Genomic DNA, 57174 nt, shown 5'->3' with positions numbered 1-57174 from the left:
AAGGCCTGCCCACCCGGCCCGATGCGGGCGTGTGGTGGAGCATTGTGGAAAAGTACAAGGTCACGCACATGTTCTCGGCCCCCACGGCCGTGCGCGTGCTCAAGAAGCAAGACCCCAGCTGGCTCAAAAAATACGACGTCTCCAGCCTCAAGGCCTTGTGGCTGGCGGGCGAGCCGCTGGACGAGCCCACGGCGCAATGGATCAGCGACGCGCTGGCCGTGCCCATCATCGACAACTACTGGCAGACTGAAACCGGCTGGCCCATCTTGACCCTGGCCAATGGGGTAGAGCAGCAAACCACCCGCTTTGGCAGCCCCGGCAAAGCCACGTATGGCTACGCCGTGAAGATCATCGACGAGTCCACCGGCGAAGAGCTGACAGGGGCCAACCAAAAAGGCGTGGTCGCCATCGAAGGCCCGCTGCCCCCGGGCTGCATGCAAACCGTGTGGCGCGACGACGCCCGGTTTGTGAACACCTACTGGAAGAGCATTCCTGGCCGCCTCATCTACAGCACCTTTGACTGGGGTATTCGCGATGCCGATGGCTACCACTTCATCCTGGGCCGCACGGACGATGTGATCAACGTAGCGGGCCACCGCCTGGGCACCCGTGAGATCGAGGAGAGCATCGCCTCGCACCCCAACATTGCCGAGGTGGCCGTGGTGGGCGTGGCCGACCAGCTCAAGGGCCAGGTGGCCATGGCGTTTGCCGTGGCGCGCGATGCGTCGGGGCTTGACTCGGATGCGGGCCGCCTCAAGCTGGAAGGCGAAGTCATGAAGCAGGTGGACCACCAACTGGGCGCCGTGGCCCGGCCTTCGCGCGTGTACTTTGTGAATGTGTTGCCCAAGACGCGCAGCGGCAAGCTGCTGCGCCGTGCCCTGCAGGCCGTGGCCGAGCGCCGTGATCCTGGCGACTTGACCACCATGGACGACCCCGCTGCGCTGCAGCAGGTGCGTGATCTGGTCGGTTGATTTCAGCCACCCCGGGGGCCTGGGCAGGCGCTGGGGTGGTGCAGGTCGCCCTGGCGCGGGTCGCTGGATGGACCGCGCTGGGCTGTGCCGGTGAACGCTTATTTCAGGTACGAGCGCAGCGTGGTTGCCAGGGCCGCCATGTCTTTTTCGCGCTGGGTGGGTTCGATGTCGGGCTGGCCCAGGTGCTCCCGGATATGCCCCTCCAGCACCTCCGCCATCAAGCCATTCACAGCGCCGCGAATGGCCGCGATCTGCTGCAGGATGGCCTGGCACTCTCCCTCATCTGACAGCGCACGCTCCAAGGCCTCGGTTTGCCCCTTGATGCGGCGCACACGCGACAGCAAACGCTTTTTTCCGGTGATGGTGTGGCTCATGGGCGGTGATCTTAGGGCCTGTTGACGCCTTGCCACGGTTGTGCCTTTGCCTGTGCGGTCCATGGGGGGCGTGGCTGCTTGTGCGGCGCGAAGTACCGGCGCTTCCCCACCTGTTTCCGCTTGATCCTTGCTGCAGGTCTGATTCCCGTTGAAAACCTTGGCAAAAGCAGGGCCGGGTTGTTTATGAAAATACTGGTGGAGGGTATATTCAGCGATCAACTTTTGAGCCCTGCGTTCATGCAAACCTCCATCGCAGCCCACGGGTGGCAGCACCCGCACCATTTCAACGAAGGCAATCCTCTGGCAGAGCGCAACACCACCTGGGCGGTGGTGCTGACGGCCAGCATGATGGTGGTCGAGATCGTGGGGGGCTGGGTCTATAACTCCATGGCCCTGGTCTCTGACGGGTGGCACATGAGCTCGCACGCCCTGGCGCTGGGCCTGTCGGTGCTGGCCTATGTCTGGGCCCGGCGGCTGGCGGGCAGCCAGCGGTTTGCCTTTGGCACCTGGAAGATCGAAGTCCTGGGCGGCTTTACCAGCGCTGTGTTGCTGACCCTGGTGGCTGCGTTGATGCTGTACCAGTCGGTGGACCGGCTGTTCACCCCCAGTCCCATCCATTACGACGAGGCCATCGTGATCGGGGTGGTGGGGCTCCTGGTCAATCTGGTGTGCGCCTGGCTACTGCGCGGCGGGCACCATCACCACGGTCATGACCATGGACACGATCATGGGCACGGACACCATCATGGTCATGACCACCCGGTGCACCACCAGGATCTGAACCTGCGGGCTGCCTACGTGCATGTGGTGGCCGATGCCGCCACCTCGGTGCTGGCCATCGTGGCCCTGTTTGGTGGCAAGCTCTGGGGCGCCGCCTGGCTGGACCCTGCGATGGGCATTGTGGGCTCAGGCCTGGTGGCGTTGTGGGCCTTGGGTCTGCTGCGCGACTCTGCCACGGCCTTGCTCGATGCCGAGATGGACGCACCCGTGGTGGCAGAGATCCGTGAGGTCATCGAACAAAGCCCGGTGCCTGCCACGCTGTGCGACCTGCATGTCTGGCGCGTGGGCACCGACAAATATGCCTGCGTGGTGGCCCTGGCCACGGCGGCGGATGTGACGCCCGACTATTTCAAGCAGCAGCTGAGCATCCACGAGGAGTTGGTGCACATCACGGTGGAAGTGAACCATCTTCCGGCCAGCGGCGCGTTGGCGCCGTGACGTAAGTCCATTGCTATAAAGTAATTCAAAAATGATAGCTGCTAGCGCTTGCTAGGTAAGCGCTAGAGCCTGTTTTTATTGAAATCTCTGTTCATGCGTGTCTTTCTCGTTGCTGGCGCCATGGTGGTCGTTGGCGCTCTCATCGGTGCATCGCTGCCTGTGTGGGCAGCCAAACCCTTGCCGCCTGGGGCCACGGCGGTGATCCACGCAGTGCACATGGCGGCGGGGCAGCAACGCCACGCGGCGTTGGGAAGGCTGATGGCGCCAGAGTTTGTGTGGAGCTTTGGTGGTGATGCGGATGCACAGCAGGCGATTGCCGCTTGGAAGGCTGATCCCAAGGCTTTGAAGGCTTTACACCGCGCGACGGGCGCGCCCTGTGCCGCGTTGCCCGACGGCAGTGTGGAGTGTCCTCGCCAAGCGGGCCGCGCCGCCCGCGCCCGCTTTGAGTCCACCGCCCAGGGCTGGCGCATGGTGTCTTTTGTGGCGGGGGATTGATCGCTGGTGGGGCGGGGGGGGGGGATGCCCCTGTTTTACAGGAGGCGCAGCCGGGTCCACTGCGTGGGCGCTTGCCAGGTGTCCATCCACTGCGCGAAAGCGTCCTGGGGCATGGGGCGGGCGATGCAGTAGCCCTGGGCTTGTGGGCAGCCCAGCTGCAGCAGCATCTGCCCCTGTTCGACGCTTTCCACACCCTCGGCGATGACGCGGTAGCCAAACGAGCGCGCCAGCCCGATCACGCCCTGCACGATGGCCAGATCGCCCGGATCGCTCATCATGCCGTGCACAAAGCTCTGGTCGATCTTGAGGGTGTCCATGGGCAGGCGGCGCAGGTAGGTCAGCGACGAGTAGCCGGTGCCAAAGTCGTCCAGTGAGATGCTCACCCCCAGTGCGCGCAACGATTGCAGCGTGTGGGTGACGGCCTGCAGGTCATACAGCGCGGCGCTCTCGGTGATTTCAATCTCGACCAAATGGCCTGGCACTGTGGGGTGGCGGGCCATGCATTGCGCCAGCCAGTGGGCAAAGCCGTCTTGCTGCAAATGCTGCGCACTGACGTTGATGCTCAGTGGCATGGGCATGTTGTGGGCTTGCAGCCACTCCAGCTGGAGCAGGGCAGCCTCGATCACCCATTGGCCGAACACGATGTCGAGTTCCGTGCCCTCAATCATCGGCAGGAATTCGCCAGGGGTCAGCACGCCGCGCTCGGGGTGCAACCAGCGCACCAGGGCCTCGGCACCCACCACGCTGCCCGATCGCATGTCCACCTTGGGCTGCAGGTACAGCATGAACTGGGCCTCGTTCAGCGCGTTGCGCAGATGCTTGGCCTGCTCGCGCAGCAGTTGCACGGCACGGTCCTGCGCTGCGTCAAACAGGTGGAAACGGTTGCGCCCGGCCTGCTTGGCGGCGTACATGGCCTGGTCTGCGTGGCGCAGCAAGGTGTCGGCATCGGCATCGTCTGAAGGGAACAGCGTGTAGCCGATGCTGGCGGTGACGACCACGCGCTCGGCGTCCAGTGGGTAGGGGGCGGCCACGCTGTCCATGACGCGGGTCAGCCGGGCTTCGCAGTCGCAGCCCGATGCCAGGTGGGGCAGCAGGATGACGAATTCGTCCCCACCCAGGCGGGCCACGCAGTCTTCGGGCCGCAGTGCGCGTGTCAGCCGTCCCGCCACGGCCACCAGCAGGCGGTCTCCGGCCCCGTGGCCAAAGCGGTCGTTCACGGGCTTGAAGCCGTCCAGGTCCAGGTAGGCCACGCCCAGCAAGCTGCCCTGTGCGCGGGCGCTGGCCATGGCCTCTTGTAGTTTGCGCGCCAGCAGCACGCGGTTGGGCAGACCCGTCAGGGCATCAAAGTGGGCCAGTTTTTGCAGCAACACCTCTTGCTCGCGCTGCGGCGTCACGTCAATGGCCACGCCCAGCATGCGCTGTGGCGTGCCCCGGGCGTCAAAGCTCACGATCTTGCCCAGGTTGCGCACCCAGCGGGGCTGGTCGCTGCCCGTACCGTGCAGGCGCCAGGTGGCATCAAACGGCGTGGCGTGGTGCTTGGCGTGGCGTGATATTTCTGCGGCGATGCGCTCCACGTCTTCGGGGGCTACCAGGTGGGTCCATTCAGTGGGCTCGGCACTGGCCTCTTGCCCTTGGGCGCTGCGCAGGGCGCGCCAGCGGCTGTCGCCCGTCACGGTGCCCGCTTGCAAATCCCAGTCCCACAGGCCCAGCGATGCGGCCGAGATGGTGAGCGAGAGCAGCTCTTCGCGCTCGCGCACCTTTTCTTCCGAGCGCTTGCGGTCGGTGATGTCCTGCACCGAGAACATCCAGCACGGTTCGCCATCAAAGTCCGTCATGCGCATGGATTGCAGCACTGTGCGCGGCGGGCCGTTGCGCGGCTGGATGGTGACTTCGTAGCTGTTGAGCTGGCCGGTGGGCTCGGCGGCCCGGATCAGGTTGGCGCGGTCGGTGGGGTCAAAAATGCCCATCTCGATGGAGTTGCGCCCCAGGGCTTCGCTGCGCGGGATGCCGATCATTTCCTCCCAGGCCGGGTTGATTTCGACGTACTGCCCATCGCTGCAGCGCGACAGCCCCATCGGGAAGGGCATGAGCTGGAAGATCCGGGAAAAGCGTTCCTCCGACTGGTTCAGCCGCAAGCGCGCGCGCCGGGCTTCGTCGATGTCTTGCGTCACGCCCCTCAGCCGGGCAACCCGGCCATGCTCCAGCACGGCTTCGCAGCGCGCCCGTATCCAGAGCCTGCGGCCATCCGCACGCAGGATCTCCAGGTCCATGCTCCACTCTTGCCGGTGGTCGATGCAGTTGCGGAACTTCTGGCGCAGTTCGGCCTGGTACTCGGGGGCCACGTACCGATCGATGTAGTTGTCCGGCAGGGGGCTGCCTGGGGGCAGACCATGGATCTCAAAGCACATGTCTGACCAGTACAGCAGCCCCTTGGTCAGGTCGTGCTCCCAGGCGCCCAGGCGGGCCAGGCGGCCCGCCTGCTGCAGCAGGCCGTTGCGGGTTTTCAGCTCTTCGCTGGTGCGCTCGGCCTCGGTCATGTCGTGGAAGACAAACACAAAGCCCTCTTGCCCGTTGATGTGCACGGGCCGGGCTGAGGTGAGCCCCGACACGGTGGAGCCATCGGGGCGCTGCGCACGCATGGGCAACTGGTGCGCCTGCCCGTTGCGCAGCACGGCGTGCAGCAGCCGCGTGTGTTCGTGCTGGCTGGCCCACAGGTTCAGCTGCTGTGAAGTGCGGCCCAGCACCTGCTCGCGCGGCAAGCCCAGCAGGGTGCACAGGGCGGGGTTGGCCTCCAGCAGGCGCCCGTCGTTCATGCTGGCAATGCCTGCGGGGTCGGGCAGGGTCAGGTAGATGGTGCTGGATTTGGCCTCGGAGGCGCGCAGTGCGTCCTGCACCTCGTGGTGGGCGGTGATGTCCACATCCATGCCCGCCAGGCGAACGGGGCGCCCCTGGGCATCGCGTTCGGCCACCGTGCCGCGCGACATGATCCAGCGCCACTGGCCAGCCGTGTTCTTCACACGGAACTCCGCTTCGTAGGCTTCCTCCTGCCCGTTTTGCGATCTCGCCAGGTAGTCCGCAGCACGCTCGGCGTCTGCCGGGTGGCGCCGTTCGTACCAGCGCTGCCACAGGTCAGGCACCTGGGTGTCCTCAATGCCAAAAGCGGCGTAAAAGTGGCCTTCGCACCGGAACTGGCGGGTGGCCACATCCCACTCCCAGCGCCCTCCGTTAAGGGAGTCCAGTGCCAGGCGCAGTTGTTCCTCGCGCTGCGCCAGCGCCTGGTGGGCCTGCTGCAGCGCCTGCGTGGCCTGTGCGCGGGCCGCCAGCAACTGGCGGCCGGTGCCCAGCAGCAGCACCCCCGCACCGTGGTGCCAGGGCATGAGTGCCAGGGCTTCCAGCACCGAGGTGGGGCTGGGCACCCCCCCGCTGATCCACAGGCCCCCGTAGGTGACTGCAGGCAGCAGCCCGGCCACGGCCAGCATGCTGATCCACAGGCGGGCATCGCCATTGCCTTGCCATGCATACCTGCGGGCCAAAAGGCCCAGCACCCAGGCCCCCGCCAGCACGCTGCCCACGCTGGCCCAGGGGGCGTTTGGAATCCACCACTGCGCCCCCAGCGCCACACCCGCCGAGACAAGGGCCGCCACCGGTCCAAAGTACAAGCCCAGAAATGCGGTGGCCGTGGGGTGCACCACCACCCCCAGGTTCAGTGCGCTGTAGCGCAGGGTCATGAGCAGCAGCGCCGACACCAACCCCCCCACCAAGCCCGCCACCACCTGGCTGCGCATGGAAGGGCGCAGCACCTCTGCGGGCTCCAGCCACACCAGGGTCAGCACAATAAGGGCGAGCAGGCCGCCGGCCAGCAGCATGATGACGCTCATGGGACTGGTGGGCAGGCAGGAGGGGGGCGGTACCGGCCAGCAGAGGCGCCGAGCCACTGGCTTGAAAAGCCAGCGTGGCGGGGGGCTGAGGGGCGTTCGGGCACCATGCCCCGAGTTTAGGCGGGTTCAGTCCCTAGCTTCGGGGCCACAGCCTTGTGACAAGCCCGGTTGACAGCAACGTGCCGCTGACGATGACGGCCGCGCAGCCCAGCATCCACAGCGTCACGGCCTCGTGCAGGAACAGGCCGCCATACAGCACGGCAAACAGCGGGGTGATGAAGGTCACTGCCAGGGCGCGGCTGGGGCCTGCGTGCTCGATCAGGCGAAAGTACAGGATGTACGCCACGGCGGTACACAGCAAGGCAATCGCCACAATGGCCGCCCAGGCGCGCAGCCCCGGCATCTGGGCGGGCCAGAACCACAGGGTGGGCAGCGCCAGGGCCAGGGCCGCACCGAGCTGGCTGCCTGTGGCCGTGGCAATGGGCGGCACACCCATGAGCTTGCGGCGCGCATAGCTGGCCGCAATGCCATAGCAGCACGATGCCGCCAGGCAGGCCGCAATCGCCCAGCCCGCCTGGTCAGACTTGACGCCCACCCCGGCCGGGGCACGCCAGGCCAGCAGGGCCACGCCCACAAAGCCCAAAGCCAGGCCCAGCCAGCGCAGGCGGTTGATGCGGTCGCCCAGCCACAGCCAGGCCACCAGGGCCCCAAACAGCGGCACCGTGGCGTTCAAGATGGACGTCAGCCCGGTCGCGATATGCATCACGGCCCAGGCATACAGCGCAAAAGGAATGGCCGAGTTGACCACCCCGGCCAGCAAGATGGGCCGCCAGTGCTGGCGCAGCGCAGGCCATTGCCCCTGGCGCAGCAGAATGGGCCACAGCAGCACCGTGGCCAGCGCCACCCGCAGGCCCGCGGTGACGATGGGGCCAAACTCGGCCGCCCCCAGGCGCATGAAGAGAAAGGACGCACCCCACAGGGCGGCCAGCAGCACGAATTCGCCCAGCCAGGAAGACATGGGTGCGGGGGAGGGACGGTTCACTCGGGGGGCTTTCTGGGGTGGGGGCTGGAAATTGTCACGGTTTCTGCCGGGCCCTGCTGGCGCGGGTTTGTCGGGGCACCGGCGTGCTGCGTGGGCTGTGTGCGCTATGCAGGCATTGCTTCCAGCGCCAGCAAGGCGGCTTTGCGCGGCAGGCCCCCGGCGTAGCCGGTAAGGCTGCCGTCTGCACCCAGCACGCGGTGGCAGGGCACCACCACGCTCAGGGGGTTGCGGCCCACGGCAGCGGCCACGGCGCGCACGGCACTGGGGCGGGCGATGGACTGGCTTAGCGCGCCATAGCTGATGGTGTAGCCGCAGGGCAGGGCCAGCAAGGCACGCCACACGGTTTGCTGAAAGGCCGTGCCCACCGACAAGTCCAGCGGCAAATCGAACACCCTGCGCTGGCCTTGCAGGTATTGCTGCAACTGGGCTGCAGCCTGCAGCAGGGTGGGGTGCTGCGGGGCAGGCGCCCAGGCGGGCGTGCCGAGGAGGTCGTTTGGAAAGTGCTTTTGCCCGTCAAACCACAGCCCGGCCAGCCCCTGCGCGGTGGCGGCCAGCCAGACGGGGCCCTGGTCTGTAGCGATGCGGGTGTACACGGTGTCGGTAGGGTAGTGCATGGTGTTTAGATAAAAATGGCCTCTGGCGCTTGATGAATAAGCGCTGGCAGCTATTAATTTGATAGTGAGTTTGCGATGGGTGGCGTGGGAGCTGCGGGCTCGGCGCTGGCCTCCAGGCTGGCCCAGGCGCGCACCACGGCGTAGCTGCGCCAGGGCTGCCATGCGGCAGAGGCCTCGGTGGCCGCCCGGGCGGGTTGCTTTTGGCCCTGCACGCCCAGCGCTTTGTGCAGCGCCACATCGCCCGCCACAAACGCATCGGGCCAGCGCAGCACCCGCATGGCGATGTACTGCGCCGTCCAGTCGCCAATGCCGGGCAGGGCGCACAGGGCGCGGGTGGTGGCGGGCACATCGGCGGTGCTGTCCAGTGTGATCTGCCCGGCATCCACTGCCCGCGCCAGCGCCACGATGGCCGCCTGCCGCTGGCGCACGATGCCCAGCTGCCCCAGTGCTTCTCCCTCGGCCCGGGCCAGCACATCGGCGGTGGGGAACAGGCGGCTGAGCTGCGGCCAGGGGGTGGCGATGGGCTCGCCAAAGCGCTCGACCAGCCGCTGCCCCAGCGTGCGCGCCGCCGCCACGGTGATCTGCTGGCCCAGCACGGCACGCACGGCCAGCTCCAGTCCATCCCACGCGCCCGGCACCCGCAGGCCATCGCCTTGCGGAAAGTCGGCGTGCAGCACCGCGTTGATGGGCGCGGGGTCGGCGTCCAGGTCCAGCAGGGCGCGCACGCGCCGCAGCACGGCGGGCAGCACGGGGTACAGGCTGTCGCTGGTTTGCAGCAGCACCTGGTGGCGGGCGGTATCAAACTGCGCCTGTACCCAGCCGGTGATGGGCTGTGCCCCTGCGTTGGGCCGCAGGCGCACGGTGCGCCGCAGGCTGGGCGCGGCACCATCGGGCTGCGCCCACTCCACGCCATGGAACTGGCGCTTGGCAAAAAACGCCAGCAGTGCCGGGGCGTCCAGCGGCGGGCGGTAGGCCAGACGCAGAGTGCCCGTGGCCCCTTCGCCCGCCACGGCGCCGCTGCGCCGCAGGGCGGTGGGGCTCAGGCCGTAGTGCTGGGCAAACGCGGCGTTGAAGCGGCGCACGCTGCAAAAGCCACTGGCCAGCGCCACCTGGGTCACGGGCAAGGGGGTGTCGGTCAGCAACTGCTTGGCCGTCAGCAGCCGCCGGGTCTGCAGGTACTGCAGGGGCGACAAGCCCAGTTGCGCCTCAAACAGGCGGCGCAGGTGCCGGTCGCTCACGCCCAGGCGCTCGGCCAGGGCCTGGGCGCTGTGGGGGTCGCTTTGCAAGGCGTCGGGTGCGTCCAGCAGGCGCAGCGCGTGGTGCACCAGCAGGTGGCTAGCGTCCTGGGTGGACCACACCATCAAGGCGGGCGACACCTCGGGCCGGCAACGCAGGCAGGGCCGAAAGCCTGCCCGCTCGGCCTGGGCCGCCAGGTCAAAAAAGCGGCAGTTCTCGCGCTTGGGCGTGCGCACCGAGCACACCGGGCGGCAGTAGATGCCAGTAGAGGTCACGCCCGTGAAAAACCGCCCGTCAAAGCGCGCATCCCGGGTGCGCAGCGCCATGTAGCGCCCCTCGTCCGCGTCTTGCGGCGGGTGCGGCAGTGGCGTGGGGGGCTCGGTGCTGGGGGGCGTGGGCTGGGAGGGCATGGCTTGGCATGATAGGCCGATGCCTTTGGAAGACTGGCCGTTTTCGGACCTGTGCCTGCTGGGGCGGTTGACCAGGGGCGGGCGCGGCAGGCACCTACAATGCGGCGGTTATCTACCGTGTGCTGTGGCCCCTGAGCTTTGAGCAAGTTCTTTGTGGGCCACCGTGGCAGAGGCCTGCTTCTTGGCCCGCACTGCGTGGCTTCAGGGGCGGTGCCCCAAAGCCCTCCACCCCGGCCATGGTTCCTGCTGCACCCACCCATTTCAGAAAGGCCCTTTACGTGCAACTCTCGCCCGCCATCTTCAAAGCCTATGACATTCGCGGCATCGTGCCTTCGACCCTGAACGAGTCCGTGGCCCTGGGCCTGGGCCGGGCGTTTGGCACGGCCGCCCGTGCCCAGGGGCAGACCGTGGTGGCCGTGGGGCGCGATGGGCGCCTGTCGGGCCCCGCGCTGGCGGGCGCGCTGATCCAGGGGCTGGTCGAGGCGGGCATCGAGGTCATCGACGTGGGCATGGTCACCACGCCCATCCTGTACTTTGCGGCCCACACGCTGTGCGCCAGCGGCATCCAGGTCACCGGCAGCCACAACCCCAAGGACTACAACGGCTTCAAGATGGTGCTGGGTGGCCGCGCCATTTATGGCGAAGAGATCCAGGCCCTGCGCCGCACCATGGAGGCCGATGCCTGGCAGTTGGTGCCCGGCGGCAGTGTGCGCCAGGCCGATGTGCTGAACGCCTACCGCGAACGCATCGTAGGCGACGTGAAGCTGGCCCGCCCCATGAAGGTGGTGGTGGACAGCGGCAACGGCATTGCGGGGGCTTCGGCGCCTGCCATCTTCCGCGCCCTGGGCTGCGAGGTGATTGAGCTGTTTTCTGAGGTGGACGGCAACTTCCCCAACCACCACCCCGACCCGAGCAAGCCTGAGAACCTGCGCGACCTGATCGCTGCGCTGCACAGCAGCGATGCCGAGCTGGGCCTGGCCTTTGACGGCGACGGCGACCGTCTGGGCATCGTCACCAAGGACGGCACCAACATTTTCCCGGACCGGCAGATGATGCTGTTTGCGCAAGACGTGCTCTCGCGCGTGCCCGGTGGCGAGATCGTTTTTGACGTGAAATGCACCCAGCGCCTGGCCCCGGCCATTGCCGATGCGGGCGGTGTACCGGTGATGTTCAAGACCGGGCATTCGCTCATCAAGGCGCGCATGAAGGAAACCAACTCGCCCCTGGGGGGCGAGATGAGCGGGCACATCTTCTTCAAGGAGCGCTGGTTTGGCTTTGACGACGGTACCTATGCGGGCTGCCGCCTGCTGGAGATTGTGAGCCGCAGCAGCGACCCGAGCGCGGTGCTCAATGCGCTGCCCACCAGCCACTCCACCCCCGAGCTGAATGTGGCCTGCGCCGAGGGCGAGCCGCACCGCCTCACGGCCGAGCTGCAGGCCCTGGCGGCCAGCGCCTTTGCCGCCCCCGCACAGATCAACACCATCGACGGCCTGCGCGTGGACTGGCCCGATGGCTTTGGCCTGATCCGCGCCAGCAACACCACGCCTGTGCTGGTGCTCCGGTTCGAGGGGCACACCCCCGAGGCGCTGCACCGCATCGAGGCTGCCATGCTGGCCTTGCTGGAAAAGGTCAAGCCCAGCGCCGCCGTGGGCAGTGCTGCCCACTGACGGGCAGAGCCTTCCACCCAGCCCAGCCCCCGCGTTTTCCTCTCAGGCGATCGATTCCATGACCTCTTTCTCGGTGCCCGCCGGGCTCACGGTGGCTGCAGCGCAAACCCTGGTGTGGCCCGGTGACGTGGCTGCCAACGTGCAGCAGCATGTGTTGTTTGTGCAAGCCGCTGCCAGCGCGGGCGTGCAGTTGCTGGTGTTTCCGGAGCTGTCGCTCATGGGCTATGAGCCCACGCTGATGGCCCGCAACGTGCTGGCGCCCGATGCCCCGCAGCTGGCGCCGCTGCGCGATGCCGCAGCCCAGCACGGCATGGTGCTGGTGGTGGGCACGGCAGTGGCGGCCGAGGCTGGCCAGGCCAATCCCGGCATTGGCTCGGTGGTGCTGCACCCCGATGGCCGTACCGAGCTGTACCGCAAGCACTATTTGCACGACGGTGAGCAGCAGTTCGCCAGCCCGGGCGCTGCGCCCGCCCACGTGACCGAGCTGGGCGGTGAGCCCGTGGGCTTGGCCGTGTGCGCCGACATCACCCACCCAGAACACGCCCAGGCCGCCCGCGCTGGCGGCGCTGCGCTGTATGCCTGCAGCATGGTGCTGTCACCGGGCGGCTACCCCGCAGAAAGCGCGCTGCTGCAAGGCTATGCCCGCACCCACGGCATGGCCGTGCTGATGGCCAACTATGGCGCGCCCACCGGCGGCTACCTGTGCGTGGGGCGCAGTGCGCTGTGGGCGCCGGGGGGCGACCTGGTGGTGGCAGCCCCTGGCGTGGGCGCTTGCCTGGTGGTGGGACGGCGCAGCGAAGGTGGCGTGGCAGGTGCCTGGACGGGGGCTGTGCTGCCCGTGCCGGGGCTGGCACCATGAGCTTCGCCCGCGCCCTCTACACCGCCGTCACCTGGTGCGCCCAGCCTCTGCTCAAGCGCAAGCTGCGCCGCCGCGCGCGGGCCGAGCCGGGTTATGCCGTGGCCGTGCCTGAGCGGTTTGGCCGCTACGCCCAGCCCATGGACAGCCTGGTGGCCCACAGCAGCATGGACTTGATGGGGCGTTTCGTCTGGATCCATGCCGTGTCACTGGGCGAGACCCGTGCCGCCGCGATCTTGCTGCGCGAGTTGCGCGCACAACTGCCTGGCATGCGCCTGCTGCTGACCCACGGCACCGCCACGGGCCGGGCCGAGGGCGAGAAGCTGCTGCAGCCCGGCGATGTGCAGGTCTGGCTGCCGTGGGATACCCCTGGCGCCGTGGCCCGCTTTCTGCGCCAGTTTCGCCCGGCCATCGGGGTGCTGATGGAAACCGAGGTCTGGCCCAACCTGATTGCTGGCTGCCAGCAGCGCGGCGTGCCCCTGGTGCTGGCCAATGCGCGGTTGAATCTCAAATCCTGGCGCAGCGCGCTCCGCCTGGGGGCCCTGGCGCGCCCGGCCTACCAGGGGCTCACCGCCGTGTGGGCGCAGTCCAAAGCCGACGCGCAGCGCCTGGAAGACCTGGGCGCGCCCGTGCGTGGGGTGCTGGGCAACCTCAAGTTTGATGTGGTACCCGATGCCGCCCAGATGGAGCGTGGCCGCAGCTGGCGCCTGCTGACGGGGCGCCCCGTGGTCATGCTGGCCAGCAGCCGCGAAGGGGAGGAAACCCAGTGGCTGGAATTTATTCGATCAAAACAGCTTGCAGCGCAAGCAGATAAAGCGCGAGAAGCTCCTGAAAATATAGCAAAAGCCACGCTCCATTCCCCGGGGCAACAGTCAGTGCAATGGTTGATCGTGCCGCGCCACCCGCACCGCTTTGATGAGGTGCAGCAATTGCTGCAGGGGGCGGGGTTGACCGTATCGCGGCGCAGTGCCTGGGCGGGGGACGCCCCGGTGCCCGCCGATGTGTGGCTGGGCGACTCGGTGGGTGAAATGGCTGCTTATTACGCCATGGCCGACGTGGTGCTGCTGGGGGGCAGCTTTGCCCCGCTGGGAGGGCAAAACCTGATCGAAGCGGCTGCCTGCGGCTGCCCTGTGGTGGTGGGGCCGCACACCTTCAATTTTGCCGAAGCCACCGAGCTGGCCTGCGAAGCCGGTGCTGCCTGGCGCACCCCGGGGATGCCCGCCGCAGCGCAAATGGCCTGCACCCTGGTGCAAGACCCTGAGCGTTTGAAAGCCGCCCGCGCAGCAGCGCAGTCGTTCGCCCGGGCCCACCGGGGGGCGGCGCGTGCCACGGCCCGGCAGGTGGCCAATCTGCTGGGCATTTCGCCGTCGTCGCTGGCGGTGTATGCCGAGGGAGACACCCGGCCCGCCTGAGCTTTTGCGCCGGGTGCAGCGGTTTTTCGGCGGCGCATTTAGAACAGATTCTCAGGACGGCTGCGATGCACCGTCCCCTTCACCCAGCGCGCTTTGCACCTTTTGCAAGGCCATGCGCAGCAGCAGCCGGGTGCGGGCCAGGTTGGTGCCCTCGCGGTGCATCCACAGCCACAGCACCTGCGTGGGCCAATGCGGCAGCACCAGGGTGAACTGGTAGTGCCAGCCATAGGTGGTGATCAGCTCTTCGGTGGTCCACTCGCCATCGGCCTCTGCGGCGCGGTGCAGGCGCAGCAGCACCTCATCGCACGCGGCGGAATGGGCGGCTGCGGCAGCCGCTTCGGCCTCGGGTACCGCCCCCGAAGTGCTCAACCACCGGCCTTGCTCCACGTCCAGCCAGCCGCCCCAGGCCCCTTCGGGCAGGATGGCCACGGCGTCTTCGAGGGCCTGCTGCAACACCTGGTGGTCTTTGGAGCGAGGGGGCGCGCCAGTGGTCTGCGTGGCAGCCAAGTCCGCTGGCGCCATCGCAGGTGCGATGGCCCGGAGCAAGGGGGCCGGGGCCGTCACCGCAACGTCCGCGGGCTGGGGCAATGCGGCTTGGGGAGTCTGTTGCCAGGACACGGCGGGGGCTGCCGTGTCGGCCGGGTCGTGGGCCTGCTCGAGCAGGGGCTCGGGCGGAAACTCCAGCATGCGCGCGATGGCGGTCCAGATGGGCTCACCCGACAGCACCGAGGCCACGAGATCGGTGGTGGGCAGGTGGGCCTGCGTCGCCATTTCAGAAAACGACTGCGACAGATCGGCATCGCGCCCCGATGTGACGAACAGCACCTGAGGGCGCGAATGCAGCATGGCCGGGTGGCGCAGGGCCTGCTCCACCAATTGCACATCTTTGCCTGTAGCGTTGTTGCGGGTCAAAAAGACGGCGATCTCCACCTTGCTGAGCAGCGGTTGCGACAGGGTGGAGCCGAGCAGATCCAGGCTGATGCCCACCATGCGCACGGCACCCAGCGGGCCCGCCAGCACGTCCACGTAGTCGATGGGGAAGGTGTCAGCGTCCAGCCCCGTGCTGGAGGCCTTGAGCGTGTGGGGGTAGCCGCGAAAGCGCGTGGCCACGTGGCTGAAGATGGGGTTGAACCACAGCAGCGAGCTGCTGAACACCGCCACTTGTCGCACCCTGCCGCGCGGCTGGTCGGGCGGTGCCAGGGGGGGCGGCGCCGTGGGAGTGCTGGGCATGAGGAAATACCGAAACAGGTCCGGGATGGCCGCCATGGAGTCTTGCGCGCTGAATTTGCGCATGTGGGCCAGGCGCAGGTCCATGTTGGTCACTTTGGCGGGGCGTTCGACCAGGTTGGCGCTCCACTGGGCAAAGCGCTGCTTGGTCACGGCCAGCGACAGCAGCACCGTGGGGGGCGTGTTGCCCCAAAAGCCATTGATGCGGTGCACCAGCCCTTGCACCGCCTCGCGTTCGCCTTCCACCAGGTGCAGGTAGTACCCATCGGCCACGGCCAGCAGCCCCGTGAGGTGGTTGCGCCGGGCAAATTCTGCCGACGTGGCGATCAGGCTGCTCAGGGAACTTGAGCGGTCTGAGGGGCCCTGCGTCTGGCCGTAGTAGCACACCAGATAAAGCGGGTTCTTCTTCATGGCGTCACGAGGGGGCGGGAGGTGGCGGTGGGGGCCATCAGCCCAGTGCGTTGCTTGAACCCAGGCAAGGCCCCCGCGTCCATGCCGCAGAGGCAGGCGACTGGGGGCGGGGAGGGGCGTTGCGCTTCGGTCGATGGGGTAAACACCGAATCATTGTCACCGTAAATTTGTGACTCTTGTACGAAGGAATGCGCCAGCCATCGTGCGCGCAGGCGGTGCCCAGGGCTGGGGTGGTGCGGCTTCGCAAGGGCGTTGCCGCGGCCCGCAGGATGGAGAGGCCGCAGGGTCTCTGTGTTTTGTTACAAATGCACGGCGCCGGGTGCTGCTTTCACGCGACAGCCAATGCAGGCGCAATGCCCAAAAGCCCGATGCGTAGGACGGCCCATGTGGGCCGCCCGCTGCTCGCTGCGTCAGGGCTGCTTGGTGCCCGTGCCTGTTGCGCCTGTTGCCGGCGATGGGGCCAGCAAGCTGTTGATGCGGGCCACGTCATCTTGGGTGAGCGTGCCAGCAGCCTGGCGCAGCTTCAGCGTGCCCAGCAGCACGTTGTAGCGGGCCTGGGCCAGGTCGCGCTTGGTTTGGTAGAGCTGGCTTTGGGAGTTGAGCACGTCGATGTTGATGCGCACGCCCACTTGGTAGCCCAGCTTGTTGGCGTCCAGGGCACTTTGGCTGGAGGCCTCGGCTGCTTCCAGTGCCTGCACCTGCCCTTGGCCCGACTGCACGCCAAAGAAGGCCGCACGGGTGGCTTGCGCCACGTTGCGGCGGGCGGTTTCCAGGTCGGCCTCGGCCTTGGTTTCCAGGGCCAGGGTTTCCTTGACGCGGTTTTGCACCGAAAAGCCTGCAAACAACGGCAGGTTGAAGGCCACCCCCACGCTGGCCACGTTGGTGCGGCTGTTCACGCCGGGGGTGGTAACGGTACCTGTAGGGTTGCGGGTGATGTTGTAGCCCGCCTGCAAGTCCAGGGTGGGGCGGTGGCCGGTTTCGGCCTTCTTGGTTTCCAGCCGGGCAATGTCCAGCGCCATGGCGGCCTGGCGCACGCCGGGCTGCTGGTCGCGGGCCAGGTCCACCCAGTGGTTGACGTTGGCGGGCTCCACATTGGGCAATTGAACCGGTTGGGCCAGCGGCACGGGCTGGGCGTTGGTCACGCCCACCAGTTGGTCGAGTGCCAGCTTCTTCACGCGCAGGTCGTTTTCAGCGGCAATTTCCTGGGCGATCACCAGGTCGTAGCGGGCCTGGGCTTCGCGCGAATCGGTGACGGTGGAGGTGCCGACTTCAAAGTTACGCTTGGCAGACGCCAGTTGCTCAGACACGGCCGTCTTTTGCGCCTGCACAAAGGCCAGGGTGTCTTGCGCTGCCAGCACGTCGAAATAGGCCTGGCTCACGCGCACCAGCAGGTCTTGCGTGGCCGCGTCCAGTTGGGCTTGGGCCACATCCACGCCGCGCTGGCCTTGCTCCAGCGCAATGCGGTTGGCGGGGCGGTACAGCGGCTGCGAGGCGTTCACGCCCAGGGTCTGGGTGCTGGCCGTGCGTTCAATGTCGGGGCGGCTCACATCGGTCTGTGCCCGGGTCACCCCCGACGTGAGGGCGGCGCTGGGCAGCAGGCCTGCCTGGGCCTGGTCGGCACGGCGTGCGGCGGCGTCCAACTGTGCACGTGCTGCCTGCCAGGTGGTGTCGTAGGTGCGGGCTGATTCCACCAGCTCCGTCAGGCTCTGGGCATGCACCGGGGCGCACAGGGCTGCACTCAAAGCGGCGCCAAGCGCCAGTGTCAGGGAGGTGGGCCGAAAAGCTGTCATGAAAGTCCTCAGAGTGTCTGCACAAAAGGGATGGAAACGGCTTGCCGCAGGGCGGAATCAGTAGCGGGGCACAGCGGGGTCGACTTCATGCGACCAGGCGTCAATGCCCCCTGAAATATTGGCCAGGTGTTCAAACCCGTGCTGCTCTAAAAATGCAGCCACATTCATGCTGCGCATGCCGTGGTGGCACAGGCAGGCAATGGGCTGGTCTTTGGGCAGCTCGCTCAGGCGCCCGGGGATTTCGCCCATCGGGATGGCCCGCAGCTCGAACCCCTCGGCCCGCACACTGGCGGTTTGCAGCTCCCAGGGCTCGCGCACGTCCAGCACCAAGGGCTGGGTGCCCGCTGGGTTGGCGGCAAACCATTGCGCCAGTTGGGCAGGGCGAACGCGAGTGATCATGCAGAACTCCGAAGACGAGGGGGGTTAGAACGAGAAGCTGGAAGGCTCAGGGAAGTTGACCAGGCGGGGGGCCGTGGTGTCCCAGGGGGAGGTGGTCACAAACCGGTCACCTTCGCGGCGAACCAGGGTGAACCGCATCACGGGGTCGGTGCCCACCACGGCGCCCAGGCGGCCGCCGTCGCGCAGCAGGGCCAACAGGTTTTGTGGGACCTGGGCCACCGAGCCGCTGAGCAAAATCACATCAAAAGGGCCGTCCGGCACGGCGTCACGGGCACCGTCACCCTGGCGCACGTCGGCGTTGTGCACACCAGCGTTGCGCAGGTTGTCTTGCGCCATGTTGACCAGGGCGGGGTTGATTTCCAGGGACACGACGCGCTCTGCGCGGTGGGCCAGCAGGGCGGCCATGTAGCCCGAGCCCGCGCCAATCTCCAGCACGCGGTCGGTAGGCTGGATGCGCAGGTCTTGCAGAATGCGTGCTTCCAGGCGGGGTTGCAGCATGCTGTGGCCCTGGCGCACGGCTGCTTCGGCGTCGTCGCCCAGCAGGGGCACTTCAATGTCCATGAAAGCCAGGCTGCGGTGGGCTGCCGGCACAAAGTCTTCACGGCGCACGGCAGACAGCAGTTCCAGCACGTCGGCATCCAGCACGTTCCAGGGCCGGATCTGTTGCTCGATCATGTTGTAGCGGGCCTGGGCGACGGGGTCGCTGATGTTGGCGGACGTGTTCAGTGGCAAATTCATCGAAGGTCTCCAGTGGGAGTGCGGGTCAGGACAAACCCTGAATTTTAGATGGCCCGGAGGCCGTTTGGCCGCGTCCCATCTTGCCAAGGGCCCAACGGGCCAGATCGTCCATGTAGCAATACACCACAGGTACCACCACCAGCGTCAAAAGCGACGAGGTAATCACCCCGCCAATCACCGCCTGCCCCATGGGCGCGCGCTGTTCTGCGCCCTCGGACAACGCAAACGCCAGCGGCACCATGCCGAAGATCATGGCCAGCGTGGTCATGAGGATGGGGCGCAGCCGCACGCGGGCCGCCAGCAACAGGGCTTCGGCACGGGGCAGGCCGGGCACGGTTTCGCCTGCGTCGTTCACATGTTCCTCGCGGGCGCGGATGGCAAAGTCCACCAGCAAGATGGCGTTCTTGGTGACCAGCCCCATGAGCATGACCACGCCGATGATGGAGAACATGGACAGCGTGGATCGGAACATCAAGAGCGCCAGCACCACGCCAATGAGCGTGAGCGGCAGCGAGGTCATGAGCGCCAGCGGCTGCAAGAAACTCTTGAACTGGCTCGCCAGGATCATGTAAATGAAGATGATGGCCATGGCCAGCGCCGAGATGGCATAGCCAAACGACTCGGCCATGTTCTTGGTGGAGCCGCCGAACTGGTAGCGGTAGCCGGGTGGGAAGGCCATGGTGTCCAGCACCTTCTTGATGTCGTTCGACACTTCACCCGCCGAGCGCTGGGCCACGTTGGCGTTGATGGCCACTTCGCGCGTCAGATCGCGCCGGTTGATCTGGTTGGCGCCGGTGGATTCGGTCACCCGGGCTACCTGGTTGAGCCGCACGATGCGGGTGGTGCCGTCTGCCGCTGTCAGCGCAAAGGGCAGGCGTTCCAGGTCTTGCGGGGTGGTGCGGGCCTCGGGGGCTAGGCGCACGTTCACGTCGTAGGTTTGGTCATCGGGGGCACGCCAGTTGCCCACCGTGGTGCCCGCCACCAGCGTGCGCAGCGATGCGGCCATGGGCGCCGCAGACAGGCCCAGGTCGGAGGCCGCATCGCGCTTGACCTCCAGCGCCACCACGGGCTTGTCGGGCTTGGCGCTGCTGTCCAGGTCCACCAGGCCGGGAATGCCCTGGATTTTGGCCGTCACCACCTGGGTCAGCCGCTCCAGCTCCTTGAGGTCGGGGCCTTGCAGTGAAAACTCCACCTGCTTGTTGCCACCCACAGCATCCAGCAAACCCACGTGCGTGACGGTGATGCCGGGTACCTTGGCCAGTTGCTCGCGCAGCACGTCGGACATCTGGTCCACGCTGCGGCTGCGGTCTTTGCGGTCCACCATACGCACATAGAGGCTGGCGTACATCTTGCCCTGTGCGTTGCCGGTATTGATTGTGGCCAGGGTGTAGCGCACCTCGGGCATCTGGCGCAGGATGCCTTCCACCTGGCGCGCCTTGGCCTCGGTGGCCTCCAGCGACGAGCCCACGGGCGTGTAGAAGTTGACGGTGGTTTCCGAAAAATCGGCCTTGGGCACAAATTCGGTGCCCAGCAACGGCACCATGAAGATGCTCAGCACAAAGATGCCCAGCGCAATGAACAGCGTGGCCAGCTTGTGCACCAGCGACCAGCGCAGAAGGTGCTGGTAGCCCTCGGCCAGCGCGTCGGTGGCCCGGTCAAACCAGCCTGTGACGCGGCCAATGGTCTTGTCGTAGAGCGTGACGGGCGCATGCTGCTTGCCATGCGTATGGATGCTCGGGTCGTGCCAGATGCTCGACAGCATCGGGTCGAGCGTGAAGCTCACGAACATCGAAATCATCACCGCCGCGACGATGGTGATACCGAACTCGTGGAAGAACTTGCCGATGATGCCGCCCATGAACCCGATGGGCATGAACACCGCCACGATGGACAGCGTGGTGGCCAGCACGGCCAGGCCAATTTCCTGCGTGCCGTCCATGGCGGCGGCATACGCCCCTTTGCCCATCTGCACATGGCGCACGATGTTCTCGCGCACCACGATGGCGTCGTCAATCAACAGGCCCACGCACAGAGAGAGCGCCATCAGTGTGATCATGTTGATGGTGAAGCCAAACATGTTCATGAACAGGAACGTGCCGATCAACGCGATGGGCAAGGTCAGCCCCGTGATGACGGTGGAGCGCCACGAGTTCAGGAACAAAAACACGATGAGCACCGTGAGTGCGGCGCCTTCGATCAGCGTCTGGCGCACGTTGTTCACCGCCACGCGGATGGGGCGTGCGCTGTCGCCAATGACTTCCAGGCGCACCCCAGGCGGCAGCTGTTTGCGAATGTCCAGCACCGCCGCGTTGAGGCCATCCACCACTTCTATAGTGTTGTCGCCCTGGGCCTTTTGCACCGACAGCAGCAGGGTGCGCTGGCCGTTGTGCAGGGCCAGGCTTTCTACCTCCTGTGCGCCATCGTTCACCCGTGCAACCTGATCCAAACGGATCGGTGCGGAGCCTTTGCGGGCCACGATGATGCGGCCGAAGTCTTCGGGGCGCTGCATGCGCGCGTCAATTTGCACCACGCGCTCTTGGGCCAGCGAGCGGATGGCGCCCACAGGCAAGTCCTGGTTTTCGTTGCGCACTGCGGCCACCACCTGGTCGGGCGTCACGCCGAACGTTTCCAGCGCTTGCGGGTTCAGGTAGATGTTGATTTCGCGCTTGGTGGCGCCCACCAGGTTCACGGCGCCTACGCCGCGCACGTTTTCCAGGCGCTTTTTCAGCACCTGCTCGGCCCAGGTGGTCAGCTCTACGGCAGAGGGCGCCGTGGCCCCGGCGGTGTCGTCGGGCAGCACGGCCAGCGACCACACGGCGCGGCTGGCCGGGTCAAAGCGCAGCACGCGGGGCTCTTTGACCTCGGTGCGCAGGTTGGGGCGCACGGTAGCCACTTTCTCGCGCACGTCTTCGGCGGCCTTGCGCCCGTCAATGTGCAGCTGGAACTCGATGATCACCACCGCCGTGCCCTCGTAGCTGCGGGAGGTAAGGGCGTTGATGCCCGCAATCGAGTTAACGCCTTCTTCGATCTTCTTGGTGACCTCGCTCTCCACAATCTCGGGCGAGGCGCCGGGGTAGTCCACCGTCACCACCACCACCGGGAAGTCGATGTTGGGAAACTGGTCCACCTTCAGGCGCTGGTAAGAGAACAGACCCAGCACCACGATGGCTAGCATCACCATGGTGGCGAACACGGGGTTTTTGAGGCTGACTTTGGTGAACCACATGGCGATGGACCTGCGGGTTACCGGACCGTGGTCGATGCCGCGCTGGCTGGCGCTGCCGCCACAGGGGCTGCGCTGGTTGCCGCGCCTGGAGCGGTGGCGACCGCCGTGCCTTCACGCAACTGCCCAATACGCCCGGCAACCACAGAAGTACCCGTGGGCACGCCTTCAATCGCGACCAGGGTTTGGCCCTGCACCACGGCACGCAGGCCGGGCGTGACGGGGCGGTGCACCACGCGCCCGTTTTCCACCGCCTGGACATAAGGGCGGGGCTTGTCGGTGCGCACGGCGTCCAGCTCCACCGCCAGCACCTGGGCCTGGCCGGTGGTCAGCAGCCCTTGCACAAACAGGCCCTGGCGCAGGGCTGTGGCCGCATTGCCGGGTGCGCCGGACGTGGGTGTGTTGTCGGCATCCACCCGCAGGTACACCGGCACCGTGCGGTTGCCTGCTTGTGCGCTGGGGTTGATACGCACCACGGTGGCCGTGACGCCTTGCTTAGAGCCCTCCAGCTCCAGCTGGGCTTTTTGGCCCACGCGCACGGCCAGAGAGTCTGCGGGGCTGAGCAGGGCTTCAAGCTCCAGGCGGCTGGAATCCACCACCTCCAGCACCCGTCCGTCCAGCGCCATGCGCTCGCCCGGCTGGGCCAGGCGCTGGGCCACCTGCCCGGCAATGGGGCTGCGCAGCACCGTGTCGTCCAGCGCCTTGCGGGCCACATCGGCTGCGGCACGGGCGGCTTCGTAGGTGGCTTGGGCCGATTGCAGGCTGGCTTGGGAGTTGACCAGCGCGGTGGAGGAGATGAAGCCCTGGTCCACCAGGGCCTTGTTGTTGTCGAGCTGGCGCTGGTTGATGTCCACCTGGGCCTTGGTAGCGTCGGCCTGTTGCTGGGCCTGGCGCAGGCGGGCTTGCGATTCGGTCGGGTCAATGCGCGCCACCACCTGGCCTGCGCGCACGCTGTCGCCTTCGCGCAGGGTCAGCCCTTGCAACTCGCCCGCCACGCGGGCCTTGATCATGGCCGAGTCCACCGCCCGCAGCGCGCCCGACACGGGCACCCCCAGCGCCAGGCTGTGGGCTTGCACGGTGATCACCTCGCTTGCCGCTAGTTGCAGCGGTGCCGCTTCACGCTGGCTGCTGGCTTCGGCCAGGGCTTTTTGCTGGGCCTGCCGCGCCGCCATGGCACGCCACACGCCCAGGCCCAGCAGCACAACAACCAGGCCAGCGGCCGTCCAGGTGATCCAGCGTTTCATGGGGGTCAGGTGTGGGTGGGGGAAGGGCCTGGGGCAGGGCGCACGCACAGGCCATGCAGGATGTTGTCGATCTGCGTGCGGATGTACTGCTCGGGCTTGAAGTTCTCGTCGGGCAAAGAGCACGGGCCCATGGAGTTGTTCCACAGCATCAGGAACATCATGGGCGCCAGCACGATGTAGGTGCCGTAGTCCAGGTCCATCTCGCGGAACTCGCCGCGCTCCATGCCGCGCTGCAAAATGCGCCGGATGAGCGCACGGCCGGGCAAAATCACCTCTTGCTGGTAGAACTGCGCAATCTCCGGGAAGTTCTGGGCCTCGCTGAACATCAGCTTGGTGATGCCCGATGCCTTGGTGGCGCCAATACGCTCCCACCACACTTGGTAGCAGTAAGTCAGCACCTCGCTGGTGGTGCCAACAAAGGTCTCCAGCTCGGTGTTCCACTCGGCAAAGCGGCCTGCAATGTTTTCACGCACCACGGCTTTGAACAGCTCTTCCTTGCTGGGGAAGTACAAAAACAGCGTGCCTTTGGACACCCCGGCGCGGGCCGCCACCTCGTCCACGCGGGTAGCGGCAAAGCCTTTTTCGACGAACAAATCCAGCGCCGCCTCCAGCAATTCGCCAGGGCGCGCTTCTTTGCGTCGGCTGCGTTTGGGGGCAGCTTCGCTGGCGGTGGGGTCGTTCAAAGGGGTAGAGGACATTTTTTACTGACTGACTGGTTAGTAATGTAGCAATCGCCCCTGGTGCCGTCAATCTGGTTTCTCGCAGAGAGATCGTTGCAGGCCCCAGGGGTTATCGAGAGCGATAAATAATGGGCCCGACTACCGAGGAAACAAGCCATGACTTTGCAAACCATCACCCTGGGCGGGGGCTGCTTTTGGTGCACCGAAGCCGTGTTTGACCGTGTGCGCGGCATCACCGATGTGGAAAGCGGCTACACCAACGGCCACACCGTGAACCCCAGCTACGAGCAAATTTGCGAAGGCGACACCGGCCATGCCGAGGTGGTGCGCCTGACCTTCGATGCGGACGAGATCAGCCTCGAAGAGATTCTGGAAATCTTCTTTCACACCCACGACCCGACCACCCTCAATCGCCAGGGCAATGATGTGGGCACTCAGTACCGCAGCGGCATCTATTACGAGAGCCCGGCGCATGCAGAGATTGCCAACGCCATGCTCCGCCAGATGACCCAGGACAAGGTGTTTGCCGCCCCCATCACCACCGAGGTGAAGCCGTTGGACAACTACAGCACGGCCGAGCCCTACCACCAGGACTACTTTGCCAACCACCCCAACGCGGGCTACTGCGCCTTTGTGGTGGGCCCCAAGGTGGAGAAGTTTCGCAAGACGTTTGTGCGCTATCTGAAGGGGTGATCGCCAAGGGGCAATGGCCACGGGCGTGCTTTTTCCCGTTCAGGCCGGGGCTTTTGTGGCAGCTGTGTCGGTGCATAATGCAACCCAATTGCGTTAATGGGGTGCTGCATTGCCCCCAACCTTGTTCCCCATGCCCGTCTCCTCGTCCCCATTGCTGGCTCAGCCCACGGCCTGGGCCCTTCCTCCTGGCATGCGCGCCACCCGCGCGACGCGGGCCTTGGCGCTGCTGTATGCGGACCAGCCCCATGCGGCGTGGTCTGAAGCCGAAGTGGAGGCTGCACTGGCTGCAGCGGGTGCCCCGGTGAACCGGGTCACCGTCTATCGCATGCTCGACCGCTTTGCTGCCGCTGGCCTGCTGCTCAAGCAGGTGGATGCCGCCCGCGTGACGCGCTATGCGCTCGCGCCGCAGGGCGAAGAGGGCGCTGCCCCCCGTTTCGAATGTGACGATTGCCACCGCCAGTTCCGCCTGTCGCAAGGCGCGGCCCCGGTGCAGTCGGCTTTGCAAGAGGTGCTGCAGGCGCTGGCGTCTGCCGGGCACGAGGGGCTGGCGGTGGACATTGCCGTGCGCGGGCGCTGCGCGGGCTGCGCGCACCCAGGCGCTGGGGCCGCCGCATGATCCGCACCCGGGGCTTGGCCTACCGCTATGGCGCGGGGCCGCAGTTGCAGTTTGCCGATGTGGACCTGCCGCAGGGCGGCACCTTGCTGCTGCAGGGGCGGTCGGGCGCGGGCAAATCCACCTGGCTGGCCCTGGTGGCTGGGCTGCGGGGGGCCACGGGCGGTGATTTGTTTGTGGCGGGGATCCAGCTGGGCACGCAGCGCGGGGCCGAGCTGGACGCCTGGCGCGCGCGCAGCATTGGCTTTTTGCCGCAAAAACTGCACTTGAGCGGCGCCCTCACCGTGGCCGACAACCTGGCCCTGGCCTACTTTGCGGCGGGCCGCCCACGCGATGATGCGGCCATAGCCCAGGCGCTGGCCCAGGTAGGCGTGGCCGATCTGGCGGGGCGCAAGCCGCACCAGCTCTCGGGCGGGCAGGCGCAGCGCGTGGCCCTGGCCCGCGCCGTGCTGCTGCAGCCCGAGTTGCTGCTGGCCGACGAGCCTACGGCCAGCCTGGACGACGAAGCCGCCGCCGATGCCCTGGCCCTGCTGCAAAGCAGCGCCGCCACCTGCGGCGCCAGCCTGGTGATTGCCACCCACGACCAGCGTGTGGTGCAGGCCCTGGCCGGTGTGCCGCGCCTGCAGCGGCTGGACCTGAATGCGGGCACCGCTGTGGCCCCACAGGGCCAGGGTTTGAATGAAACGGGCACCCAGCGCCCACTGGATAAGCGGTAAAAGCTATGAAGAATATAGCAAAAACAGCCGCTTTGGCCTGGCGCTACCTGTGGTCGCGGCCGCTGGCTGCGGCGCTCAACCTGCTGCTGCTCACCCTGGGCTTGGCCGCCATCACGCTGGTGCTGCTGGTGTCCACCCAGCTCGACCAGGCCTTTGAGCGCGACCTGGACGGCATTGACCTGGTGGTGGGTGCCAAGGGCAGCCCGCTGCAGCTCATCCTGGCGGGGGTGTTTCACATCGACGTGCCCACGGGCAACATCCCTTTGCAAGAGGTGCAAGACCTGCAGAGCAACCCGCTGGTGTCCCAGGTGATACCGCTGAGCCTGGGCGACAGCTACCAGGGCTTTCGCATCGTGGGCACCACGCCCGACTACCCCGCCCACTACCGCGCCGAACTGGCCCAAGGCGCCCTGTGGCAGCAGCCCATGGACGCTGTGCTGGGCGCCACGGTGGCGCGCAGCGTCGTGCAGCCGGGGCGCGAAGGCGAGCCACTGGTGGGCGCTACGTTTGTTGGTACCCATGGCCTGGGCGCTGGGGGGCACGCGCATGGTGACCACCCCTACCGTGTCAGCGGCGTGCTGGCGCCCTGCGGCTGTGTGCTCGATCGGCTCATCCTCACCAGCACCGAATCGGTGTGGCTGGTGCACGAAACCGCCACCGCCGACGATCCCGAGGACCTGGAAATCCTGAAGCAAGAGCGCGAAGTGACCGTGGCCCTGGTGCGTTACCGCACGCCGCTGGCCGCCGTGTCGCTGCCGCGCGCCATCAACGCCAACACCTCCATGCAGGCTGCGGCACCGGCCATTGAAGTGACCCGCCTGCTGCGCCTGCTGGGCGTGGGGGCCGATGTGCTGCGCGCCTTTGGTGGCGTGCTGCTGGCCGTGGCGGCGCTCAGCGTGTTCATTGCGCTGTGGAACGCCGTGCGCGAGCGCCGCTTTGACCTGGCCATGCTGCGCATGCTGGGCGCCCCCCGGGCAGCGTGGCCGGGCTGGTGCTGTGCGAGGCACTGTGGCTGGCGGCCCTGGCCTGCGCCCTGGGCCTGTTGCTGGGCCACGGCCTGGCGCACGCGCTGGGCTGGGCGCTGCAGGCGCAGGGGCTGTTGCCGGTCACCGGGGCCCTGTGGCTGCCCGAAGAGGCCGGGGTGCCCCTGCTGGCGGGCCTGGTGGCTGCGCTGGCGGCCCTGTTGCCGGCCATGCAGGCTTACCGCACCGATGTGGCCGACCTGCTGGTGCAGCCTTGATCGTTATGTGTTTTGTTGTCCGTTGATCTCACCTGAAAGGAATCACCATGAAAAAACTGTGGACGGCTTTGTGCCTGGCCCCCTTGCTGCTGACCAGCGCTGCAGCCTTGGCCCAGGGCCACTCTGACAAGGAAACCAAGGAAGACATCGAGCGCCACCGCGCCATGGCCGTTGCGCACGAGGCCGCTGCCAAATGCCTGGAGGCTGGCAAAGGCGAAGCCCAGTGCATGAAAGACCTGCAAGCGGCGTGTAAAAACCTGGCCATCGGAAAATACTGCGGTATGAAGCACGCGCACTGATGGTTTGGGATGTCCTGCATAACGCCCTGCGGTCTGTGATAGCGCGGCCTCGGGCAGTCCGCTGCGTTGCTTTTCTTGCCAATAGCCCGGCTATTGGCTGCGAAAAGACGCCTTGCGGCCTATCCCGATCCGCACTACCACCGACTCGCGAGGGTTATGCAGGACATCCCTAGCCGCCCGATGTGCATCGCACCGTTTTGGTTTTGCGTTGATTGAAAGAACCCAGCCCATGGTCTGCCGAACTTCCCGCACTTCCCGCACTGGGGTCCCCATGGGCGCCCTCAACCGCCTGGATGCGCATAGCCCTGTTTGTGCGCTGGCCTGGCTAGTGGCGGCAGGTGTGTTGCTGCTGGGCGGGGTGTTGCCGGGGGCGGCGCAGGCGCAAGCCCCCGGTGCAGCGGGCGCGTCCGTGCTCAGCTCGCCTTTGCCCGCAGGCACCCACGGGCAGCCAGCGGTGGCGGGCTCGGGGCCGGGCTACCACAGCCCCAACAGCCCGATTGCACCGCTGCCCGTGCGGGGCGATGTGGTGCCCTGGTCCGTGTTGAGTGACCTGAAGAAAAACACCACCAAGACCGCCGTGCTGCCCGTCTTCAACGCCCAGCAGCAGGCCATGCACCAGACGGTGCAGCGCATCCAGGGCTTCATGGTGCCCATGGACGCCAAGCCCACGCAAAAGCACTTTTTGCTCACCTCTGTGCCGTTGACTTGCTCGTTCTGCATCCCGGGCAGGCCTGAAAGCATGGTGGAAGTCAAGGCCAAGACGCCTGTGCGATATTCGCTGGAGCCCGTGGTGGTGGAGGGCAAATTCAACGTGCTGCCCAACGACCCTTACGGGCTGTTCTACCGCATGGTGGAGGCCGAGCCCGTGAAGTGAGGGCAGGGCGCGCGCCCAGGCGCTGCCTTGGCCCACACTGTTTTGATGCTGTTTGTTTTTTGAGTTTGCCGACTTAGGAGACTGTCGGACTTGGAGCGTTGATCGCGAAAACCGAAGGTTTCACCAAAATTGGCCCCGCTGCGGTCCATTTGCAGCCGACGATTTCCAATTCCGATAGTCTCCCCAACCCGCTGCTGATTTCGCCCCTGCCCATGTCCAAGCCCCTGTTGCACCACCGCCCCCCTGCGCGCACCGCACTGCGCACGCGGGCCGGGGTGCGCGCCTGGAATGCGGCCTGGCTGGCCTGGTTGCTGCTGGCCCTGGTGCTGGTGCCCACCCTGGGCCGGGTGCACCAGGCCTTGCACTCCACCGTCCACCTCACCGCCCAGCTCCCTTTGCAGGTGGGTGGGGTGGCGCCAGCGGTTGGCACCGCCCTCCAGGCACACGCCCACACCAGCGCACAGGGCCTGCCCGCGCCCGTGGCATCCAAGGCCTTGGCGGCCCTGGTGCCCACCCACGCCAGCGGGGCAGACTGCCTGCTGCTGGACCAACTGGCCCTGGCCGATGTGCTGCTCGCCCCCGCATTGGGCGTGCCAGCCAGCCATGGCACCCATGCCGCCCCGGTGGGCTGGACGCAGCATGCGTTCGCACTGCACCGGGCGCTGTTCCAGGCCCGCGCGCCGCCTGCAGCCCTGCGGGCTTGACATACGCAGGCCCCAGTTGCGGGCTTGAGCCGCTGACCGTTGCGATCTGACCCGGTGGCCTTGGGCTGCCAGGGTGCGGGTGGCTTCTGCTGCGTGCGTTCGCTCCGCACATTCCCCCTGGCCTGTTGCTTCCCATCCCGTGCTGCGCCCTGCGTGGCGGCTTCGCTTTAGGTTGGTTGCTCCTGTTTTGATAGCTGCTTGCGCTTTATTGATAAGCGCTAGCGTGCATTTTTGTTCTATATCCCGCAGAGTGGGCTGGCCTGTGCCTGTCTGCCATGGCGCGCTGTGTGTTGCATGTGCTGCGCTGTGCGTGCTGCGGGGTGGTTGCGTTCGATTTTTCTGATTCCCAAGGTCTCCTCATGATTCACTCCACACTTGCCCCCCATCGCCTGGCCCTGCGCCCTGTGGCCCTGGCCGTTGCCCTGTTGGCCGTGGCTGGCACCGGGCTGGCCCAGGCCCAACAGGCCGTAGCGCCCGCTGCTGCGGCCGAAGCCAGCCTGCCTTCCGTCACCGTCTCTGCCAGCGGCCTGCAACTGGGCGCCAATGACATGACCACGCCCGTGACGGTGCTCGAAGGTGACGAGCTGGTGCGCCGCCGCGAGGCCACGCTGGGCGAGACGCTCAACAGCGAGCCTGGCATCACCAGCAGCCACTTTGGCGCCGGGGCCAGCCGCCCCATCATTCGCGGCATGGACGGCCCGCGTGTGCGCGTGCTCAGCGACGGTGCCGAGCTGCACGATGCCTCCACCATCAGCCCCGACCACGCCGTGGTGTCCGAGCCCATGCTGGCCACGCAGATCGAAGTGCTGCGCGGCCCGTCGGCCCTGGTGTATGGCAACGGCGCGGTGGGTGGCGTGGTCAATGTGCTCGATGGCAAGGTGCCCACGGCCATTCCGCAAAAGGGGTACGAAGGCAGCGCCGAGCTGCGTGCCAACACGGGCGCCCGTGAGGGGGCCGGCGCTTTCTCGCTCACGGGCGGTGCGGGCAACCTGGCGGTGCATGTGGAGGGCGTGGCGCGCGATGCGGGCGACTACCGCGTGGGCAAGGGCTGGGCGCCCGAGGGCGAGGCCACCCGCAAGGTGCCGGGCAGCTTCAACCGCACCGACACGGGCAGCGTGGGCTTGTCGTGGGTGGGCGAGCAGGGCTATCTGGGCGCTGCCTACACGCGCCAGACGGCCAACTACGGACTGCCGGGGCACAACCACAGCTTTGAGGGCTGTGGCGTGAATGGAAACCGGCTCGACTGCCCTGCACCCACTGGGCCCGCCGAAGTGCACGACCCGGCCGATGTGCCCGTGGTGGACCTGCGCAGCGAACGCTTTGACGTGCGCGGCGAGCTGCGCAACCCGTTCGCAGGCTTCTCGGCCCTGCGCCTGCGCGCGGGCGTGACCGACTATGTGCACGACGAAGTCGAAGACGGCGCCATCAGCACCACCTTCAAGAACAAGGCCTACGACACCCGCGTGGAGCTGCAGCACGAGCCCATTGCCGGGTTCAAGGGCGTGGTGGGCCTGCAGACCTCGCAGCGCAAGTTCAGCGCCGAAGGCGAAGAGGCTTACGTTGAGCCCACCGTCACTCGCAAGGTGGGCCTGTTTGTGCTGGAGGAATACCGCCTGGGCGACTGGCGCTTTGAAGGCGCACTGCGCCACGACCGCCAGACGGCCGAGGCGCAGACCACGGGCATTGAGCGCAGCCACAACGGCACCTCGGCATCGCTGGGCGCGGTGTGGCGCTTCACGCCCGGCTACCAGGTGGGCACCTCGTTCACCCGCGCCAGCCGCGCGCCGTCGGCTGAAGAGCTGTACGCCCGTGGCCTGCACATGGCCACCAGCACGTACGAGCGGGGCAACGCCGATCTGCGTTCGGAGACCTCGCAAAACATCGACGTGAGCCTGAAAAAGACCAGTGGCGACACCACCTTTGGCGTGAGCGTGTTCCACAACAAAATCAACAACTACATCTACGGCCGCACGCTCGATGCGCTGGATGGCCTGCAACTGCTGCAGTACAGCCAGGCCGACGCCACCTTCACCGGCATTGAGGGCCAGGTGCGCCAGGCCCTCACGCGCAACTTGGGGCTTACGCTGTTTGGCGACACCGTGCGCGCCAAGCTCGACGGCGGTGGCAACCTGCCGCGCATCCCGGCCACCCGTGCTGGTTTGCGGCTGGACGCCAATTGGGCGGCGTGGGAAGGCCAGGTGGAATGGGTGCAGGTGGCCCGCCAAAGCCGCGTGGCCGAGTTTGAAACGGCGACCCCCGGCTACGGCATGCTGAACCTGGGCGCCGCCTACAACGGCAAGCTGGCCAACGGCTCGCCCTGGCAGCTGTACGTCAAGGGCAACAACCTGACCGACCGCCTAGCCTATGCGCACACCTCGTTCATCAAGACCGCTGCGCCGCTGATGGGGCGCAGTGTGACGGTGGGGGTGAAGGTGGCCTTCTGAGGCAGTGCGGAGGCTTTTTAGCCAAATAGTCTGACACCTACCCCAGCCGTTCGGGCTGAGCTTGTCGAAGCCAGGGCACTCCTTTGAACGGCCCTTCGACAGGCTCAGGGCGAACGGGGCGGGTCTCAGGCATCTGCAAAACTCATGCAAAATAGCCTGCTAGCGCTTGGCGGCCTCAAATCTGAAGTGCAACACCCCTTTCAGAATTGAGGCCTCCATGAGCAAAAGAACCTACGAGCAGATCACAGAATCCGAGCGCCACGCCATAGCGCTGGGCCTGCAGCAAAAGCAAAGCCTGCGGGCCATTGCCAGGGCTCTAGGCCGCAGCCCCAGCACCATCAGCCGGGAGATCCTCCGCAATGCAGGAGGCCATGGCTACGTCAGCCGGTTTGCCCAACAGCGCTGCCGTATTCGCCGCATCCATAGCCGCCCCCAGCCCAAGCTACTGCGCCCAGGCATCTTGTTCAAGCAGGTGTGCGAGTATCTGCGCCAGCATTGGTCGCCCCAGCAAATTGCCGGACACCTGAAGAAACTTCATCCCAACGACAGGCGCCAGAGAGTGTCACACGAGAGCATTTACACCTGCATCTATGCCCAGCCCCGGGGAGAGCTCAAGAAGGAGTTGGTGGCCTGTCTGCGCATGGCTCACGCCAAGCGCTGGCCCCGCTCCAAAGGCGAGGACCGCCGAGGAGAAATCACCGATCTTGTGAGCATTCACGTGCGCCCTCCAGAGGTAGAGGATCGCCAGCTTCCCGGCCATTGGGAGGGAGACCTCATCAAGGGGGCCCACAACGCCAGCGCCATAGGAACCTTGGTCGAGCGCACCACGCGCTTAGTGGTGCTGGTCAAGCTGCCACACCCCAACCCGGCTACGGCCGCACATGTGCTCAAGGCATTCAGCGACAAACTCAATGCAATTGCCAGCCCGATGCGCCAGAGCCTGACCTACGACCGAGGCCGCGAGATGGCCGAGCACGCCAGACTCACCCAGAACACGGGCATGAAGGTGTACTTCTGTGACCCCTACAGCCCTTGGCAGCGGGGCAGCAACGAGAACACCAATGGGCTGCTGCGTCAGTACTTCCCCAAGGGTACGGAGCTCAGTGGCTACACCCAGGAGCAGCTTGATGCGGTGGCCGATGAACTCAACGGGCGGCCCAGGATGACCCTGGGCTACAGCACGCCCTTGGAGGTCTATGCCCAGCACCTGCATCGCTTGACTCAGCAGCCTGAGTCTGTGCACTGAGCAACAGCAATCAATGTTGCACTTGGACTTGAATCCGCCCTTATTCAATAAGCGCTAGCAGCTATAAAAAACGTAGCAAATGGCTCGGTGTCAGGCAGCACATAGGCCACGCCGGGCAGCTGCCCAAGGTAGGGCGCGATGTGCTGGCTGTAGAACGCATCGGGTGCGTTGATGCAGCCGTAGCTGATGCGCCGGTCGCGTGCACGCGGGCTGGCCAGGCGCTGCAGGCGCCGCTCGATGGCCGTGGCGCTGCGCACGCGGTGCAGCGATACCGCCGCGTCGTAGTCGATCCACACAATGTCTTCGCCTTGCAGGTTCTGGCCGGGCTCGGTCACAAACCGGCCTGCGGGCGTGGTGCGCTCGTGCGGGCGCACCTGGGCCACGGGGCGCTGCCCAATGCCGGGCACGCTGCGGTCGCCCGCTGCCAGCCCCAGCAGCACGGGCGCGCTGCCCAGCCACTGGGCGCGGCCTGAGAACACATGCGCGCAGGCCTCGGGCTTGTCGATCACCACAAAGGGCATGCCCGCGTTGTCTGCCGTGCCCGCCACCCAGCGCAGCAGTTGCCGTGCGGTGGCCGAGGCTTGCCACTCGCCATCGTCCGTGCCCTGCGCCGCACTGGCCCAGGCGCCAGGGGCGGCCAAGGCCAGGGCACCCGTGGCCCAGCGGCTCCATTGGCGGCGGGTGAGGGTGGTGGCGTGCTGTGCGTTGGGCGGGTGGCGAGCGGTGGTCACGTGGGGTGGGACAAAAGCGGTGCGTTGATTTTGCCGCGCCACAGGTAACAGCCCTCCACAAAAAAGCCCATGGCCTTGGAGGGCCATGGGCTGGTGCGGTGGGTTGCGGGGTGGCGGGTTGTCCCGCGCTTGGCCTCAGCCTCTCAGGCGCCGCGTGTGATGGGCACGCCCGCATCGCGGCCGTAGCTGCCGTACTTGCCCAGCTCCCACTTGGCAATGGCGTTGCGGTGCACTTCGTCCGGGCCGTCGGCAAAGCGCAGGGTGCGCGCACCGGCGTAGGCATAGGCCAGGGGGAAGTCGTCGCTCATGCCGCCGCCGCCGTGGGCCTGCATGGCCCAGTCGATCACCTGGCAGGCCATGCTGGGGGCCACCACCTTGATCATGGCGATCTCGGTCTTGGCCACCTTGTTGCCTGCCACGTCCATCAGCCAGGCGGCCTTCAGGGTCAGCAGGCGGGCCATGTCGATCTTGCAGCGGGCTTCGGCAATGCGCTCTTGCGTCACGGTTTGCTGCGCCACGGTCTTGCCAAAGGCCACGCGGCTGCTGGCGCGCTTGCACATCAGCTCCAGTGCACGCTCGGCCAGGCCAATGAGGCGCATGCAGTGGTGGATGCGCCCGGGGCCCAGGCGGCCTTGGGCAATTTCAAAGCCACGGCCTTCGCCCAGCAGGATGTTGGAGACGGGCACGCGCACGTTTTCAAACGTCATCTCCACGTGGCCGTGGGGTGCGTCGTCGTAGCCAAACACATTGAGTGGGCGAATGACGGTGATGCCCTTGGCGTCGGCCGGCACCAGCACCATGCTCTGCTGCGAGTGCCTGGGGGCCTCGGGGTCGGTCTTGCCCATCGTGATGTAGACGGCGCAGCGCGGATCGGCTGCGCCCGAAATCCACCATTTGCGGCCATTGATGACGTACTCATCACCCTGGCGCTCGATGCGCGTCTCGATGTTGGTGGCGTCGCTCGATGCCACGTCGGGTTCGGTCATGGCGAATGCTGAGCGGATCTTGCCTTCGAGCAGCGGCTTGAGCCAGCGCGCCTTGTTGGCTTCGTCGCCATAGCGGGCGATGGTTTCCATGTTGCCGGTGTCGGGCGCCGAGCAGTTGAACACCTCGCTGGCCCATGGCACGCGGCCCATGATTTCGGCCAGGGGCGCGTATTCCTGGTTGGTGAGGCCTGCCCCTGCGTAGCCCGAGGCCGCGGCGCTGTCCACTGGCAAAAACAGGTTCCACAGGCCTGCGGCCTGGGCCTTGGGCTTGAGGTTTTCGATGGTGTTCAGGGCCGACCAGCGCTTGCCTGCGGCGGTGTTGGCCAGCAGCTCGGCCTTGTAGGCCGCCTCGGCGGGGTAGATGTGCTCGTCCATGAACTGGAGCAGTTTGGCCTGCAGTTCCTTGGTCTTGGGGGAGTAGTCAAAGTCCATGGGGTTCTCCGTGAAAAATCGGTGGGTGTTGTTCTGTGCGGCGTGTTCAGCCGCGTTGGGCGAAGGACCAGGCCAGTTGCGCCATGGGGCGGGCCGTGTCGCCCGAGGCCTTGGCCTGCGCGCTGGAGGCGGTGCCCGCTTCGACCCGCTTGGCAATGCCTTGCAAGATGGCCGCGATGCGGAACATGTTGTAGGCCATGTAGAAGTTCCAGTCGGCCCGCAGCGCGTCGGGCGTGGCAATGCCGGTGCGCTCGCAGTAGCTGCGGATGTAGCTGTCTTCATCCGGGATGCCCAGGGCGGCCAGGTCTTGCCCCGCAATGCCGCGCCCCAGCGCTGCCGGGATGTGCCAGCTCATGCAGTGGTAGCTGAAGTCGGCCAGCGGGTGGCCCAGTGTGGACAGCTCCCAGTCCAGCACGGCCACCACGCGGGGCTCGGTGGGGTGGAACATGAGGTTGTCCAGCCGGAAGTCGCCATGCACGATGGAGACTTGGCTCTCATCCCGTGCGCTGGCAGGCATGTGCGCGGGCAGCCATTCCATCAGTCGGTCCATCTCTTCGATGGGCTGGGTGATGGAGGCCACGTATTGCTTGCTCCAGCGGCCAATCTGGCGGTCGAAGTAGTTGCCGGGCTTGCCGTAGCTGGCCAGGCCCCGGTCGGCAAACTTCACGGTGTGCAGCGCAGCAATCACGCGGTTCATCTCGTTGTAGATGGCGCCGCGCTCGGCGGGCGCCATGCCGGGCAAGGACTGGTCCCACAGCACGCGGCCCTGCATGCACTCCATCACGTAGAAGGCGCGGCCAATCACCGATTCGTCTTCGCACAGCACATGCATGCGGGGCACGGGCACATCGGTGCCTTGCAGGCCGCTCATCACCGCAAATTCGCGCTCCACGGCGTGGGCCGAAGGCAGCAGCTTGGCCACGGGCCCGGGTTTGGCACGCATCACGTAGCTTGCGCCGGGGGTGATGAGCTTGTAGGTGGGGTTGGATTGCCCGCCCTTGAACATCTCCACCGTGAGCGGTCCCGCAAAGCCCGGCATGTGGCGGCCGAGCCAGTCGGTGAGCGCGGCTGTGTCAAAGGCGTGCTGGTCAGACACGGGGCGTGTGCCCACGAAGTGGTCAAAGTTGCTCATGGGGGATGAGGGATGGAATGGGTTTGGGCATGGCTGCGCCTGCGCAGGGCTGTGCTTGCTGCGCGCTGGGGCGGTGGGGCGGCTGTTGCCGGGGTGTGTGTGGGTGGCTGCGTGCGCTGATGCGGCGCACGGCCTAGGAGCCTGTCTGACTTGGAGCGTTGATAGCGAAAATCGGCCCCAGCGAGGACAGTTTTTGCCGAATTTGCAGCTCCATAGCCGAGCTATGGGGCAAAAAGGCGGTGAAAAATGGACCGCTGCGGTCGATTTGCAGCCGACGATTTCCAAGTCGGACAGGCTCCTAGCTGCTGCAGCCCAGGCATTGCGGGGGCTGCGTGCTAGAGGAGTGGTGGGGCTCAGGTGTCGGTTTCCGCAATGCGCATCAGCGCCTCGCGGTTGCGCACCACCAGGCCACCGGGCTCGATGCGAATGGCGTCCTCGCGCTCCATGGACTTGAGCTCTTGGTTCACGCGCTGGCGCGATGCGCCCAGCAGCTGTGCCAATTCTTCCTGCGCCAGTTGCAGGCCGATGCGCATCTCGCTGCCATCTGACAGGCTGGGAGTGCCATAGCTGCGCACCAGATGCAGCAGCTGCTTGGCCAGCCGCGCACGCAGGGGCAGGGTGTTGAGGTCTTCCACCAGGCCGTACAGCTGGCGAATGCGGCGTGCATGCAGGCGCAGCATGGCTTCGTAGAACTCGGTGTGCGCAGCCAGGATTTTCTTGAAGTCGGCCTTGGCCACACACAGCACGGTGGTGTCGCCGTGTGCATAGGCATCGTGCGTGCGCCGGTCCCCATCGAAAATCGCCACGTCGCCAAACCAGATGCCGGGCTCCACATAGGTCAGCGTGATCTGCTTGCCCGAGATGGACGTGGAGCTGACCCGCACCGCCCCGCGCGCGCAGGCAATCCACTCCTCGGGCGGATCGCCCCGGGCGGCTATGAGGCCGCCGTCCTTGAAGCGTTTGACATAGGCGCATCGGAGGATGTCGTGTCGCAGTGAGGGTGAAAGGGATGAGAACCAGCGACCGGAATTGATCGCTTCACGTTCTTCGATAGTAAGAATCGGGTCGTCCATGGTCTGTCTTTTGGGTGACTGGTAACAGCTTCATTGTCGCGTGAGGGACCCGGGCCTTTGCCTGGGGTTGTCACCTGTGCGTCTGTGCCTGCAGGCACGGGTGTGGTGCTTGGCCCCTGGTGGAAACAAAAATGCCCTGGTCCTCAAGGACGCAGGGCATGCATGGTGTCACGGTGGGTGCTGCAGTAGCGGTGGGGCGCTCACTCGTAGCGCGGGCTGCGTTTTTCAAGAAACGCCGCAATGCCTTCACCCGCGTTGGCATGGTGCAGGTTTTTGACAAAGTGGTCGCGTTCGCTGTCGAGGTGCGTGCTCAGCGGCTGGTGGGGCGCATCGCTGACCAGCTCCTTGATGCTGGCAAGCACATTGGGCGCCCGTTGGTTGAGCCGCTCGGCCAACTGCAAGGCGGTGCCCAGGGCATCGCCGGGGTTGCTCAGGCGGTTGACCAGGCCCAGCGCGTGCAGCCGCTCGGCCGCGATCTTTTCGCCGCACATCAGCAGCTCGGTCGCCAGGGCGCGGGGCAGGGCGTGGGCCAGGCTCCAGCTGGCGCCCCCGTCGGGCGACAGGGCCACGTTGCTGTAGGCCATCAAAAACACCGCGTCGCGTGCGGCCACCACCATGTCGCAGGCCAGGGCCAGCGAAAAGCCCGCGCCGGCCGCCGCGCCTTCCACGGCCGCAATGATGGGCTTGGGGTAGGTGCGGATGGTCTCAATCCACTGGTGCAGGCCTTCAATGCTCTGGGCTTGCACCTCGGGGGGCTGCTGGCGGTTGGCTTGCAGGCGCTGCAGGTTGCCGCCCGAGCAGAACATGCCGCCCGCGCCGGTGATCACCACGCTGCGCACATCGGGGCTGCGCTCGGCCACATTCAGGGCCTCGATGCCCGCGGCATACATGGCGGGCTCAATGGCGTTGCGCAGCTCGGGGTTGCTCAGGGTCAGAACCAGCGTCTGGCCTTCGCTGGTGCTCAGCAGTTGGGCGGGCATGGGCTCAGCTTTCTTCGACGTGGGTCAGGCTCAGGCCAATGGCGCCCCGGCGGCGCAACCAGGGGCTGGGGCGGTAGCGGGTGTCCCCGTACACGGTCTGCATATTGAACAGCACCTCCAGGATATTGGTAGGGCCCCAGCGGTCGCCCATGGCCAATGGCCCCAGCGGGTAGCCCAGGCCCAGGGTCACGGCGGTTTCCAGGTCCTTGGGGGAGCAAATGCCTTGCTGGCAGATGTCTGCCGCGATGTTGACGATGGTGGCCACGACGCGCTGGGTGACAAAACCGCCGCTGTCGCGGATCACGCTCACGGGTTTGCCGTCGCGGGCAAACAGGGCGTGCGCGGCGTTGCGAATGTCCACGCGTGTGGCTGGGTTGGTGGCCAGCACGCGCCGCTTGGTGGCGGCTTCCTCCACCAGCATGTCGATGCCAATGGTGCGGGCTGGGTCCAGCCGCTCGACCACCGCCACGGTGGTCACGTCAAACCCCAGGGGGGCGACCAGGGTGATGGCCTGGGGCGAGGGCGATGCGCCGGTCTCGATGGTGGCACCCAGGTCCTTGAGCAATTGGTAAAGCTCCATGCGCCGCGAAGCCCGGGGCGATACCCACACCGGTGGAATGTCTTGCACCACCGGCACAGGGGGCTCTGCGGGCACCTGGGCCGCGCCATCTACATAGCGGTAAAAACCATCGCCCACCTTCTTGCCCAGCACACCGCCCGCCAGCCGCTGCGCGGTGATGACGCTGGGGCGAAAGCGCGGCTCTTCGTAATACTGGTGGTAAATGGATTCCATGACGGGGTGCGACACGTCCAGCGCCGTCAGGTCCATCAGCTCAAAAGGCCCGAGCTTGAAGCCCACCTGGTCGCGCAGGATGCGGTCGATGGTGGCGAAGTCGGCCACGCCCTCGCTGACGATGCGCAATGCCTCGGTGCCAAAGCCGCGCCCGGCGTGGTTGACGATGAAGCCCGGCGTGTCTTGGGCCTGCACGGGGGTGTGCCCCATTTCGCGGGCGTAGGCCGTGAGGGCCTGGCAAAGCGCAGGGGCGGTCTTGAGCCCGGCCACCACTTCCACCACTTTCATCAGTGGTACGGGGTTGAAGAAGTGAAAACCGGCCAGCCGCTCAGGCTGCTTCAGGCCAGCGGCAATGGCCGTGACCGACAGGGACGATGTGTTGGTGGCCCACACGGCGTGCGCGGGCAGTGTGCGTTCCAGCTCTGCGAACAGGGCTTGCTTGACGTCAAGGCGTTCCACCACGGCTTCGATGACCAGCTCACAGGCGGTCAAATCGGCCACGGTGTTGGCTATTTGCAACTGGTTGCCCCAGGCCTGGGCTTGCTCTGGCGTGATGCGGTCTTTGGCCACCAGCTTGCCCCATTGTTCTTGCAGGGCTTGCTTGGCTTTTTCGGCGGCGCCGGTTTGCGTGTCGAGCAACCAGACCTGGCTGCCGGCCTGGGCGGCGATTTGTGCAATGCCCCGGCCCATGGCCCCCGTGCCCACAATGGCGATGGTGGAAAATTGAATTTTCATAGCGCCATTATGGCTGTGGCCCTAGGCGCGCACTTATGTGCAAGAATGGGCTGCACCAAAAACAGAAATTATTGTGAAAATCCGTAACACCATTTTTGGAGCCGGTCTGTGGGTGGTTGCCGCCGGCGCCTCCGCGCTTTCGCTGGGCGCGAGCAGGGGCACTGTGGTGCTGGGTAATACGTTGGATTTGGCCTTTGATGTCAAGCCAGATGAGGGCTCAGACATCGCCACCTCGTGTGTGGTGGTCAGCGTCAAATCCGGTGACTCGCTGGTCAGCGAGTCCAAAGTGTTGGTGAGTCCCCTGGCATCCGGTGTGCGGGTGCAGGCGTTCACCGCCATCGATGAACCTGTGGTTCAAGTCACGCTGACGGCTGGCTGCACAGGCCGCACCACGCGCACCTATACGTTTTTGGCCGACCCGCCCAAAGCGGCGCAACGCATCATGGCTGCACCGGCGGCCGCGGCTGCTGCTACCGCCCCATTGCGGGATCGAACTCTATCCCCGCAAGACGCAGCCGTGATGGCTGCACGCGCCCCGGAAGTGGGTGGCTTGGAGCAAGGTGTTGCAGGTGGCCCGGCCGCTGCTTCCACTGCAGTGCCGCGTGCTTCGCAACGCACCGCGCAGGCCGTGCGCAAAGAGCCTCGCACAACCCCTGCGGTAACCGCTCCTGCCAAGCCTGCGGCAGCTGCCGCCAAAGAAGCCGCGCGTTCCCGCCTCGTCATGGAGCCGCTTGATATCTGGCTCGATTCGCCCGTGACCTTGCGTTCTACGCCTGAGTTGCCTCAGGCCCCGGCGTCCGAGGCCACACCGCAAAGAGAGCAGGCCGCAGCGCTGTGGCGCAGTTTGAACCCAGACCCGCAAAGCCAGGAGCAAGGCCAGGCCTCACAGCGCCAGCTGGAGTCGGAGCTGACCCAACTGCGCGCCAAGGCCACGCGCGACCAGGCCGCTTCGGCCGAGTTGCAGCGCCAGTTGCAAGAACTGGAGTCAGATCGTTTTCCCGCATGGGTGGTGTATGCCCTTGGGGCTGCCTTGGCGGCTGCGTTGGGCTTGGGTGGCTGGTTGTGGCGCCGCTCCGACCGCACGGCGACCAAGGCCGCGCGCTCGTGGCGTGAGTCGGTGGCCGTTAGCAACCGCAAATCGGACACCCATGAAGTGGTGGACTTGGACCCGCTGGAGCGGGTACAGGAGCACCCTGCAGACCGCTGGGGGCGGCCTATTCCTGGCGCGAAAGGCATGGCAGCCGCAGCCCCGGCTGCAGTCGATATCTTGCTGGAGCCTGAAGAAATTTCAGCGGAAGCGGCAGGGTTTGCCCCCAAACCTGTCGTTGCGACCCAGGCTTCCTCAGAGCCCGTCCTGCAGCACATCATCAACCCGGAAGAGCTGTTCGACATCCAGCAACAGGCCGAGTTCTTTGTTTCTGTGGGCGAGCACGACCAGGCGGTGGAAGTGCTGCGCCAGCACATTGCCGAGCATGAAAAAACCTCTCCGGTGGCCTACCTGGAGTTGCTGCGCCTGTACCGAACGCTGAGCCGGGCGGCAGACTTCAATGTGCTGCGCCAGAAGTTCATGCAGCACTTCAATGCGCAGGTGCCAGAGTTCGCTGCGTTTGACCGGGCTGGCAAATCGCTGGAGCAGTACCACGAGGCGTTGGCCGAAGTGGAAGCCGAGTGGAGTTCAGCCGCGGTGCTGGGTGTGCTGGAAAAGCACATGTTCTACAAGTCTGGCGACAAACGCAAAGCGCCGTTTGATTTGGCCGCTTTTGACGATTTGCTCTTGCTGCTGGCCATTGCGCAGACCACGCCCCCCAGCGTGCGGGGTGCACCGCCGCCGCGCAAGCGCACCACGCCCAAGGCGCAGTCTTTTGAGGCGGCCGCAGCCCATGCGTTGAGTGCCCTGACGCCACTGAGCCCGCTGGACACAACGCCCGATTTCCCCCTGGATTCTTTGGCCGCCGCGTTGGAGTTTGGTTTTGAGCCGCCGACACAGCCTGCGGCAGCGGGCGCCGAGATGCCTGATGGTCCGGCCACGGTGCCGACGCAAACGCAGGGTTTGGTCGATGAATTTGTGGACAGCGTGCCTGTGCCAGCCCCCGCCGCCAGCCGGGTGGCGGCCACCCCACCTGCATCGACTTTCACGTTGGACATTGACCTGTCCGAGCCGGTGCCTATCACCATCAGTGATTTGCCTCCGGTGCCTGTGACGCCACCGCCCCCTCCGGGCCAGCCGGTGGGTTTCGGCTCGTCCAACGACCTGATGGAGTTGAGCCTGGAGCTGGAGCCGCTGAATCCGCCCGGTAAAAAATAAGCAAACCCCGGCGTGCCATGGGCCGCCGGGTTGCAGAGGGCAAAGGCTTTACAGCCTCGCCTTCATTGCACGCGCAGTGCCGCCATCAGCGCGGTGGCCGCTTCTTCAGGCTGCGCCGCATTCACCAGCGCACGCACCACCGCGATAGAGCCCACGCCCGTGGCGCGCACGGCCCCAAACTGCTCTTGGCCAATGCCCCCAATGGCAACCTGCGGGTAATGCCGCAGCAGCCGGGCATAGGCCTGCAGCCGTCCCAGGCCCTGCGGTGCGGTGGCCATTTTCTTCAGCGTGGTAGGGAACACAGCGCCCATGGCGATGTAGCTGGGGCCCACGGCATCGGCGCGCACCATCTCGGCGTAGCCGTGGGTGCTGACGCCCAGGCGCACGCCTGAATCGCGCAGGGTGCGCAGCTCTTGCGGGGTCAGTGCGTCCAGGTCTTCCTGGCCCAGGTGCACGCCATAGGCGCCTGCGGCAATGGCTTCTTGCCAATGGTCGTTGATGAACAGCAGTGCCTGGGTGCCCGCCACGGCAGCGACGGCGTTGCGCACCTCGCGGGCAATGGCGTGGGCATCTTCAGATTTGTAGCGCAGTTGCACGGTGGGTACGCCTGCGCGGGCCATGCGGCCCACCCACTCGGCATCGGGCAGCACGGCGTACAAACCCAGCGCTTGCGGGCAGGCGGCAAAGGCCTGGGCGCGCGGCAGGGGCTGCAAGCCAAAGTCCTGCGGCTCGCAGGGCCAGCAGGCGGCGTCAAACTGGCCTGTGCGCTCAGTTTGGGCCTGCCAGGCGCGGGCCAGGCATTCGGCGTCGTGGGCGATGAAGCCCAGTTGGCTGCAGGCCTGCAGCGCTGCCAGGTAGGCCGGTGCGGTGCTGGTGGGGGCCGGGGGCTGCAAGGGCTCGAAGCCCGCAAAGGTGGCTGCGTGGTGGCTGGCGATGGCCTGTGCCATGCCCATGGTGTGGGGCTCAAGCATGGGTTGCATGGTGCCAGAAGGGCGTGCCCAGCACGGGGGTGCTGGGCTGGGCAGAGTCTTGCGCCGTCATCGCGCCTGCGCGGTGGGCTGTGCGGCCTGCCTGCACGGCATCGGCAAAAGCCCCGGCCATGGCCACAGGGTCTTGCGCCAGGGCCACGGCCGTGTTCAGCAGCACACCGTCGTAGCCCCATTCCATGACCTGGCAAGCGTGCGATGGCAGGCCCAGGCCTGCGTCCACCAGCAGCGGCACGCTCAACCGCTCGCGCAGCGTTTGCAGAGCGTAGGGGTTCACCGGCCCCCGGCCGGTGCCAATGGGCGCGGCCCAGGGCATCACAGCCTGGCAACCGACATCCACCAGGCGCTGGCACAGCACCAGGTCTTCGGTGCAGTAGGGCAACACCTGAAAGCCTTCCTTGATCAGGTGCTCGGCCGTGCTCACCAGGTTCAGCGTGTCGGGCTGCAGGGTGTAGTCGTCGCCGATCAGCTCCAGCTTGATCCAGGGGGTGCTGAACACCTCGCGGGCCATCTGCGCAGTGGTGATGGCCTCTTGGGCGCTGTGGCAGCCAGCGGTGTTGGGCAGCACGGGTACGCCCAGCTTGCGCAGCAACTCCCAAAAGCTGGCGCCACTCTCGGCCGTGTTGCTGCCTTGGCGGCGCAGCGAGGCCGTGACCATGGCGGGCTGGGCGCGCTCGACGGCAGCCTCCAGCACCGCAGGCGAGGGGTAGCGCGATGTGCCCAGCAGCAAGCGGCTGGTGAAGGTGTGGCCGTACAGAACCAGAGGGTCTTGGGAGGTGAGAGCTGTCATGGCTTGGTGGGGCGTCAGCCGCCCGTCACTGGGGAGATGATTTCCACGCGGTCGCCCGGTTGCAGTGGGTGGGCGGCGTAGCGTGTGTTAGGGACGAAGGTGGTGTTGACGGCGACCGCAAACGGCGGGCGGGCCGCGATGGCGGCCACCGCGTCGGCCACGGTGGCGCCGTCGGGCAGTTCATGCGGGTGGTTGTTGATGCAAATCTTCATGCCAATGCGCTGGCAGCCTGATCGGCCGGGGCAGACGTCCCCAGCAGTTCAAGCCGCAGATCAAAACGTTTTGAAAGCGCTGATTGTCCTGTGTTCAGGATCTCCATGGTCACATCCAGCATGGCGGGCGAGATCATGAACCCGTGGCGGTACATGCCGTTGACCTCCAGCACGCGGGGCTGGGGCTGGCGGATGGCGGGCAGGTTGTCGGGCAGGGTGGGGCGGCACTGGGTGCACAGCTCCAGCACGCGGGCCTCGGCAAAGCCCGGGTGCACGGCGTAGGCGGCACTCAGCAGCTCCAGAGTGGAGCGCACGCTGGCGGGGGACAGGTCGTCCGATTCGATCTCGGTCGCGCCGATCACAAAGATGTGGTCTTGCTTGGGCGCCAGGTAAATCGGGTAGCGGGGGTGCACCAGGCGGGTGGGGCGCTGCAGGGTGACATCGGGCGCATACAGGCGCACCACCTCGCCGCGCACGCCGCGCAGGGCCTTCCAGTCCTGGCGGGCGCCCAGGCCTCGGCAGTCCAGCAGCCAGTCGGGCTGGCCTGGGGTGCCGGGGGCAAAGGCCTCGGGCGCGCGGGGGGCGTTCCAGTGCATGGTCACGCCCAGGCGTGTCATTTCGGTGAGCAGGGCGGCCAGCAGTTGCCGGTTGTCGAGCTGCCCTTCGCCCGGCAGGTACAGGCCTTGGGCAAAGCGATCGGCCAGGGTGGGCTCAGATTGCGCCAGAGCCGCACTGTCGAGCTTTTGCATGGCAGGCAGCTCGGGGGTGGTGCGCTGGTTGGTCTCTAGCACGCGCGTCAGGCGCTGGGCTTCGGCGGCGTCTTGCCGGTGCCAGACGATCAGCGTGCCTGCCTGTTGAAAGAACACGGGCTCGGGCAGCGAGGCAATCAACTGCTGCCAGCGCGGCAGCGCGTAGTGGCCCATGCGCACCACGCCGGGCTCGGTGATGGCGGACTCGGCCAGCGGGGCCAGCATGGCGGCGGCGACGTTGGCGGCCGATTGCTCTGCCAGCGGGCTGCCCGCGTCGTAGATGTCCACCCGATGGCCCTGGCGTGCCAGCTCCACGGCGAGCAAGCGGCCCATGAGGCCGGCGCCCAGAATTACAAAGGATGAGGGGGAAAGTGACATAGGGGTCCGTCTGGCGTCCGTCTGTAGAAAGGCAACAGTGGACAAAACGGAGGGCTCAGCGCCGTTGGTGGAAACTCCCCACGCCAGCATGACCTGGATCGGGTAGCGGGGCGCGGTGCAGCGTGGCTGCGGGCCCCAGGGTATTTCTCAGTCACACACCGCGCATGGCAGCGGGACACCCCTGTTTCGTCCGGAAAAAACAATTACAGCACATCCTCTTTTGCCGCAGCTTGACCTGGCGCATAGGCCATAATTTTTGCCATGACTTCCTCTTCTTCAGGGCTCCACGCGGGCCGTCCACACGCACGCGTGTTGTCCCGTTATGCGCGCGTGTTGTCCATTGCCGGCTCGGACAGTGGCGGTGGCGCAGGCATCCAGGCCGATCTCAAAACCTTCAGCGCCCTGGGCTGCTACGGCATGACGGCCATCACCGCCATCACGGCACAAAACACCTGCGGCGTCACGGGCATCCATGGCGTGCCGCCCGACATGCTCAAGGCCCAGATCGATGCTGTGGTGCAAGACATTGGCGTGGACGCGGTGAAGATCGGCATGCTGCATTCGCCCGACGTGGTGCGTGTGGTGGCCGATGCCATTCGCACCTACCAGTTGCCCCATGTGGTGCTGGACCCGGTGATGGTGGCCACCAGTGGCGATCGGCTGATTGCGCAGGAGACCGTGGGCGTGCTGGTGCAAGAGCTGTTTCCGCTGGCCGAGGTGGTGACCCCCAATCTGGACGAAGCAGGCTGGCTGCTGGGCCGCAGCCTGCAAGACGCCGATGCGCTGGAGGCCGCAGCGCAAGACCTGCGTGCATTGGGCGCGCAGGCGGTGCTGCTCAAAGGCGGGCACTTGCCGGGCGATTGGGTGGTGGATGTGCTGTCGATGCCCGGTGCACCGCGGGTGCACAAACTGCAGTCGCAGCGCATTGCCACGCACAACGGGCATGGCACCGGGTGTACGCTGTCGTCGGCCATTGCGGCCCACCTGGCGCTGGGGCTGCCATTGCAGCAGGCGGTAGAGCAAGCCCGCAGCTACATCCTGGGTGCGATTGCCGCCGGAGCCGATGTGACCACGGGGCGCGGCCATGGGCCGCTGAACCACGGCTACGCGCCGGTGGCGCAGCGGGTGTTTGCCGGTTCTTAATGATTTTGGCCGCTAGCGCTTATTGATAAAGCGCGAGCAGCTCATAATTTGATAGCGATCAGCGCACCTTGGGCCGGGTGGCCCAGGCCAGTGCAAAGCTGAATGCCAGTGCTGGCAAGGCCGATCCAGCACCCGGCAACACCTTGGGCGCCAGGTGGTACACCGCGATGCCCGCCAGCCACAGGATGACGGGCAGGGCGTTCACCACCCGGGCCTGCGCCAGCAGCGTGGGGGCGTGGGCGCCAAAGGCCAGGCGGCCCAGGATGACGCCGAACAACGGCACGAACACCGAGCTGAGCAGCAGCAAGAACGGCTCCAGGCTGTGCATGGGCAGCACTAGGGCGAGGCCCGTGCACAGTGCGGCTACTGCCAGCCCCCAGCGGCGAATACTCCAGCGTGGCAACAGGCTGTGGGCCGATACGGCGCCGGAGTACGCATCGCCATAGGCGTTGTCCACCTCGTCGATCAGGATCAGCGACAGGGCAATGAGCCCGCCCTGTGCCAGCAGCAGCGCTTGCACCAGGTCGGTGGAAGGGAGCGTCAACGCCACGAGCACGCCCAGGCTGTAGCACCACATGTTGGCCAGCGCGTAGCCCAGCCAGGTGCCACGCAGGGCCGCGCCGCCGCTCTTGCCATGGCGGGCGTAGTCGGCCACCAGCGGCAGCCACGAAATGGGCATGGCGATGACCAAATCCAGTGCGGGCAGCACGCCCATACCGCCTTCGCCCTGGCGGTTCCACAGCGCGCTAAAGCCCCGGGCTTGCGCCAGCGACACAAACTGCCAGCTCAGCCACAGCAGCGACAGCACCACCAGTGGCAGGGCCACCCGGGCAATCACCTTGCGCACCAGTTGCACCATCGATCCGCTGATGAGCAGCATCACCACACCGCCCCACAGCAGCGTGGCCAGCACAGGCCACTGGGCCCCTTGCAGGCTGCCGGATTGCTGCCCAATCGCCACGGTGGCGTCGCGCATCACCACCAGCTCAAACGTGCCCCAGCCCACCAGTTGCACGATGTTCAGCACGATGGGTAGGCTGGCAAAGCCCCGGCCATACACCGCGTGCATCAGCCCCGCGCTGGCCAGGCCGCTGTCGCAGCCCAGCTTGGCCACCCAGCCCAGCAGGCCCGCGCCCAGCAAAGAGCCCGCCACAATCGCCCACAAGGCCTCCTGGGTGCCCAGTGCGGGCATCAGGTAGGCGCCGACCTGCATCACCAGCAGGCCCACACCCAGGCTGAACCAGAGTGATGCGTGGTCGTGCCACTGGAAGACGCGGCGCTCGGCAGGCACGGGCACCAGGGCCTCGTTGACTGCCGATGAAGTGGGGGCGGGGGGGAGTGATGAAGTCATGCAAAAGCTCCGCAGCGGTCTGTTTGGTCGGGTAACTACAGCGCAGGGGGCAACGCCCGCCCTGGCGCTGCCCGGTGCGGGGCATGGCTGTGGCGTAACGGCTTCCCTGCGCGAGGATGATCTCGGGCCCATGTCTGTGGACTGGGCGCAGTCAGGTTCAAAGGGACTCTCTCAGCCTGCAGCTTGCGCTGCAGACACCCCTAGCAGGCATTGGCGGCCGGAGGCCATCCAATGCGGGGTGGATTGTAGGTCTATGCCGCTGCAGACTCAGGCAGGGTTTAAGTCACGGGCCACTGCAGGCGCAGTCGGCTTTCAAAGTGGCGCTCCTGCCCGGTCAGCGGATCGGTAAAGCGCAGCGACCGGGCCAGCAGCTGCAAAGGGCGCGAGTAGTCGCCTTCGGGCGGGTCGTTCACCTCGGGGTAGAACGGGTCGTTGCGCAGCGGCAGGCCCAGCGCGGCCATGTGCACGCGCAACTGGTGGCGTTTGCCGCTGATGGGCTCCAGCCGGTACAGCGCCCAGGAGCCTTGTACGGCCTGCACGGCCATGTGCGTGTGGCTGTTGGGCTCGCCGGGCACTTCCTGCATGCGGAAAAACTGGGGAGATTCCTCCATGCGGCTGCGGTGTTCGCGCGGAAACGTGAGGTGAGCGTTCCAGGGCGCTACAGCGTCGTAGGCCTTGGCCATGCTGCGCTCTCTGAACAAGGCCTGGTACGCGCCCCGCGTGCGCTGCTGCACCGATAACAGCACCAGCCCCGCCGTGTCACGGTCAATGCGGTGCAGGGGCGATAGGTCGGCCAGGCCCAGTTGCCGCTTCAGGCGCACCAGTAGCGATTGCTGCACATAGCGCCCCGTGGGCGTGACGGGCATGAAATGCGGCTTGTCGGCCACCAGCAGGTGCTCGTCTTGGTATAGCACTTGGTGTTCAAAGGGCAGCTCGGGCTCGCCCGGCAGGTGGCGGTAATAGAACAGGCGCACGCTGCCTTTCACTGCTTGCTCAGGGCGCGCAGGCTGGCCCTGGGCGTCCACCACATCCCCAGCAAGCATGCGCGCACGCCATTCATCGTGGCCCACCCCGGGCAAGTGGGCGGCCAGCCGGTCGAGCAGGCTGCCGTGGCCTTGCTGGGGCAGCACCACGCAGCTGGGGCTCACGCCATCGCGCATGGGCAGGGGGCTTTCAGGGGTGTGGGGGCGGTTCAAGGCTTCAGAGGGCAGGGGCTTGCCAAGCTGGATGGGGCTCGAAAAGCATAGCACCGTGACTTACGCGCTGGGGGGCGTTGCCCCGCCGGTGGTGCCGCCGCTTTTCTCTTTGAATTCAAGGGTTAACACCAATGGCGCCTGTTGTAAAAAATCTCCTTTTACAAAAAATTGATATGGATCAACGCTATTTTTGTAACTAAGATGTAAGCAATTCTTGCTAAATGATGAATTAAATAATAAATTTGATAAAAGCAAGCAATTCTTCAAGGACTTCCATGACCACTTCCGCCCAGCGTTCCGTCGCTTTCAAGCTCTCATTGGCTGCTCTGGTGAGCTTATTGCTGGTCTTGTTTAGCACCATGACCTTGGTGAGCTTGTTCATCTGGCAAGACTTTGGTGGAGTGTCCCGCAACGATGCGCGCCAATACGCGGCCCAGGTGCGCACGCTGGTGCAGAGCTTTGATGAAACGGCCCAGGACCAGGCCAAGCGCGACTTCGTGTTGTTCAAGTCCCGCTTCACGGGCGACTTCAGCGTGGAAGAGCAGCCCGGTGCGGATGGCAAGAAGGAGGCGGTTCTGAGTTTTCAAGGTGCGCCGCTGAACGGCAACTTTGAGGGAGTCGACCGCTTTACCAAAGACAGCGCGGGCGCCATTGCCACCATTTTTGCCCGCACGGGGGACGACTTCATGCGCGTGACCACCTCCCTCAAAAAGCAGGATGGCGAGCGCGCCTACAAAACCCTGTTGGACCGCAACCACCCCGCTTACGCCCTCATGCAAGAGGGCAAAACCTACATTGGCCGCGCCAGCCTGTTTGGCAAGGAATACATGACGGTGTACGAGCCCATCCGTGAGGGCAACCGCACGATTGGCATTCTGTTCATCGGCACCGACATGGGGGGCATCCTGGGCAAGCTGGCCCAGGTCATGGGCTCGCAAAAACTGTTTGAGAGCGGCGCGGTGTACGCGGTGAACGTGTCCTCGGGCCCCGCACGCGGCCGCACATCGGGCTTGGCCGATGCCCCGGTGGTGGATGAAAAGACCGAAGACGGCAAAGCCTGGCTGGCCCGTTTGACCGAGAAAGACCAGACCAGCGATTTCGAGACGCTGTGGTCGCCCCGCCTGGGTGCGGGCAAGCAGCAGCGCCAGTTTGTGGCCGCAGAGCGCTACAAGCCCTGGAACTGGGTCATCGTGGCCGAAGCCCCCTTGTCCGAGATGATGGAAGATGCCCGTGCGGTGCTGATCTGGCTGTGGGTGGGCGTGTTGGCGGCACTGGCCATCCTGACGGTGGTGCTGGTCTATGCCACGCGCCGGCTGGTGGGCCAGCCCGTGCAGCAGCTCAGCACAGCGCTGGTGCATTTGTCGCAAGGCGATTTGACGCACGCGGTGGACATCCGATCGAACGACGAGATTGGCGCGCTGGGCCAGGCCATGGAAGGCTTTCGCCAGCGCCTGGTGCAAAGCCTGGGCACGGTGCGCCGCAGTGCCGAGAGTGTGTCGTCCGCCAGCAGCGAGATCGCGCAGGGCAATCATGACCTGTCGGCACGCACCGAGACGCAGGCCAGCTCGCTGGAAGAAACCGCCGCCAGCATGGAAGAGCTGGGCTCCACCATCCGCCACAACGCAGACAACGCTTCGCAAGCCAGCCGCCTGGCGGCCAGCGCCAGCCAGGTGGCCGCACAAGGCGGGCAGGTGGTGGCGCAGGTGGTCAGCACCATGCACAACATCAATGGCAGCAGCCAGAAGATTGCCGACATCATTGGCGTGATTGACGGCATTGCTTTCCAGACCAACATCCTGGCGCTGAACGCCGCCGTGGAAGCCGCGCGTGCAGGCGAGCAGGGCCGGGGCTTTGCCGTGGTGGCCAGCGAGGTGCGCAACCTGGCGCAGCGCACGGCGGCCGAGGCCAAGGCCATCAAGGAGCTGATTGGCGCCAGCAGCGCCATGGTGCAAGAAGGCTCGGTGCTGGCCGACAAGGCGGGCACCACCATGGGCGAGGTGGTCAGCTCTATCCAGCGGGTGGCGGACATCGTCTCTGAAATCAGCGCGGCCACGGGCGAGCAAAGCGCCGGGGTGGGGCAGGTGGGCCAGGCGGTGACGCAGCTTGATCAGGCCACCCAGCAAAACGCGGCGCTGGTCGAAGAAATGGCCGCCGCCGCCAGCAGCCTGCGCACCCAGGCCGAGCAGATGGTCGAGGCCGTGGCCCAGTTCAAGCTGGGGCAGGAGCCTGGGCAGTATCGGCAACTGGGGCGCTGAGGGATCGGCTTTTGCTATTGAATCAATAGCTGCTAGCGCTTATGAATCAAGCGCTAGAGCCCAAAAAGTCTCTCAATCAGAGATTGGTGGGATGGTCTTGGCGGCGGATTTTTGCAACGCCCGCACCTGCTCGGCCAGCCGCTGCACGGTCAAGGGCGCGCACCCCTCGGCATGGTTGCTGATGGTGACGTAGGCGTTTTGCCCCGCCGCCGTGATGCCTGCAATCACCTTGGCCAGCGCCGCGTGGGTGTCCGGGTCCAGGTCGTGCAACCGGTCGTAAGGTGCGTATCGCCGCTCGGCGTCTTCGTAGCCGTAGGGGCCGTGCAATGCGTTCAGGTTCCAGCGGCACACCAGGGGCGTGGGCCACAGGGCGCGTAGCAACGGAAGCTGCTGCGCCAGCGGCGGCAGCTTGGGGTGCAGGCCCAGGCAATAGGTGGCGCCCGCACCGCGCAGCACAGCGGCAAATTCAGGGGTCAGCCACTCCGGGTCTCGCACCTCCACGGCAATGACGCCGTCGCTTGCCTGGGGCTTGAGCGTTGGCAGCGCGTGCAGCAAATCCCGCAGCTTGCCCAGCAGCAGGGGCATGCGGTCCAGCCACGCCATGGGCAGGGGGCTGAGCTGGAACACCAGCGCGCCTAGCTTGTCGCCCAGCCCTGCTAAGGCGGGCTCTACAAACTCGGTGCAGGCCAGGGCGGGGTCCAGAAACGCCGGGTTGGGCTCGCGCCCCCGGCCATCTTCGGTGCGCACCAGTGCGTCGGTGACCAGGCTGGGCGCCTTCACGACAAAGCGAAAGTCTGCCGGTACCTGCTCGGCATAGCGCTGGTACTGGCTGACGGTGAGGGGACGGTAAAAGTTGCGGTCCAGGCTCACGGTGCGCAGCAGCGGGTGGGCGGCATAGGCGGCCAGGCCTTGTTTGGACAGCTGCGTCTCGGCGTACTCCGCATCCCACACCAGCCCGGCCCAGGCGGGGTAGGTCCATGACGAGGTGCCCAAGCGCAGCCGCTGGGGCAGAGCGCCTGCCAGTGTGTGCAAGGCTTCGTCCACGGTGACCGGGCGCACGCCCAGCCCCTTGCTCCGTGGTGTCGCCGGTGGTGCGGAGAGGGGGGCGGCTTTGCCAGGCTGCCCATCGGTGGCCTGGCGGTTGGGGGGCGTGGGCACGGCTGGTGTGCCAAACAGGTCTTCTTGCATCCGCTGGAGGGCTAGGGTAGTTGTAACAACCGGGGTCGGTTGGCGATGTTAGCCCGCAGTGCGCTGTGGCAAACTCGCGCGCTTCGCGTTTCGTTTGTTTGACGTGGCTTACGCAAACCGGTTCTCATGCAAGCGTTCGCCCCTGGGCGAGGCTGGTATGGCAAGCCGATGGCGTAAGTCCCATTTGAGTCTCAGAGAGTTTGCCCACACATGCAGCAGATCATTCGGCAACTGGCCGCAGAAATCAAAGTAGGGGAGCAGCAGGTACGCGCCGCCGTCGAGCTGCTGGACGGCGGGGCCACGGTGCCCTTCATCGCGCGCTACCGCAAGGAAGTCACCGGTGGGCTGGACGATATCCAGCTGCGCGAGCTGGAAGCCCGTCTGTCTTACCTGCGCGAGCTGGACGACCGCCGCGCTGCCGTGCTCAAGAGCATTGACGAACAAGGCAAGCTGACCGACGCGTTGCGCGCAGCCATTGCCGCCGCGCCCACCAAACAAGAGCTGGAGGACATCTACCTGCCCTTCAAGCAAAAGCGCCGCACCAAGGGCCAGATGGCCCGCGAGTTTGGCATTGAGCCCCTGGCCGACAAGCTGTTTGCCGACCCCACCCTCGACCCCGCTGTGGAGGCTGCTGCCTTCACCAAGCCGCCTGAAGTGCTGGACGACGGCAAGACGGGCGCCGATTTTTCGACCGTGCCTGCCGTGCTCGATGGCGTGCGCGACATCTTGAGCGAGCGCTGGGCCGAGGACGCCGTGCTGGTGCAAGGCCTGCGCGAGTGGCTGTGGGCCGAGGGCCTGCTGCGCAGCAAAAAGGTCGAAGGCAAGAACGAGAACGACCCCGAGGTCTCCAAGTTCCGCGACTATTTTGAATACGACGAGCCCATCGGCCGCGTGCCATCGCACCGTGCGCTGGCGGTGTTCCGGGGGCGGGGGCTGGAGATTCTGGAAGCCAAGCTGGTGCTGCCGGTGGAGCCTGAGCCCGGCAAGCCCAGCATCGCTGAAGGCAAGATCGCCCTGCACCTGGGCTGGAGCCACGCGGGCCGCAAGGCTGACGACCTGATCCGCAAGAGCGTGGCCTGGACTTGGCGCGTGAAGCTGAGCCTTTCGACCGAGCGCGATCTGTTCGCCCGCCTGCGCGATGACGCCGAGAAGGTGGCCATCAAGGTGTTTGCGGACAACCTGCGCGACCTGCTGCTGGCCGCACCTGCGGGCCCGCGCGTGGTGATGGGGCTGGACCCCGGCATCCGCACGGGCGTGAAGGTGGCTGTGGTGGACGACACCGGCAAGCTGGTGGAGACCGCCACGGTGTTCCCCCACGAGCCGCGCCGCGACTGGGAAGGCTCTCTGCACACCCTGGCCAAGCTGGCCGAGAAGCACGGCGTGAACCTGATTGCGATTGGCAACGGCACCGCCAGCCGCGAGACCGACAAGCTGGCCGCCGACCTGATCAAGCTGGCTGCCAAGGCCGAGCGCGCCATCGAGAAGGTGGTGGTGAGTGAAGCCGGTGCGTCCGTCTATTCCGCCAGCGAATACGCCTCGCAAGAGATGCCCGACGTGGACGTGAGCCTGCGGGGTGCGGCCTCCATTGCACGCCGCTTGCAAGACCCGCTGGCCGAACTGGTGAAGATCGACCCCAAGAGCATCGGCGTGGGCCAGTACCAGCACGATGTGAACCAGAGCGAGCTGGCACGCACCCTGGGCACGGTGGTGGAAGACTGCGTGAACTCGGTCGGCGTGGACCTGAACACGGCCAGCGTGCCGTTGCTCAGCCGCGTGTCGGGCCTGTCGGGCAGCGTGGCCAAGGCGGTGGTGCGCTGGCGCGAGGCCAATGGTGCGTTCAAGAGCCGCAAGCAGCTCATGGATGTGGCGGGCCTGGGTGCCAAGACCTTTGAGCAGAGCGCGGGTTTCTTGCGCATTCGCGGTGGCGAAAACCCGCTGGACATGACCGGCGTGCACCCCGAAACCTACCCGGTGGTCGAGCAGATCATGGAAAAGACGGGCAAGCCGGTGGCCGAGATCATGGGCCGCTCTGACATGCTCAAGACCCTCAAGCCCGAGCTGTTCGCCAACGAGAAGTTTGGTGTCATCACCGTCAAGGACATCCTGGCCGAGCTGGAGAAGCCCGGCCGCGACCCGCGCCCCGACTTCAAGGTGGCGCGCTTCAACGACGGTGTGGAAGACATCAAGGACCTCAAGGAAGGCATGATCCTTGAAGGCACGGTGAGCAATGTGGCCCAGTTTGGCGCCTTCATCGACCTGGGCGTGCACCAGGACGGCTTGGTGCATGTGAGCCAGCTGGCGCACAAGTTCGTGAACGACGCGCGCGAAGTGGTCAAGACCGGTGACATCGTCAAGGTCAAGGTCATGGAAGTGGATGTGGAGCGCAAGCGCATCGGCCTGTCGATGAAGCTGGACGCCGCACCGCGCCAGCAGGGTGACCGGGGTGCACCGCAGGGCAACCGCTTTGAGGGGGCAGGGCGCGGCTACGCGCAGCCGCAGCGCCGCGCGCCCGAGCCTGCGCAACAGTCGGCCATGGCGTCGGCGTTTGCCAAATTGCAACAGGCCAAGGGGCGTTAAAAGCGCACAGGGGCGTTTCGGCCATTGAATGCGGGTGGCAGGGCCATAATCGCCGCAACCACCACCGAGGCGCCCCCGAACCCATGGAGCTCAATGCCCTGCTAGCCCAACCCGTGGCGTTGCCGAGCCTGCCGCGCACGGTGGCGCTGCTGATGAACGAGTTGGCGCACCCCCAACCCAGCCTGCGCCGGATCAATCTGCTGTTTGGCTCTGATCCGGCCCTGGCTGCGCGCTTGCTGGAGCTGGCCAATTCGCCCGCGCTGCAAATGCCCCGCCAAGTGGCTGGGATCTCTGAAGCCCTGGCGCTGCTGGGCAATGCCCAGGTGCGTGCACTGGTGGCTGCGTCCACCCTGGGCACGGCGGCCCGCTCGGTGCCGGGCATCAATTTGCAGCAGTTCTGGCGCTACAGCCTGCACACCGCCAAGCTGGCCCGGTCTCTGGCGGGGGTGGTGTTTCAGCACCCCACGGCGGCCTACACCGCGGGCTTGCTGCATGGGCTGGGCGAGCTGGTGATCCATCTGGCCAGCCCCGACCGCGCGCAGTCCATCAACACCCTGGTGTCGCCGCTGGACATGCGCCGTGGCAAGGTGGAGCAGCGGATCTTTGGGTTTTGCTACAGCCAGGTATCGGCCGCACTGGCCCGCCGCTGGTTGCTGCCGCAGGTTGTGGTCGATGCCCTGCAGTACCAGTCCGCCCCCTTTGAAAACACGGCCTACGAGCCGCTGGCAGGCGTAATCCACCTGGCCGCCTGGCGCGTGCGTGCCCGCGAGGCACAGTACTCTGAACGCGAGCTGGCAGTGTCCTTCCCGGGTGAGGTGGGGCTGGTGCTGGGGCTGGACATCGACATGGTGCTGCAGCAAGACCCCATCGACTGGACGGTGCGCCCGGACGCTGCGGACTACATGGTTTAGAGCGGCTGGCCAAACGCATCTCGCCAGAACCGCTTCACTGGGTTTTTCGGTTGCTCCTGGCCCGCAGTCAGCGCGGCGTGCGCTGCGACAATCAGCGCCATGAAAGCATTGAGCATCCATGCCGGGCCGCGCGCCCTGGAGCACCTGACCCAGCAGGGCCTGCAGCCACGCGACGTGGGCGTGGTGCCTGCCGCAGCGGGTGGCCCCAAGGGGCTGATTCTGGGACCGCTGGACCGTTTTATCTTTGGCCATTGGCTGGCCCAGTCGCAGCAGCCGGTGCATCTGGTGGGTGCCTCGATTGGCGCGTGGCGCATGGCCACGGCCTGCCTGAACGACCCCGTGGCCGCCTTGCTGCAATTGGAAGACGCCTATGTGCACCAGCACTACGAAGTGCTCCCTGGCAAAAAGCGCCCGCCTGCATCGCATGTCAGCGAGCGTTTTGGCCAGAGCCTGCAAGCCTTTTACGCCGGGCGCGTGGACGAGGTGCTGCAGCACCCCCGCTACCGCCTGCACCTGATTGCTGCGCGTGGGCGCCACCTGTTGCGGCGCGAGCACCCGGTGGCCACGCCGCTGGGCTACCTGGGTGCCTTTATGAGCAATGCCGTGCACCGCAAGGCCCTGGGCGCCTGGCTGGAGCGGGTGGTTTTTTCGTCCTCGCAAGGTGGCGAGCTAGGCGGGGCTGAAACGCCAGCGCTGCCTTTTGGCACGGCAGACTTTCGCACCCGACAGGTGCGGCTGGCGCATGCCAACTTCATGGATGCCTTGCAGGCCAGCTGCTCCATTCCGTTTGTGCTGCAGGCGGTGCACCACATCGCGGGCGCCCCGCCCGGGGCTTACTGGGATGGCGGCTTGACCGACTACCACATGCACCTGGCCTACAACACGCACCAAGGCAGTGGTTTGGGTGCTATTGAAAATATAGCTGCTAGCGCTGATTCAGAAAGCGCTAGCGGCCAATTCCATTCAAAGAAGGGTGTGGCGGCGTCAGACCAAGGGGCGGGCCTGGTGCTGTACCCGCACTTTCAGCACCAGGTGGTGCCGGGCTGGCTGGACAAGGGCCTGCGCTGGCGCCACCGCAGCACCGCCGCGCTGGACACCATGGTGGTGCTGTCGCCCCGCACAGAGTGGGTGAAGACCTTGCCCAACGCCAAGCTGCCGGACCGCCAGGACTTTATGCACTACGGCCACGACACGGCGGCCCGCGCCAAAGCCTGGCTGACCGCCACGGCGGCTGCACAGCAACTGGCCGATGAGCTGGCCCAATGGCTGGAACGGCCTGACCCGGGGGCGGTGCAGCCGTTGTGACCAAGGTCTTTTCAGGGCAGCACCAGCGTTGAGGCCACGCTGCGCCGGTAGCTGCGCGCCCAGTCGGCCACCTCGCCACCGGGCATGGGGTGGGCGATGGCGTAGCCTTGCACCACCTGGCAGCCCAGCTCGCGCAGCCGGGTGCAGTGGGCGGGGGATTCGGCCCCTTCGGCCACCAGGGTGTGGCCCAGGGCCTGGGCCATGGCCACAGCGGTGCTCACCACCGCGGCATCCTCGGTGCTGTGCAGCACC

Annotated in this window: 46 protein-coding genes, 1 pseudogene and 1 riboswitch (2 of these 48 cut by a window edge); of the genes and pseudogenes, 21 read left to right on the top strand and 26 right to left on the bottom strand. The window is 66.2% G+C overall.

The genetic code is table 11. The annotated features are described in order from the left end of the window. A protein-coding gene (locus CLU88_RS05430; RefSeq protein WP_099655720.1) for a propionate--CoA ligase crosses the window boundary here: on the top strand, nucleotides 1-971 show its 3' portion. It extends 940 nt beyond the left edge of the window; 971 of the gene's 1911 nt are visible here — the last part of the coding sequence; its start codon lies beyond the left edge, outside the window; the stop codon is at nucleotides 969-971. A 98-nt stretch (nucleotides 972-1069) separates the two neighbouring features. On the opposite strand, the gene CLU88_RS05425 is transcribed toward CLU88_RS05430, so the two are convergent. Beyond that, nucleotides 1070-1345, bottom strand: coding sequence for a metal/formaldehyde-sensitive transcriptional repressor (locus CLU88_RS05425; protein WP_099655719.1), 276 nt, complete (start codon nucleotides 1343-1345; stop codon nucleotides 1070-1072). 237 nt (nucleotides 1346-1582) lie between these two features. Here CLU88_RS05425 and dmeF point away from each other — a divergent pair, with 237 nt between their 5' ends. Both dmeF and CLU88_RS05415 read left to right on the top strand, forming a co-directional pair. Next, nucleotides 1583-2563 carry a CDF family Co(II)/Ni(II) efflux transporter DmeF gene (gene dmeF, locus CLU88_RS05420; protein ID WP_099655718.1) on the top strand — a complete coding sequence of 327 codons (981 nt, stop codon included), beginning with the start codon at nucleotides 1583-1585 and terminating at the stop codon, nucleotides 2561-2563. A 93-nt stretch (nucleotides 2564-2656) separates the two neighbouring features. Further along, nucleotides 2657-3058, top strand: coding sequence for a hypothetical protein (locus CLU88_RS05415; RefSeq protein WP_099655717.1), 402 nt, complete (start codon nucleotides 2657-2659; stop codon nucleotides 3056-3058). 35 nt (nucleotides 3059-3093) lie between these two features. Here the strand turns inward: CLU88_RS05415 and CLU88_RS05410 are convergent, their stop codons facing one another. From CLU88_RS05410 to CLU88_RS05395, 4 genes are all read right to left on the bottom strand, one after another. Beyond that, the gene (locus tag CLU88_RS05410; protein WP_099655716.1) at nucleotides 3094-6936 is read right to left on the bottom strand and encodes an EAL domain-containing protein; all 3843 of its coding nucleotides are present in this window, start codon (nucleotides 6934-6936) and stop codon (nucleotides 3094-3096) included. Nucleotides 6937-7069: 133 nt separating this feature from the next. Then, nucleotides 7070-7954, bottom strand: a complete 885-nt coding sequence (locus tag CLU88_RS05405; protein ID WP_099655715.1) for a DMT family transporter — start codon at nucleotides 7952-7954, stop codon at nucleotides 7070-7072. A 128-nt stretch (nucleotides 7955-8082) separates the two neighbouring features. Next, a complete protein-coding gene (locus tag CLU88_RS05400) occupies nucleotides 8083-8592 on the bottom strand; it encodes a methylated-DNA--[protein]-cysteine S-methyltransferase (RefSeq protein ID WP_099655714.1) in 510 nt (169 codons plus the stop codon). A 53-nt stretch (nucleotides 8593-8645) separates the two neighbouring features. Continuing rightward, nucleotides 8646-10238, bottom strand: coding sequence for a DNA-3-methyladenine glycosylase 2 family protein (locus tag CLU88_RS05395; RefSeq protein WP_099655713.1), 1593 nt, complete (start codon nucleotides 10236-10238; stop codon nucleotides 8646-8648). Nucleotides 10239-10516: 278 nt separating this feature from the next. Here CLU88_RS05395 and CLU88_RS05390 point away from each other — a divergent pair, with 278 nt between their 5' ends. Genes CLU88_RS05390 through CLU88_RS05380 form a run of 3 tightly spaced genes read left to right on the top strand, consistent with a single transcriptional unit; the run spans nucleotide 10517 to nucleotide 14173 of the window. Next, entirely contained in the window at nucleotides 10517-11905 is a 1389-nt protein-coding gene (locus CLU88_RS05390) for a phosphomannomutase/phosphoglucomutase (RefSeq protein WP_099655712.1), read from the top strand. 58 nt (nucleotides 11906-11963) lie between these two features. Continuing rightward, nucleotides 11964-12764: a carbon-nitrogen hydrolase family protein gene (locus CLU88_RS05385; RefSeq protein WP_099655711.1), complete on the top strand. Its 801-nt coding sequence runs from the start codon at nucleotides 11964-11966 to the stop codon at nucleotides 12762-12764. Then, nucleotides 12761-14173, top strand: coding sequence for a 3-deoxy-D-manno-octulosonic acid transferase (locus tag CLU88_RS05380; protein WP_099655710.1), 1413 nt, complete (start codon nucleotides 12761-12763; stop codon nucleotides 14171-14173). The genes CLU88_RS05385 and CLU88_RS05380 overlap by 4 nt, the downstream gene beginning before the upstream one ends. A 51-nt stretch (nucleotides 14174-14224) precedes the next feature. Here the strand turns inward: CLU88_RS05380 and CLU88_RS05375 are convergent, their stop codons facing one another. The 7 genes from CLU88_RS05375 to CLU88_RS05345 all read right to left on the bottom strand — a co-directional run bounded on the left by CLU88_RS05375 (nucleotide 14225) and on the right by CLU88_RS05345 (nucleotide 23903). Continuing rightward, nucleotides 14225-15811: a BLUF domain-containing protein gene (locus CLU88_RS05375; RefSeq protein ID WP_099655709.1), complete on the bottom strand. Its 1587-nt coding sequence runs from the start codon at nucleotides 15809-15811 to the stop codon at nucleotides 14225-14227. A gap of 410 nt (nucleotides 15812-16221) precedes the next feature. Beyond that, nucleotides 16222-17601 carry a TolC family outer membrane protein gene (locus CLU88_RS05370; protein ID WP_099655708.1) on the bottom strand — a complete coding sequence of 460 codons (1380 nt, stop codon included), beginning with the start codon at nucleotides 17599-17601 and terminating at the stop codon, nucleotides 16222-16224. 57 nt (nucleotides 17602-17658) lie between these two features. Further along, nucleotides 17659-18000 carry a rhodanese-like domain-containing protein gene (locus CLU88_RS05365; protein ID WP_099655707.1) on the bottom strand — a complete coding sequence of 114 codons (342 nt, stop codon included), beginning with the start codon at nucleotides 17998-18000 and terminating at the stop codon, nucleotides 17659-17661. A 24-nt stretch (nucleotides 18001-18024) separates the two neighbouring features. Next, complete coding sequence (locus CLU88_RS05360) at nucleotides 18025-18738, bottom strand: protein-L-isoaspartate O-methyltransferase (RefSeq protein WP_099655706.1); 714 nt, start codon at nucleotides 18736-18738, stop codon at nucleotides 18025-18027. A 25-nt stretch (nucleotides 18739-18763) separates the two neighbouring features. Continuing rightward, nucleotides 18764-21964 carry an efflux RND transporter permease subunit gene (locus CLU88_RS05355; RefSeq protein ID WP_099655705.1) on the bottom strand — a complete coding sequence of 1067 codons (3201 nt, stop codon included), beginning with the start codon at nucleotides 21962-21964 and terminating at the stop codon, nucleotides 18764-18766. Between the two features lie 17 nt (nucleotides 21965-21981). Continuing rightward, on the bottom strand, nucleotides 21982-23205 hold the full coding sequence (locus tag CLU88_RS05350) for an efflux RND transporter periplasmic adaptor subunit (protein ID WP_099655704.1): 1224 nt from the start codon (nucleotides 23203-23205) through the stop codon (nucleotides 21982-21984). A gap of 5 nt (nucleotides 23206-23210) precedes the next feature. After that, complete coding sequence (locus tag CLU88_RS05345; RefSeq protein ID WP_099655703.1) at nucleotides 23211-23903, bottom strand: TetR/AcrR family transcriptional regulator; 693 nt, start codon at nucleotides 23901-23903, stop codon at nucleotides 23211-23213. Between the two features lie 138 nt (nucleotides 23904-24041). On the opposite strand from CLU88_RS05345, the gene msrA reads away from it, so the two are divergent. From msrA to CLU88_RS05300, 9 genes and pseudogenes are all read left to right on the top strand, one after another. Continuing rightward, nucleotides 24042-24578 carry a peptide-methionine (S)-S-oxide reductase MsrA gene (gene msrA, locus CLU88_RS05340; protein WP_099655702.1) on the top strand — a complete coding sequence of 179 codons (537 nt, stop codon included), beginning with the start codon at nucleotides 24042-24044 and terminating at the stop codon, nucleotides 24576-24578. Nucleotides 24579-24768: 190 nt separating this feature from the next. Then, nucleotides 24769-25194, top strand: coding sequence for a Fur family transcriptional regulator (locus CLU88_RS05335; protein WP_099655701.1), 426 nt, complete (start codon nucleotides 24769-24771; stop codon nucleotides 25192-25194). After that, nucleotides 25191-25907, top strand: a complete 717-nt coding sequence (locus tag CLU88_RS05330; protein ID WP_099655700.1) for an ABC transporter ATP-binding protein — start codon at nucleotides 25191-25193, stop codon at nucleotides 25905-25907. The genes CLU88_RS05335 and CLU88_RS05330 overlap by 4 nt, the downstream gene beginning before the upstream one ends. A gap of 5 nt (nucleotides 25908-25912) precedes the next feature. After that, nucleotides 25913-27147: pseudogene (locus CLU88_RS05325) on the top strand (FtsX-like permease family protein). Nucleotides 27148-27194: 47 nt separating this feature from the next. Next, on the top strand, nucleotides 27195-27446 hold the full coding sequence (locus CLU88_RS05320; RefSeq protein ID WP_099655699.1) for a hypothetical protein: 252 nt from the start codon (nucleotides 27195-27197) through the stop codon (nucleotides 27444-27446). Nucleotides 27447-27717: 271 nt separating this feature from the next. Then, on the top strand, nucleotides 27718-28320 hold the full coding sequence (locus CLU88_RS05315; protein WP_099655698.1) for a DUF3299 domain-containing protein: 603 nt from the start codon (nucleotides 27718-27720) through the stop codon (nucleotides 28318-28320). A gap of 212 nt (nucleotides 28321-28532) precedes the next feature. Further along, the gene (locus CLU88_RS05310) at nucleotides 28533-29024 is read left to right on the top strand and encodes a hypothetical protein (protein ID WP_233205381.1); all 492 of its coding nucleotides are present in this window, start codon (nucleotides 28533-28535) and stop codon (nucleotides 29022-29024) included. 359 nt (nucleotides 29025-29383) lie between these two features. Continuing rightward, nucleotides 29384-31468: a TonB-dependent receptor gene (locus CLU88_RS05305; RefSeq protein ID WP_099655697.1), complete on the top strand. Its 2085-nt coding sequence runs from the start codon at nucleotides 29384-29386 to the stop codon at nucleotides 31466-31468. Nucleotides 31469-31685: 217 nt separating this feature from the next. Beyond that, complete coding sequence (locus CLU88_RS05300) at nucleotides 31686-32714, top strand: IS30 family transposase (RefSeq protein ID WP_099655696.1); 1029 nt, start codon at nucleotides 31686-31688, stop codon at nucleotides 32712-32714. Nucleotides 32715-32758: 44 nt separating this feature from the next. On the opposite strand, the gene CLU88_RS05295 is transcribed toward CLU88_RS05300, so the two are convergent. The 6 genes from CLU88_RS05295 to CLU88_RS05270 all read right to left on the bottom strand — a co-directional run bounded on the left by CLU88_RS05295 (nucleotide 32759) and on the right by CLU88_RS05270 (nucleotide 39576). Further along, nucleotides 32759-33355, bottom strand: coding sequence for a hypothetical protein (locus CLU88_RS05295; RefSeq protein WP_099658668.1), 597 nt, complete (start codon nucleotides 33353-33355; stop codon nucleotides 32759-32761). Nucleotides 33356-33588: 233 nt separating this feature from the next. Further along, nucleotides 33589-34863, bottom strand: coding sequence for an acyl-CoA dehydrogenase family protein (locus CLU88_RS05290; protein WP_099655695.1), 1275 nt, complete (start codon nucleotides 34861-34863; stop codon nucleotides 33589-33591). A gap of 46 nt (nucleotides 34864-34909) precedes the next feature. Then, nucleotides 34910-35995 carry a phosphotransferase gene (locus tag CLU88_RS05285; RefSeq protein ID WP_099655694.1) on the bottom strand — a complete coding sequence of 362 codons (1086 nt, stop codon included), beginning with the start codon at nucleotides 35993-35995 and terminating at the stop codon, nucleotides 34910-34912. Between the two features lie 353 nt (nucleotides 35996-36348). After that, nucleotides 36349-37068 carry a Crp/Fnr family transcriptional regulator gene (locus CLU88_RS05280; protein WP_099655693.1) on the bottom strand — a complete coding sequence of 240 codons (720 nt, stop codon included), beginning with the start codon at nucleotides 37066-37068 and terminating at the stop codon, nucleotides 36349-36351. A 200-nt stretch (nucleotides 37069-37268) separates the two neighbouring features. Continuing rightward, a complete protein-coding gene (locus CLU88_RS05275; RefSeq protein WP_099655692.1) occupies nucleotides 37269-38048 on the bottom strand; it encodes an oxepin-CoA hydrolase, alternative type in 780 nt (259 codons plus the stop codon). A gap of 4 nt (nucleotides 38049-38052) precedes the next feature. Next, nucleotides 38053-39576, bottom strand: coding sequence for a 3-hydroxyacyl-CoA dehydrogenase (locus CLU88_RS05270; RefSeq protein ID WP_099655691.1), 1524 nt, complete (start codon nucleotides 39574-39576; stop codon nucleotides 38053-38055). A gap of 166 nt (nucleotides 39577-39742) precedes the next feature. Here CLU88_RS05270 and CLU88_RS05265 point away from each other — a divergent pair, with 166 nt between their 5' ends. Then, entirely contained in the window at nucleotides 39743-41881 is a 2139-nt protein-coding gene (locus CLU88_RS05265; RefSeq protein ID WP_233205379.1) for a hypothetical protein, read from the top strand. 62 nt (nucleotides 41882-41943) lie between these two features. On the opposite strand, the gene CLU88_RS05260 is transcribed toward CLU88_RS05265, so the two are convergent. The 4 genes from CLU88_RS05260 to CLU88_RS05245 are packed head-to-tail and all read right to left on the bottom strand — an operon-like array spanning nucleotide 41944 to nucleotide 44996. Continuing rightward, nucleotides 41944-42852 carry a thiamine phosphate synthase gene (locus CLU88_RS05260; protein WP_099655690.1) on the bottom strand — a complete coding sequence of 303 codons (909 nt, stop codon included), beginning with the start codon at nucleotides 42850-42852 and terminating at the stop codon, nucleotides 41944-41946. Then, the gene (locus CLU88_RS05255; protein ID WP_099655689.1) at nucleotides 42845-43657 is read right to left on the bottom strand and encodes a thiazole synthase; all 813 of its coding nucleotides are present in this window, start codon (nucleotides 43655-43657) and stop codon (nucleotides 42845-42847) included. The genes CLU88_RS05260 and CLU88_RS05255 overlap by 8 nt, the downstream gene beginning before the upstream one ends. Nucleotides 43658-43671: 14 nt before the next feature. Beyond that, nucleotides 43672-43869 (bottom strand): sulfur carrier protein ThiS, encoded by a 198-nt coding sequence (gene thiS, locus CLU88_RS05250; RefSeq protein ID WP_099655688.1) that lies wholly within the window; start codon nucleotides 43867-43869, stop codon nucleotides 43672-43674. Next, a complete protein-coding gene (locus CLU88_RS05245) occupies nucleotides 43866-44996 on the bottom strand; it encodes an FAD-dependent oxidoreductase (RefSeq protein ID WP_099655687.1) in 1131 nt (376 codons plus the stop codon). The genes thiS and CLU88_RS05245 overlap by 4 nt, the downstream gene beginning before the upstream one ends. A 58-nt stretch (nucleotides 44997-45054) precedes the next feature. After that, a riboswitch (TPP riboswitch) is annotated at nucleotides 45055-45189 on the bottom strand. A gap of 68 nt (nucleotides 45190-45257) precedes the next feature. Between CLU88_RS05245 and thiD the strand changes: the two genes are divergently transcribed. Continuing rightward, a complete protein-coding gene (gene thiD, locus CLU88_RS05240; RefSeq protein ID WP_099655686.1) occupies nucleotides 45258-46139 on the top strand; it encodes a bifunctional hydroxymethylpyrimidine kinase/phosphomethylpyrimidine kinase in 882 nt (293 codons plus the stop codon). Between the two features lie 58 nt (nucleotides 46140-46197). Here thiD and CLU88_RS05235 read toward each other — a convergent pair whose 3' ends face one another. Further along, entirely contained in the window at nucleotides 46198-47490 is a 1293-nt protein-coding gene (locus CLU88_RS05235; RefSeq protein WP_099655685.1) for a cytosine permease, read from the bottom strand. 278 nt (nucleotides 47491-47768) lie between these two features. Continuing rightward, nucleotides 47769-48686 (bottom strand): pseudouridine synthase, encoded by a 918-nt coding sequence (locus CLU88_RS05230; protein WP_369827602.1) that lies wholly within the window; start codon nucleotides 48684-48686, stop codon nucleotides 47769-47771. 275 nt (nucleotides 48687-48961) lie between these two features. Between CLU88_RS05230 and CLU88_RS05225 the strand changes: the two genes are divergently transcribed. Continuing rightward, on the top strand, nucleotides 48962-50941 hold the full coding sequence (locus tag CLU88_RS05225; RefSeq protein ID WP_099655683.1) for a Cache 3/Cache 2 fusion domain-containing protein: 1980 nt from the start codon (nucleotides 48962-48964) through the stop codon (nucleotides 50939-50941). 72 nt (nucleotides 50942-51013) lie between these two features. Here CLU88_RS05225 and CLU88_RS05220 read toward each other — a convergent pair whose 3' ends face one another. Next, complete coding sequence (locus tag CLU88_RS05220) at nucleotides 51014-52129, bottom strand: DUF72 domain-containing protein (RefSeq protein ID WP_099655682.1); 1116 nt, start codon at nucleotides 52127-52129, stop codon at nucleotides 51014-51016. A 210-nt stretch (nucleotides 52130-52339) separates the two neighbouring features. Between CLU88_RS05220 and CLU88_RS05215 the strand changes: the two genes are divergently transcribed. The 3 genes from CLU88_RS05215 to CLU88_RS05205 all read left to right on the top strand — a co-directional run bounded on the left by CLU88_RS05215 (nucleotide 52340) and on the right by CLU88_RS05205 (nucleotide 56922). Beyond that, nucleotides 52340-54706 (top strand): Tex family protein, encoded by a 2367-nt coding sequence (locus tag CLU88_RS05215; protein ID WP_099655681.1) that lies wholly within the window; start codon nucleotides 52340-52342, stop codon nucleotides 54704-54706. Nucleotides 54707-54789: 83 nt separating this feature from the next. Continuing rightward, a complete protein-coding gene (locus CLU88_RS05210) occupies nucleotides 54790-55617 on the top strand; it encodes an HDOD domain-containing protein (protein WP_099655680.1) in 828 nt (275 codons plus the stop codon). A 99-nt stretch (nucleotides 55618-55716) separates the two neighbouring features. Continuing rightward, the gene (locus CLU88_RS05205; RefSeq protein ID WP_099655679.1) at nucleotides 55717-56922 is read left to right on the top strand and encodes a patatin-like phospholipase family protein; all 1206 of its coding nucleotides are present in this window, start codon (nucleotides 55717-55719) and stop codon (nucleotides 56920-56922) included. Between the two features lie 11 nt (nucleotides 56923-56933). On the opposite strand, the gene CLU88_RS05200 is transcribed toward CLU88_RS05205, so the two are convergent. Next, nucleotides 56934-57174 carry the 3' end of a GGDEF domain-containing phosphodiesterase gene (locus CLU88_RS05200; RefSeq protein ID WP_143225951.1) on the bottom strand. Its footprint extends 2522 nt past the window's final position, so the window shows 241 of its 2763 coding nt (coding positions 2523-2763); its start codon lies off the right edge, out of view; it ends in the stop codon at nucleotides 56934-56936.

The sequence above is a fragment of the Acidovorax sp. 56 genome (assembly GCF_002749705.1).
In the GTDB taxonomy this organism is placed as follows: Bacteria; Pseudomonadota; Gammaproteobacteria; order Burkholderiales; family Burkholderiaceae_C; genus Acidovorax.
The sequence above is the reverse complement of the archived record's forward strand: the minus strand, read 5'-3'. Positions and strand labels throughout refer to the sequence as shown.

Coding starts and splice junctions, on each gene's coding strand:
- CLU88_RS05425 (WP_099655719.1), bottom strand. CDS start 1,345: ATGAGCCACACCATCACCGGAAAAAAGCGTTTGCTGTCGCGTGTGCGC.
- dmeF (WP_099655718.1), top strand. CDS start 1,583: ATGCAAACCTCCATCGCAGCCCACGGGTGGCAGCACCCGCACCATTTC.
- CLU88_RS05415 (WP_099655717.1), top strand. CDS start 2,657: ATGCGTGTCTTTCTCGTTGCTGGCGCCATGGTGGTCGTTGGCGCTCTC.
- CLU88_RS05410 (WP_099655716.1), bottom strand. CDS start 6,936: ATGAGCGTCATCATGCTGCTGGCCGGCGGCCTGCTCGCCCTTATTGTG.
- CLU88_RS05405 (WP_099655715.1), bottom strand. CDS start 7,954: ATGTCTTCCTGGCTGGGCGAATTCGTGCTGCTGGCCGCCCTGTGGGGT.
- CLU88_RS05400 (WP_099655714.1), bottom strand. CDS start 8,592: ATGCACTACCCTACCGACACCGTGTACACCCGCATCGCTACAGACCAG.
- CLU88_RS05395 (WP_099655713.1), bottom strand. CDS start 10,238: ATGCCCTCCCAGCCCACGCCCCCCAGCACCGAGCCCCCCACGCCACTG.
- CLU88_RS05385 (WP_099655711.1), top strand. CDS start 11,964: ATGACCTCTTTCTCGGTGCCCGCCGGGCTCACGGTGGCTGCAGCGCAA.
- CLU88_RS05380 (WP_099655710.1), top strand. CDS start 12,761: ATGAGCTTCGCCCGCGCCCTCTACACCGCCGTCACCTGGTGCGCCCAG.
- CLU88_RS05375 (WP_099655709.1), bottom strand. CDS start 15,811: ATGAAGAAGAACCCGCTTTATCTGGTGTGCTACTACGGCCAGACGCAG.
- CLU88_RS05370 (WP_099655708.1), bottom strand. CDS start 17,601: ATGACAGCTTTTCGGCCCACCTCCCTGACACTGGCGCTTGGCGCCGCT.
- CLU88_RS05365 (WP_099655707.1), bottom strand. CDS start 18,000: ATGATCACTCGCGTTCGCCCTGCCCAACTGGCGCAATGGTTTGCCGCC.
- CLU88_RS05360 (WP_099655706.1), bottom strand. CDS start 18,738: ATGAATTTGCCACTGAACACGTCCGCCAACATCAGCGACCCCGTCGCC.
- CLU88_RS05355 (WP_099655705.1), bottom strand. CDS start 21,964: ATGTGGTTCACCAAAGTCAGCCTCAAAAACCCCGTGTTCGCCACCATG.
- CLU88_RS05350 (WP_099655704.1), bottom strand. CDS start 23,205: ATGAAACGCTGGATCACCTGGACGGCCGCTGGCCTGGTTGTTGTGCTG.
- CLU88_RS05345 (WP_099655703.1), bottom strand. CDS start 23,903: ATGTCCTCTACCCCTTTGAACGACCCCACCGCCAGCGAAGCTGCCCCC.
- msrA (WP_099655702.1), top strand. CDS start 24,042: ATGACTTTGCAAACCATCACCCTGGGCGGGGGCTGCTTTTGGTGCACC.
- CLU88_RS05335 (WP_099655701.1), top strand. CDS start 24,769: ATGCGCGCCACCCGCGCGACGCGGGCCTTGGCGCTGCTGTATGCGGAC.
- CLU88_RS05330 (WP_099655700.1), top strand. CDS start 25,191: ATGATCCGCACCCGGGGCTTGGCCTACCGCTATGGCGCGGGGCCGCAG.
- CLU88_RS05320 (WP_099655699.1), top strand. CDS start 27,195: ATGAAAAAACTGTGGACGGCTTTGTGCCTGGCCCCCTTGCTGCTGACC.
- CLU88_RS05315 (WP_099655698.1), top strand. CDS start 27,718: ATGGGCGCCCTCAACCGCCTGGATGCGCATAGCCCTGTTTGTGCGCTG.
- CLU88_RS05310 (WP_233205381.1), top strand. CDS start 28,533: ATGTCCAAGCCCCTGTTGCACCACCGCCCCCCTGCGCGCACCGCACTG.
- CLU88_RS05305 (WP_099655697.1), top strand. CDS start 29,384: ATGATTCACTCCACACTTGCCCCCCATCGCCTGGCCCTGCGCCCTGTG.
- CLU88_RS05300 (WP_099655696.1), top strand. CDS start 31,686: ATGAGCAAAAGAACCTACGAGCAGATCACAGAATCCGAGCGCCACGCC.
- CLU88_RS05290 (WP_099655695.1), bottom strand. CDS start 34,863: ATGGACTTTGACTACTCCCCCAAGACCAAGGAACTGCAGGCCAAACTG.
- CLU88_RS05285 (WP_099655694.1), bottom strand. CDS start 35,995: ATGAGCAACTTTGACCACTTCGTGGGCACACGCCCCGTGTCTGACCAG.
- CLU88_RS05280 (WP_099655693.1), bottom strand. CDS start 37,068: ATGGACGACCCGATTCTTACTATCGAAGAACGTGAAGCGATCAATTCC.
- CLU88_RS05275 (WP_099655692.1), bottom strand. CDS start 38,048: ATGCCCGCCCAACTGCTGAGCACCAGCGAAGGCCAGACGCTGGTTCTG.
- CLU88_RS05270 (WP_099655691.1), bottom strand. CDS start 39,576: ATGAAAATTCAATTTTCCACCATCGCCATTGTGGGCACGGGGGCCATG.
- CLU88_RS05260 (WP_099655690.1), bottom strand. CDS start 42,852: ATGCTTGAGCCCCACACCATGGGCATGGCACAGGCCATCGCCAGCCAC.
- CLU88_RS05255 (WP_099655689.1), bottom strand. CDS start 43,657: ATGACAGCTCTCACCTCCCAAGACCCTCTGGTTCTGTACGGCCACACC.
- thiS (WP_099655688.1), bottom strand. CDS start 43,869: ATGAAGATTTGCATCAACAACCACCCGCATGAACTGCCCGACGGCGCC.
- CLU88_RS05245 (WP_099655687.1), bottom strand. CDS start 44,996: ATGTCACTTTCCCCCTCATCCTTTGTAATTCTGGGCGCCGGCCTCATG.
- thiD (WP_099655686.1), top strand. CDS start 45,258: ATGACTTCCTCTTCTTCAGGGCTCCACGCGGGCCGTCCACACGCACGC.
- CLU88_RS05235 (WP_099655685.1), bottom strand. CDS start 47,490: ATGACTTCATCACTCCCCCCCGCCCCCACTTCATCGGCAGTCAACGAG.
- CLU88_RS05225 (WP_099655683.1), top strand. CDS start 48,962: ATGACCACTTCCGCCCAGCGTTCCGTCGCTTTCAAGCTCTCATTGGCT.
- CLU88_RS05220 (WP_099655682.1), bottom strand. CDS start 52,129: ATGCAAGAAGACCTGTTTGGCACACCAGCCGTGCCCACGCCCCCCAAC.
- CLU88_RS05215 (WP_099655681.1), top strand. CDS start 52,340: ATGCAGCAGATCATTCGGCAACTGGCCGCAGAAATCAAAGTAGGGGAG.
- CLU88_RS05210 (WP_099655680.1), top strand. CDS start 54,790: ATGGAGCTCAATGCCCTGCTAGCCCAACCCGTGGCGTTGCCGAGCCTG.
- CLU88_RS05205 (WP_099655679.1), top strand. CDS start 55,717: ATGAAAGCATTGAGCATCCATGCCGGGCCGCGCGCCCTGGAGCACCTG.